This is a genomic window from Streptomyces sp. ADI96-02 (assembly GCF_003846185.1).
Classification (GTDB): domain Bacteria; phylum Actinomycetota; class Actinomycetes; order Streptomycetales; family Streptomycetaceae; genus Streptomyces.
The window spans coordinates 3318622-3375631 of sequence record NZ_ML123034.1 but is presented as its reverse complement, the minus strand read 5'-3'; the positions used below and the strand labels follow the sequence as shown (position 1 = coordinate 3375631).

General features: G+C 70.6%; 49 protein-coding genes, 3 pseudogenes and 1 riboswitch (1 of these 53 cut by a window edge). Of the genes and pseudogenes, 26 read left to right on the top strand and 26 right to left on the bottom strand.

All coding sequences use genetic code 11. The features are described 5' to 3' along the window. The 6 genes from EES43_RS14745 to efeB all read left to right on the top strand — a co-directional run. Window positions 1-540, top strand: the 3' portion of a protein-coding gene (locus EES43_RS14745) for a hypothetical protein (RefSeq protein ID WP_124269163.1). Its footprint begins 300 nt before the window's first position; only the last 540 of its 840 coding nucleotides appear in the window; its start codon lies off the left edge, out of view; the stop codon is at window positions 538-540. A 115-nt stretch (window positions 541-655) separates the two neighbouring features. Then, on the top strand, window positions 656-1420 hold the full coding sequence (locus tag EES43_RS14740; protein ID WP_124269162.1) for a YcnI family copper-binding membrane protein: 765 nt from the start codon (window positions 656-658) through the stop codon (window positions 1418-1420). Between the two features lie 46 nt (window positions 1421-1466). Continuing rightward, window positions 1467-2126 (top strand): SCO family protein, encoded by a 660-nt coding sequence (locus EES43_RS14735; RefSeq protein WP_124269161.1) that lies wholly within the window; start codon window positions 1467-1469, stop codon window positions 2124-2126. Continuing rightward, complete coding sequence (locus tag EES43_RS14730; protein WP_124269160.1) at window positions 2123-2569, top strand: copper chaperone PCu(A)C; 447 nt, start codon at window positions 2123-2125, stop codon at window positions 2567-2569. Before EES43_RS14735 ends, EES43_RS14730 begins: the two co-directional genes overlap by 4 nt. A 13-nt stretch (window positions 2570-2582) precedes the next feature. Further along, entirely contained in the window at window positions 2583-4640 is a 2058-nt protein-coding gene (locus EES43_RS14725) for a copper resistance CopC/CopD family protein (RefSeq protein ID WP_124269159.1), read from the top strand. A gap of 5 nt (window positions 4641-4645) precedes the next feature. Then, window positions 4646-6022, top strand: coding sequence for an iron uptake transporter deferrochelatase/peroxidase subunit (efeB, locus tag EES43_RS14720; RefSeq protein ID WP_124269158.1), 1377 nt, complete (start codon window positions 4646-4648; stop codon window positions 6020-6022). 88 nt (window positions 6023-6110) lie between these two features. Here the strand turns inward: efeB and EES43_RS14715 are convergent, their stop codons facing one another. Then, window positions 6111-6560 (bottom strand): hypothetical protein, encoded by a 450-nt coding sequence (locus tag EES43_RS14715; RefSeq protein WP_124269157.1) that lies wholly within the window; start codon window positions 6558-6560, stop codon window positions 6111-6113. 676 nt (window positions 6561-7236) lie between these two features. On the opposite strand from EES43_RS14715, the gene pheA reads away from it, so the two are divergent. From pheA to EES43_RS14700, 3 genes are all read left to right on the top strand, one after another. Continuing rightward, entirely contained in the window at window positions 7237-8172 is a 936-nt protein-coding gene (gene pheA, locus EES43_RS14710) for a prephenate dehydratase (protein WP_124269156.1), read from the top strand. 688 nt (window positions 8173-8860) lie between these two features. Further along, window positions 8861-10138, top strand: coding sequence for a serine--tRNA ligase (gene serS, locus EES43_RS14705; RefSeq protein ID WP_124269155.1), 1278 nt, complete (start codon window positions 8861-8863; stop codon window positions 10136-10138). Then, the gene (locus EES43_RS14700) at window positions 10135-10965 is read left to right on the top strand and encodes an HAD family hydrolase (RefSeq protein WP_124269154.1); all 831 of its coding nucleotides are present in this window, start codon (window positions 10135-10137) and stop codon (window positions 10963-10965) included. Before serS ends, EES43_RS14700 begins: the two co-directional genes overlap by 4 nt. 142 nt (window positions 10966-11107) lie before the next feature. Here the strand turns inward: EES43_RS14700 and EES43_RS14695 are convergent, their stop codons facing one another. The 5 genes and pseudogenes from EES43_RS14695 to EES43_RS14675 form a co-directional block, all read right to left on the bottom strand. Next, window positions 11108-11800: a hypothetical protein gene (locus EES43_RS14695; protein ID WP_124269153.1), complete on the bottom strand. Its 693-nt coding sequence runs from the start codon at window positions 11798-11800 to the stop codon at window positions 11108-11110. Between the two features lie 382 nt (window positions 11801-12182). After that, window positions 12183-12900 (bottom strand): annotated as a pseudogene (locus EES43_RS14690) (ABC transporter permease). A 30-nt stretch (window positions 12901-12930) separates the two neighbouring features. Next, on the bottom strand, window positions 12931-13842 hold the full coding sequence (locus tag EES43_RS14685; RefSeq protein ID WP_124269152.1) for an ABC transporter ATP-binding protein: 912 nt from the start codon (window positions 13840-13842) through the stop codon (window positions 12931-12933). Further along, a complete protein-coding gene (locus EES43_RS14680) occupies window positions 13839-14747 on the bottom strand; it encodes an ABC transporter permease (protein ID WP_124269151.1) in 909 nt (302 codons plus the stop codon). Before EES43_RS14680 ends, EES43_RS14685 begins: the two co-directional genes overlap by 4 nt. Continuing rightward, window positions 14737-15726, bottom strand: a complete 990-nt coding sequence (locus EES43_RS14675; protein WP_124271980.1) for an ABC transporter ATP-binding protein — start codon at window positions 15724-15726, stop codon at window positions 14737-14739. The genes EES43_RS14680 and EES43_RS14675 overlap by 11 nt, the downstream gene beginning before the upstream one ends. Before the next feature lie 481 nt (window positions 15727-16207). On the opposite strand from EES43_RS14675, the gene EES43_RS14670 reads away from it, so the two are divergent. Continuing rightward, on the top strand, window positions 16208-17998 hold the full coding sequence (locus tag EES43_RS14670) for an SDR family oxidoreductase (RefSeq protein ID WP_124269150.1): 1791 nt from the start codon (window positions 16208-16210) through the stop codon (window positions 17996-17998). After that, entirely contained in the window at window positions 17995-18954 is a 960-nt protein-coding gene (locus EES43_RS14665; protein ID WP_124269149.1) for a MerR family transcriptional regulator, read from the top strand. Before EES43_RS14670 ends, EES43_RS14665 begins: the two co-directional genes overlap by 4 nt. Window positions 18955-19127: 173 nt before the next feature. Here the strand turns inward: EES43_RS14665 and EES43_RS14660 are convergent, their stop codons facing one another. Beyond that, window positions 19128-20030, bottom strand: coding sequence for an LLM class flavin-dependent oxidoreductase (locus EES43_RS14660; RefSeq protein ID WP_124269148.1), 903 nt, complete (start codon window positions 20028-20030; stop codon window positions 19128-19130). Between the two features lie 99 nt (window positions 20031-20129). Here EES43_RS14660 and EES43_RS14655 point away from each other — a divergent pair, with 99 nt between their 5' ends. From EES43_RS14655 to EES43_RS14645, 3 genes are all read left to right on the top strand, one after another. Further along, window positions 20130-20282 (top strand): hypothetical protein, encoded by a 153-nt coding sequence (locus EES43_RS14655; protein ID WP_206430052.1) that lies wholly within the window; start codon window positions 20130-20132, stop codon window positions 20280-20282. Window positions 20283-20335: 53 nt separating this feature from the next. Next, a complete protein-coding gene (locus tag EES43_RS14650; protein WP_124269147.1) occupies window positions 20336-21541 on the top strand; it encodes a hypothetical protein in 1206 nt (401 codons plus the stop codon). A gap of 174 nt (window positions 21542-21715) precedes the next feature. Continuing rightward, the gene (locus tag EES43_RS14645) at window positions 21716-22633 is read left to right on the top strand and encodes an HAD family hydrolase (protein ID WP_124269146.1); all 918 of its coding nucleotides are present in this window, start codon (window positions 21716-21718) and stop codon (window positions 22631-22633) included. Between the two features lie 46 nt (window positions 22634-22679). Here the strand turns inward: EES43_RS14645 and EES43_RS14640 are convergent, their stop codons facing one another. The 5 genes from EES43_RS14640 to hisC form a co-directional block, all read right to left on the bottom strand. Further along, window positions 22680-24440: a sensor histidine kinase gene (locus EES43_RS14640; protein ID WP_124269145.1), complete on the bottom strand. Its 1761-nt coding sequence runs from the start codon at window positions 24438-24440 to the stop codon at window positions 22680-22682. 159 nt (window positions 24441-24599) lie between these two features. Then, window positions 24600-28148, bottom strand: a complete 3549-nt coding sequence (gene cydD, locus EES43_RS14635; RefSeq protein ID WP_124269144.1) for a thiol reductant ABC exporter subunit CydD — start codon at window positions 28146-28148, stop codon at window positions 24600-24602. Between the two features lie 81 nt (window positions 28149-28229). Further along, window positions 28230-29234, bottom strand: a complete 1005-nt coding sequence (cydB, locus tag EES43_RS14630; RefSeq protein ID WP_124269143.1) for a cytochrome d ubiquinol oxidase subunit II — start codon at window positions 29232-29234, stop codon at window positions 28230-28232. An 18-nt stretch (window positions 29235-29252) separates the two neighbouring features. Further along, complete coding sequence (locus tag EES43_RS14625) at window positions 29253-30764, bottom strand: cytochrome ubiquinol oxidase subunit I (RefSeq protein ID WP_124269142.1); 1512 nt, start codon at window positions 30762-30764, stop codon at window positions 29253-29255. 241 nt (window positions 30765-31005) lie between these two features. Next, the gene (gene hisC, locus EES43_RS14620) at window positions 31006-32085 is read right to left on the bottom strand and encodes a histidinol-phosphate transaminase (protein ID WP_124269141.1); all 1080 of its coding nucleotides are present in this window, start codon (window positions 32083-32085) and stop codon (window positions 31006-31008) included. A gap of 426 nt (window positions 32086-32511) precedes the next feature. Here hisC and EES43_RS14615 point away from each other — a divergent pair, with 426 nt between their 5' ends. The 3 genes from EES43_RS14615 (at window position 32512) to EES43_RS14605 (ending at window position 35973) form a co-directional block, all read left to right on the top strand. Beyond that, entirely contained in the window at window positions 32512-33624 is a 1113-nt protein-coding gene (locus tag EES43_RS14615; protein WP_124269140.1) for a LacI family DNA-binding transcriptional regulator, read from the top strand. A 174-nt stretch (window positions 33625-33798) separates the two neighbouring features. Next, window positions 33799-34959, top strand: coding sequence for a metallophosphoesterase (locus EES43_RS14610; protein ID WP_124269139.1), 1161 nt, complete (start codon window positions 33799-33801; stop codon window positions 34957-34959). A 183-nt stretch (window positions 34960-35142) separates the two neighbouring features. Next, window positions 35143-35973 carry a hypothetical protein gene (locus tag EES43_RS14605; RefSeq protein WP_124269138.1) on the top strand — a complete coding sequence of 277 codons (831 nt, stop codon included), beginning with the start codon at window positions 35143-35145 and terminating at the stop codon, window positions 35971-35973. A gap of 106 nt (window positions 35974-36079) precedes the next feature. On the opposite strand, the gene EES43_RS14600 is transcribed toward EES43_RS14605, so the two are convergent. After that, entirely contained in the window at window positions 36080-36436 is a 357-nt protein-coding gene (locus tag EES43_RS14600; RefSeq protein ID WP_124269137.1) for a DUF805 domain-containing protein, read from the bottom strand. A 431-nt stretch (window positions 36437-36867) separates the two neighbouring features. Next, window positions 36868-38661 (bottom strand): phosphomethylpyrimidine synthase ThiC, encoded by a 1794-nt coding sequence (gene thiC, locus EES43_RS14595; RefSeq protein WP_124269136.1) that lies wholly within the window; start codon window positions 38659-38661, stop codon window positions 36868-36870. Continuing rightward, window positions 38654-38787, bottom strand: a riboswitch (TPP riboswitch). It overlaps the preceding gene by 8 nt. A 70-nt stretch (window positions 38788-38857) precedes the next feature. Here thiC and EES43_RS14590 point away from each other — a divergent pair. Next, on the top strand, window positions 38858-40198 hold the full coding sequence (locus tag EES43_RS14590) for a YibE/F family protein (protein WP_124269135.1): 1341 nt from the start codon (window positions 38858-38860) through the stop codon (window positions 40196-40198). Window positions 40199-40304: 106 nt separating this feature from the next. Here EES43_RS14590 and EES43_RS14585 read toward each other — a convergent pair whose 3' ends face one another. The 4 genes from EES43_RS14585 to EES43_RS14570 form a co-directional block, all read right to left on the bottom strand. After that, complete coding sequence (locus EES43_RS14585; protein ID WP_124269134.1) at window positions 40305-40742, bottom strand: SsgA family sporulation/cell division regulator; 438 nt, start codon at window positions 40740-40742, stop codon at window positions 40305-40307. A gap of 101 nt (window positions 40743-40843) precedes the next feature. After that, window positions 40844-41611 (bottom strand): IclR family transcriptional regulator, encoded by a 768-nt coding sequence (locus EES43_RS14580; RefSeq protein ID WP_277426063.1) that lies wholly within the window; start codon window positions 41609-41611, stop codon window positions 40844-40846. A 386-nt stretch (window positions 41612-41997) separates the two neighbouring features. Further along, a complete protein-coding gene (locus tag EES43_RS14575) occupies window positions 41998-42210 on the bottom strand; it encodes a DUF5326 family protein (RefSeq protein ID WP_124269132.1) in 213 nt (70 codons plus the stop codon). 142 nt (window positions 42211-42352) lie between these two features. Next, entirely contained in the window at window positions 42353-42670 is a 318-nt protein-coding gene (locus tag EES43_RS14570) for a cupin domain-containing protein (protein ID WP_124269131.1), read from the bottom strand. An 89-nt stretch (window positions 42671-42759) separates the two neighbouring features. Between EES43_RS14570 and EES43_RS14565 the strand changes: the two genes are divergently transcribed. The 4 genes from EES43_RS14565 (at window position 42760) to EES43_RS14550 (ending at window position 46011) form a co-directional block, all read left to right on the top strand. Then, on the top strand, window positions 42760-43137 hold the full coding sequence (locus EES43_RS14565; RefSeq protein ID WP_124269130.1) for a phage holin family protein: 378 nt from the start codon (window positions 42760-42762) through the stop codon (window positions 43135-43137). 65 nt (window positions 43138-43202) lie between these two features. Further along, a complete protein-coding gene (locus EES43_RS14560; RefSeq protein ID WP_124269129.1) occupies window positions 43203-44336 on the top strand; it encodes a cystathionine gamma-lyase in 1134 nt (377 codons plus the stop codon). Between the two features lie 106 nt (window positions 44337-44442). Continuing rightward, window positions 44443-44922, top strand: a complete 480-nt coding sequence (locus EES43_RS14555) for an NUDIX hydrolase (protein WP_124269128.1) — start codon at window positions 44443-44445, stop codon at window positions 44920-44922. Window positions 44923-45120: 198 nt separating this feature from the next. Then, entirely contained in the window at window positions 45121-46011 is an 891-nt protein-coding gene (locus tag EES43_RS14550; protein ID WP_124269127.1) for a GNAT family N-acetyltransferase, read from the top strand. 113 nt (window positions 46012-46124) lie between these two features. On the opposite strand, the gene EES43_RS14545 is transcribed toward EES43_RS14550, so the two are convergent. Both EES43_RS14545 and EES43_RS14540 read right to left on the bottom strand, forming a co-directional pair. Continuing rightward, window positions 46125-46550, bottom strand: a complete 426-nt coding sequence (locus EES43_RS14545; RefSeq protein WP_124269126.1) for a GlcG/HbpS family heme-binding protein — start codon at window positions 46548-46550, stop codon at window positions 46125-46127. A gap of 113 nt (window positions 46551-46663) precedes the next feature. Further along, window positions 46664-47875 (bottom strand): MFS transporter, encoded by a 1212-nt coding sequence (locus tag EES43_RS14540; protein ID WP_124269125.1) that lies wholly within the window; start codon window positions 47873-47875, stop codon window positions 46664-46666. A gap of 141 nt (window positions 47876-48016) precedes the next feature. Between EES43_RS14540 and EES43_RS14535 the strand changes: the two genes are divergently transcribed. Both EES43_RS14535 and EES43_RS14530 read left to right on the top strand, forming a co-directional pair. Next, on the top strand, window positions 48017-48475 hold the full coding sequence (locus EES43_RS14535) for a MarR family winged helix-turn-helix transcriptional regulator (protein WP_124269124.1): 459 nt from the start codon (window positions 48017-48019) through the stop codon (window positions 48473-48475). A gap of 28 nt (window positions 48476-48503) precedes the next feature. Further along, window positions 48504-48956 carry a GNAT family N-acetyltransferase gene (locus EES43_RS14530; protein WP_124269123.1) on the top strand — a complete coding sequence of 151 codons (453 nt, stop codon included), beginning with the start codon at window positions 48504-48506 and terminating at the stop codon, window positions 48954-48956. A 152-nt stretch (window positions 48957-49108) separates the two neighbouring features. Here EES43_RS14530 and EES43_RS14525 read toward each other — a convergent pair whose 3' ends face one another. The 4 genes and pseudogenes from EES43_RS14525 to EES43_RS14510 all read right to left on the bottom strand — a co-directional run bounded on the left by EES43_RS14525 (window position 49109) and on the right by EES43_RS14510 (window position 51747). After that, entirely contained in the window at window positions 49109-50491 is a 1383-nt protein-coding gene (locus EES43_RS14525) for a serine hydrolase domain-containing protein (protein ID WP_124269122.1), read from the bottom strand. A 96-nt stretch (window positions 50492-50587) separates the two neighbouring features. Further along, window positions 50588-50719 (bottom strand): annotated as a pseudogene (locus EES43_RS31345) (ABC transporter permease); the annotation flags it as partial. Window positions 50720-50797: 78 nt separating this feature from the next. Continuing rightward, a pseudogene (locus EES43_RS14515) lies at window positions 50798-51066 on the bottom strand (ATP-binding cassette domain-containing protein); the annotation flags it as partial. 12 nt (window positions 51067-51078) lie between these two features. After that, window positions 51079-51747 carry a DUF4097 family beta strand repeat-containing protein gene (locus EES43_RS14510; RefSeq protein WP_124269121.1) on the bottom strand — a complete coding sequence of 223 codons (669 nt, stop codon included), beginning with the start codon at window positions 51745-51747 and terminating at the stop codon, window positions 51079-51081. A 244-nt stretch (window positions 51748-51991) separates the two neighbouring features. Between EES43_RS14510 and EES43_RS14505 the strand changes: the two genes are divergently transcribed. After that, the gene (locus tag EES43_RS14505) at window positions 51992-52759 is read left to right on the top strand and encodes a helix-turn-helix domain-containing protein (protein WP_124269120.1); all 768 of its coding nucleotides are present in this window, start codon (window positions 51992-51994) and stop codon (window positions 52757-52759) included. Between the two features lie 156 nt (window positions 52760-52915). Here the strand turns inward: EES43_RS14505 and dnaB are convergent, their stop codons facing one another. Beyond that, window positions 52916-54391, bottom strand: coding sequence for a replicative DNA helicase (dnaB, locus tag EES43_RS14500; protein WP_124269119.1), 1476 nt, complete (start codon window positions 54389-54391; stop codon window positions 52916-52918). Window positions 54392-54849: 458 nt separating this feature from the next. Between dnaB and EES43_RS14495 the strand changes: the two genes are divergently transcribed. Beyond that, window positions 54850-56187, top strand: a complete 1338-nt coding sequence (locus EES43_RS14495; RefSeq protein ID WP_124269118.1) for an MATE family efflux transporter — start codon at window positions 54850-54852, stop codon at window positions 56185-56187. A gap of 199 nt (window positions 56188-56386) precedes the next feature. Here the strand turns inward: EES43_RS14495 and rplI are convergent, their stop codons facing one another. After that, a complete protein-coding gene (gene rplI, locus EES43_RS14490; RefSeq protein ID WP_124269117.1) occupies window positions 56387-56833 on the bottom strand; it encodes a 50S ribosomal protein L9 in 447 nt (148 codons plus the stop codon). Between the last annotated feature and the right edge of the window lie 177 nt (window positions 56834-57010).

The following is a 57010-nucleotide window of genomic DNA, read 5'->3' as shown; positions in this document are numbered from 1 at the left end:
GGCGACGGCACGCTCATCCGCTTCGCCGCCGGGCTCGTGTGCGGGGCCGGGTCGCAGCAGTTGAACGCCTCGGACGCCCATCGCATCGTCACCACGGCGGGCATCGACCCCTCGACGCTGTCGGCGGGCCCCGGGCCTCTCGCTACGGCGGGCGCCCCGGGCGCGGACGGCGCATTCGGCGCCACGGAGGCGTACGGCGCGGTGTCCGCGCTGCTGCCGAGCCTGCCGATGTTCCTGGCGCACCTGCTGGCCGCGATCGTCGCGGGATGGCTGCTGCGCCGGGGCGAGATCGCCCTCTTCCTGCTCGCCCGGCTCTCGACGCACAGCGCCCAGGCGCTGGCGTCCGGGGCCCGGCTGCGCTCCCTGGGGGCCGCGCTCGTCCTGGCCCGCGTCCTGCTGGCCGGTTCGGGCGAACCGCTCACGACCGGGCCGCGCGTGCGGCGGCCGGCCGGCGACGTCCCGCCGCCCGCCACCGGCGACCCTCTGCAGCACCTGGTCATCAGGCGCGGGCCTCCGGCCCCGTACGCCCTCGCAGCCTGACACGACGCCCCGGCCCCCGCCGGACTCTCCACGGAACCCGGACGAGGTGTCGTGATGCCGTCGCGCACCCGCGCGGCGGACCACCGTGTTCGTTTCCTGTGGAGTGATCCCTGCCATGAAGCTTTCCCGTGTCGCCCTCGCGGGCGGCGTCGCCGCGTCCACCGTCCTGCTGCTCGCCGGCCCGGCCGCCGCGCACGTGGGCGTCCAGCCGGTGGGCGAGGCCGCCAAGGGCGGTTACGCCACCCTCAACTTCAAGGTCCCCAACGAGCGGGACGACGCCTCGACGGTCAAGGTCGAGGTGAACTTCCCCGCCGAACACCCGCTGTCGTCCGTCAGCCCGGAGGCGGTGCCCGGCTGGAAGATCGCCATCACCAAGAGCAAGCTCGACAAGCCGCTCGACGTCCACGGCAAGAAGGTCACCGAGGCCGTCTCCAAGATCACGTGGACCTCCGACGGCGGTGAGATCGCCCCCGGTTACTTCCAGCAGTTCCCGCTCTCCGTCGGCCAGCTGCCCGAGAACACCGACCAGCTCGTCTTCAAGGCCCTCCAGACGTACGACGACAAGGAAGTCGTCCGCTGGATCGAGGAGCCCACCGCCGGCGCCGACGAGCCCGACAGCCCGGCCCCGGTCCTCAAGCTGACCGCCGCCTCCGAGGACCACCACGGCGGCGGCGCGGCCGACGACGCCAAGGAGTCGGGCGACCACAGCGCCGCCGGCGACCACAAGGCCGCCGGAGACGCGTCGTCCGAGCGGACCACCGCCGCGTCGTCCTCGTCCAGCGACGGCACCGCCCGCACGCTGGGCGTCATCGGCATCGTCGTCGGCATCGCCGGCGTGGCGTTCGGCGTGCTCGCCGGCCGTCGCCGCACCTCGGCCTGACCCGCCTGCCGCTTCCACCACCCGCACCACACTCAGGACACCCTTCATGCGCAACAGAAAAGCAGTGACGGCCGTCGCGTTCGCCGCCGTGGCGGCGCTGGCCCTCTCGGCCTGCGGAAGCGGCGACGACCCGGCGGCGGGCAAGCCCGTCGCCGACGTCAGCGCCGAGCCGAAGACCCAGGCCGCGACCGTCCTCGACCAGCCGTTCACCAAGCCGGACCTCGTCCTCACCGACACCGACGGCAAGAAGTACGACTTCCGCGAGAAGACCAAGGGCAAGCCGACGCTCATCTACTTCGGCTACACCAACTGCCCGGACGTCTGTCCGCTGACCATGAGCAACATCGCCCTCGCCAAGCGGGAGCTGCCCAAGGCCGACCAGGACGACCTCCAGGTCGTCTTCGTGACCACCGACCCCGAGCGCGACACGCCGTCCTCGCTCGGCAAGTGGCTCACCGCCCAGGACCCCGCCTTCACCGGGCTCACCGGCGACTTCCCGACCATCCAGGCGGGAGCCCGGCAGCTCGGCATCGGCATCGACCCGGCGAAGAAGGAGAAGGACGGGACCGTCGTCTCGATGCACGGCGCCCAGGTCATCGCCTTCTCGCCGAAGACGGACGACGGTTACGTGCTCTACGGCGAGGACACCACGGCCGAGGAGTACGCCAAGGACCTCCCGAAGCTGCTGCGGGGAGAGAAGCCGTGAACCGCCGCACGACCCTCGCCGCCGCCCTCGCCCTCACCGCGGGGCTGACGCTCGCGGGCTGCTCCGCGGACGGCCGGCCCGAGCTCAAGGTCGTCGGCGCGTTCATGCCGCAGCCCGTGAACGACATGGCCGCCGGGTTCCTGGTCGTCCAGAACAGCGGGGACGCCGCCGACCGGCTCACCTCGGTGACCAGTCCGATCTCCGACGACGTCACGATCCACGAGAGCAAGGATCAGAAGATGCGGGAGGTCTCGTCCTTCGAGGTCCCGGCGAACGGCCGGCTCGATCTCGAACGCGGTGGCAGCCACATCATGTTCATGAAGCTCAAGCAGAAGCCCAAGCAGGGCGAGAAGGTCTCCGTCGAGCTGCGCTTCGAGAAGGCGGACCCGATCACGGTCGACCTTCCCGTGAAGGAGACCACCCACAACCCGAAGAAGCCGTGAGGGACCGACCGTCATGACCGCCACCGCCCCGCCCTGCGGGACGCCCTCGACACGGCGGCCGTTCGCCGCCGCCGCGCTCGTCGTCGCCCTGACCGGCCTGGTGTTCGGGCTGCTCCTGGCCGGCGCGGGCCCGGCGTCCGCGCACGCCGCCCTCACCGGGAGCGACCCGCAGGACGGGGTGGTGGTCGCCACGGCCCCCAAGGAGGTCACCCTCAGCTTCTCCGAGGGGATCGCCGTCGGCGACGACTCGATCCGCGTCCTCGACCCGCGCGGCGAGCGCGCCGACACCGGCGCCGCGCCGCGCGACCTGACCGAGGGCTCGACCGTCCGGTACGGCGTGTCCCTCCACTCCGGCCTGCCGGACGGCACCTACACGGTGGCCTGGCAGGCGGTGTCCACCGACAGCCACCCGATCTCCGGCGCGTTCACGTTCTCCGTCGGCGCACCGTCCGCGACGACGGTGGCCCTGCCGTCCGAGGAGGCCGGCGGCGGCCCGGTCGGCGTCGTCTACGGCATCGCGCGGTACGCCGCGTACGCCGGGTTCGTCCTGCTGGCGGGCGGCAGCGCGTTCGTGCTCGCCTGCTGGCAGCGCGGCGCGGGCGCCCGGCCAATGCAGCGGCTGGTGGTCCGCGGCTGGATCACCCTGACGGCGGCGACCCTGGTCATGCTGCTGCTGCGCAATCCGTACACCGGCAGCGGCCGGTTCGCCGACGCCTTCGACCTCGACGGGCTCCAGGCCGTCCTCGACACCAAGCCGGGCGCGGCGCTCGTCGCCCGGCTGCTGCTGCTCGGCGCCGCCGCGCTGTTCATCGCCGTGCTCTTCGGCATGTACGCGCGGCGCGACGACGAGCGCGAGAAGAAGGACCTGACGTTCGGACTGGCGGTCGGCGGCGGTGTGGTCGCGGCCGGGATCGCCGCCACCTGGGCCATGTCGGAGCACGCCTCCGCCGGCATCCAGGCGGGCCTGGCCATGCCGGTGGACGTCCTGCACCTGCTGGCCGTCGCCGCCTGGCTCGGCGGGCTGGCCTCGCTCCTGGTCGCGCTGTACCGGACGCCGGACATCGGGAGCGCGGCCGTACGCCGTTTCTCACGGGTCGCGTTCGGCAGCGTCCTGGTGCTCGCGGCGACCGGGATCTACCAGTCCTGGCGGCAGGTCGGTTCCTGGTCGGCCCTGACCGGAACCCGGTACGGGCAGCTGCTGATCCTCAAGATCGTGCTGATCGCGGTCCTGCTCGGGATCGCGTGGTTCTCGCGGCGCTGGACGGGCCGGCTGACGGATCCGGCGGTGTCCTCCACACCTGAGGACGCCGCTGCGGAGAGCACTGCCGTCAAGGACCCCGCCGGGAACGGCACCGCCGTCAAGAGCCTCGCCCGGGACGGCACCGCCGTCAAGAGCCTCGCCGCGGCCGACGCCTCTGCCGGGCGCTCCGACTCGCCGGACGCGGTGGCGGACGCCACGGCGAGCGGTTCGCCCTCGGCGCGCGATGACGTGGATCCCGAGCGCGCCGCCCAACTGGCCCGCCAGCAGGCCGTCCTGACCGCGACGCGGAAGAAGCGCGTCCGGGACGCGGACGCCGAGCGTTTCGGCCTGCGCCGTTCGGTGCTGGCGGAGGCCGCCGTCGCCGTCGTGCTGCTCGCCGTGACCACGCTGCTGACGTCGACGGAACCGGGACGTACGGAGGAGGAGGCCGCGGGCGGCTCCACCGCGGCGACCGCGCCCGCCGCCGGCGGTCCCGTCAACCTGAGCATGCCCTTCGACACCGGCGGCCGGAACGGCAAGGGCACCGTCCGTATCGACATCGACCCCGGCCGGACCGGCTCCAACGACGTCCACGTGTGGATCGACGGCAGCGACGGCGACCCGATGGACGTCCCCGAGCTGAAGCTGGCCCTGACCCTGGAGTCCCAACAGATCGGCCCGCTGCCGGTCGTCCCCGACCGGCTGGCCGAGGGGCACTGGTCCGCGAGCGGTGTCCAGATCCCGATGGCGGGGGAGTGGAAGCTCGACGTGACGGTGCGTACGTCGGACATCGACCAGGTCACCGTCGACAAGAACGTACAGATCGGCTGAGCACGTTGAGCAAGATCAGGAAACACCCGCCGGCCGCCTCGGGAACCCCGACCGGAACCCCATCGGGAACCCCGCCCGGGGCCGGCTCCAGAACCCCGTCCGGGGCCGGCTCCGAGGACGGCCGGAACCGGAGTGCCGAGGTCTCACGTCGGCGGCTGCTGGGCGGCGCGGGCGCGGCCGGTGCGGCCGGGCTGGTGCTGGGGGCCGCGGGCGGCGCGGCCGGGTACGCGGCGACCCGCCCCGAGGCTCCCGCCGCTCTGACCTCGCTCGGTGCGACCGAGGCGATGTTTCACGGGAAACATCAACCGGGGATCACCACTCCGCTTCAGGCCCGCGGCCATCTCGTCGCCTTCGACCTGGTGGCGGGCGCGGGTCGCAAGGAAGCGGCGGCCCTGCTGCGGCGCTGGTCGGCCGTGGCCGAGGAGCTGATGGCGGGCCGTCCGGCGGTGGGCGGCTCTGACGGTCCGGGGCACGACACCGGCATCGCGCTCGACGCGGGCCCCTCCTCCCTCACCCTCACCTTCGGCTTCGGCCGCACCTTCTTCGCCCGCACCGGGTTGACCGGCCGCCTGCCGGCGGCTCTCGACCCGCTGCCCGCCTTCTCCTCCGACCAGCTCGACGCCCGGCGGTCCGAGGGCGACCTGTGGGTGCAGATCGGCGCCGACGACGCGCTGGTCGCCTTCCACGCCCTGCGGGCCGTCCAGCGGGAGAGCGCGGGAGCCGCACGGGTGCGGTGGCAGATGAACGGCTTCAACCGCACCCCGGGCGCCACCGCCCGACCGATGACCGCCCGCAACCTGATGGGCCAGATCGACGGCACCGGCAACCCGAAGCCCGCCGACGACGACTTCGACCGCCGGGTCTTCGTCCCCGCCTCCCCCGGCACACCGCAGGAATGGATGGAGGGCGGCTCGTACGTCGTCGTACGCCGGATCAGGATGCTGCTGGACGACTGGGAGAAGCTTCCGGTGGAACGCCAGGAGCGGGTCATAGGGCGGCGGAAGGCCGACGGAGCGCCGCTGAGCGGCGGCGGCGAGACCACCGCGATGGACCTCGACAAGGCGGGCCCGGACGGCCGGCTCGTGATCCCCGACAACGCCCACTCCCGTATCTCCTCCCCCGAGAAGAACGGCGGGGCGGCGATGCTGCGACGCCCGTTCTCGTACCACGACGGGATCGCGGAGGACGGGACGCCGGACGCCGGCCTGCTCTTCGTCTGCTGGCAGGCGGACCCGTTCCGGGGCTTCGTGCCGGTGCAGCGGAAGCTCGACCGGGGCGACGCGCTGTCGCCGTTCATCCGGCACGAGGCGAGCGGCCTGTTCGCGGTGCCGGGCGGGGCGGCGGAAGGCGAGTACGTGGGACAGCGGCTGCTGGAGTCCTGAGCGGAGTCCCGCCCTCGGCGTTCGAAGCGCGGCCCCGGACGCCTTGAGCGGGGTCCGGGGCCGCACCTCGGTCGACGTCGGAACCGTCTCAGCGCTTGGCGGTGCTGGCGACGCGCCCTTCGGTGTGGGCGGTGCCCTGGGGTACGGCGACGGTGCCGGCGTGGTCCGTCTCGGTGGGCCTGGCGAGGCCAGCCTTGTGGCCCTTGGCGGGGGAAGTGCCCCTGGGTTCGGCGACAGTGGTGCAGGTGCGGTTCGTCTCGGCGGGCTTGGCGTGGCCCGCCTTGTGACCCTTGGTAGGAGGGGTGCCCTTGGGTACGGCGACAGTGCGGGCGCGGTCCGTCTTCGTGAGCTTGGCCGGATCGGCCCGGTGACCTTTGGTGTGGGCGGTGCCCTTGGGCACGGCGATGGTGCAGGCACGGTCCGTCTTGGCAGGGGTGGTGTGGCTGTTGGTCGGGCCGGCGGAGGAGGCGGAGGAGGTGCCGGCGCCGATGCCGACGATCAGCAGGGCCGCTCCGATGGATATTGCGGTGCGCTTCATGATTTCCTATCGATCAGCATCGAATGTGGATCACGAGTTGAGGGCAACTCGCTGAGAGCAGCCTTTCCGATGCCGATGTGGAATGCCTGAGATTTTCCTGAAGGGTTGATGACAGAAAGCGAATGCTCATTTCTCCCGAGCGTTGCAACTCGCCCTCATTCCGCGGCCTCACCGTTTCGGAGAGGAGCGGAACGCCACCAGGGTCGCGGAGCAGCGGCGGCGGGCCCACCAGCCCTGGGCCCTCGCAGCCGTCAGGCTGCGGCTCCTGGACGGGAAACCCGTTCCCGCGATAGCGGCGGGAAGACCCGGGCCCGGGCCCGGTGCCAGCCGAACCTTTGCCGTTGATTTCACCGGAACGCTGGAGGAGGGAAAATTCCGGCTTCACGGGAAATCCGCGGCAAGGAATCATCCAGTCGCTCAAGACGAACCCGAACCCGGCACGAATTCCTTTCCGTCCGATCTCAGCCGGCGTCACCTCCTGCTGCGGGGTTCGACGAGGAGCATCGGCTGCCCCGGTCGGATCGGCAGCCCCGGTCGGATCGGCAGCCCCGGTCGGAGGGTCCGGTCCACCAGGGCTGCCCGGTGCCGCCGCCCGCACTCAGCGGCAAGCGTCCCGTCGTCCGTACCGCAGCAGCGTCGGCGCTTCCCCCGCCGTGCGGCGCAATAGGGTGAGCGCATGTCCGCCACGCGCTACGCCTATCTCGGCCCCGAAGGCACCTTCACCGAGGTCGCCCTCCGCACGCTCCCGGAAGCGGCCACCCGAGAGCTCGTCCCGATGGTCTCCGTACCGGCCGCCCTGGACGCCGTACGCAACGGAGAGGCGGCGGCGGCGCTCGTACCGATCGAGAACTCCGTCGAGGGCGGCATCTCGGCGACGCTCGACGAGCTGACCAGCGGCGACCCGCTGATGATCTACCGCGAGGTGCTGCTCTCCATCACGTTCGCGCTGCTCGTACGGCCCGGCACGAAGCTCTCGGACATCAAGACCGTGACCGCTCACCCGGCCGCCCAGCCGCAGGTCCGCAACTGGATGGCGGCCCATCTCCCGCAGGCCGTGTGGGAGTCGGCGGCGTCCAACGCGGACGGCGCCCGACTCGTCCAGGAAGGGCGGTACGACGCCGCCTTCGCCGGGGAGTTCGCCGCGGCCACCTACGGGCTGGAACCGCTCGTGACGGAGATCCACGACGCGGAGAACGCGCAGACCCGCTTCGTCCTGGTGGGCCGGCCTGCTCGGCCCTCCTCGCCGACCGGGGCGGACAAGACGTCCGTCGTGATCTGGCTGGGCGACGACCATCCCGGGGCGCTGCTGGAACTGCTCCAGGAGTTCGCGGTGCGCGGCGTCAACCTGATGCTGATCCAGTCGCGCCCGACCGGTGAGGGCATCGGCAACTACTGCTTCGCCGTGGACGCGGAGGGGCATATCGCGGACCGACGGGTCGGGGAAGCGCTCATGGGGCTGAAGCGGATCTGCCCGAAGGTGCGCTTCCTCGGCTCGTACCCGCGGGCGGGCGTGTCCCCGGACGAGGTCCGTCCGCTGCGCGCCGGCACGTCCGACGCCGCCTTCACCGACGCCTCCGACTGGCTGGCGCGCAGCCAGGACGGCCGTATCTGACGGCGACCGGGGGCTGCCGTCTCCGACGGCGGCCTACGGTGGCCGTGGCCGTAGCCGGGCCGTAGCCGTTCCGTGCGCTGCGCGCCGCCCTGTCGCCCTGTCGCCCTGCCGTCCTACCTACAGATAGTCATCTGCCCGCAGAGTTATCCACAGGGAGGCGTCTCGACCTGGGGACAAGTCGACACACCAATGCGACATGGTCGACAAATCAACCCAGTGACCCCAGAGCCGTCCACAGTGGCGCGAGGGGAGCGAGCACTCCCGTGTCACCTCAATTCCCTTGATCAACTCCCTGGAGCGGGGAATTGCCACCCGAATGAGCGTGCGACGGGGGGTTTGGGTGGGAGTTCGGGCGGGGAATCCCGAGCCTTCCGCGCACCTCCGGAGCATTCCGTTCCGGCATCCACAGATCTTCTTCACAGCCTGTGGATAACCATTCGCCCATCGAGGCGCCCTGTGGACAACGACTCCGCCCGCATGGCCAACTCCCCTGCCGCTCAAGGGCGATGCGTCAAGCAGGGCCGCACCTTCTGCCCTGTTCAGGGGAGTTAACCACCGTTATTGACGCCATCCGACTCCGCACCCCCCGATTCCCCATCAGGAATATCAATTCCGGCATTACGGTCAAAATGACACGCGCGGCAATATCGGTTCGAGTGCGTGAACCGCGCGACGGTAGCCTGGAGGGGTGATTGACCTTCGCCTGCTCCGTGAGGACCCCGACCGTGTTCGCGCCTCCCAGCGCGCCCGTGGAGAGGACGTCGCGCTCGTCGACGCCCTGCTCTCCGCCGACGAGCTGCGCAGGTCGTCCGGCGTCCGCTTCGACGAACTCCGCTCCGAGCAGAAGTCGCTCGGCAAGCTGATCCCCAAGGCCACCCCCGAGGAGCGTGCCGAGCTCCTCGCGAAGGCCGATCAGCTCAAGGCCGAGGTCCGCGCAGCCGACGCCGCCCAGGACGAGGCGGACGCGGAGGCCAAGCGCCTGCTGCTCCAGCTCGGCAACATCGTCCACGCGGACGTGCCGGTCGGCGGCGAGGAGGACTTCGTCGTCCTGGAGACGCATGGGAGCATCCGCGACTTCGGGGCCGAGGGCTTCGAGCCCAAGGACCATCTGGAGCTCGGCGAGGCGCTCGGCGCCATCGACATGGAGCGCGGAGCCAAGGTCTCCGGCTCGCGCTTCTACTACCTGACCGGGGTCGGCGCGCTCCTGGAGCTCGCCCTCGTCAACGCGGCGATCGCGCAGGCCACCGAGGCCGGCTTCGTCCCGATGCTGACCCCCGCGCTGGTCCGCCCGCGCGCCATGGAGGGCACCGGCTTCCTCGGCCAGGCCGCGGAGAACGTGTACCACCTGGAGAAGGACGACTACTACCTGGTCGGCACCTCCGAGGTACCGCTCGCCGCGTACCACATGGACGAGATCATCGACGCCGACAAGCTCCCCCTGCGGTACGCCGGCTTCTCGCCGTGCTTCCGCCGCGAGGCCGGCACGTACGGCAAGGACACCCGCGGCATCTTCCGCGTCCACCAGTTCGACAAGGTCGAGATGTTCTCGTACGTCGACCCGGCGGACGCCGAGGCCGAGCACCGGCGGCTCCTGGAGTGGGAGAAGCAGTGGCTCACCGGCCTCGAACTGCCCTTCCAGGTCATCGACGTCGCCACCGGCGACCTCGGAGCCTCCGCCTCGCGCAAGTTCGACTGCGAGGCGTGGATCCCGACCCAGGGCAAGTACCGCGAGCTGACCTCCGCGTCGAACTGCGACGGCTTCCAGGCGCGCCGCCTCTCCGTCCGGATGCGCGAGGGCAAGAAGGTCCAGCCGCTCGCCACGCTGAACGGCACCCTGTGCGCCGTGCCGCGCACGATCGTGGCGCTCCTGGAGAACCACCAGCAGCCCGACGGTTCGGTCCGGGTGCCCGAGGTGCTCCGCCCGTACCTGGGCGGGCGCGAGGTCCTGGAGCCGGTCTCCAAGTGAGCTTCCCCTACAAGCTCGTCGCGACCGATCTCGACGGCACGCTGCTGCGCGGCGACGACACGGTCTCCGAGCGCACGCGCGCGGCACTGGCCGCCGCCACCGCGGCCGGCGCCGCGCACATCATCGTCACCGGACGCGCGGTGCCCTGGACGCGGCACATCCTGGACGACCTCGGTTACGAAGGGCTCGCGGTCTGCGGCCAGGGCGCGCAGGTCTACCACGCCGGCGAGCACAAGCTGCTGACCTCGCTGACCCTGGACCGGCAGCTCGCCGGGCTCGCCCTGTCCAAGATCGAGGCGGAGGTCGGCCCGCTGTGGCTGGCGGCCAGCCGCGACGGGCTGGACGGGGACGTGCTGGTGGGCGCCGGATACCGGGTGCACGAGGGCGGTCTCCCGTACGTCTTCGTGGACGACCCGGCGGAGATGTGGACCGCCCCGCTGAACAAGGTCTACATACAGCACCCCGAGCTGGACGACGACGCCCTGGCCCTGGCCGCGCGCGCGGCCGTCGGCAACCTGGTGGACGTCGTCATGGCCGGCGCCGGAGTGGTGGAGATCCTTCCGTTGGGGCTGAGCAAGGCGACCGGCCTCTCGCTGGCCGCCCGCCGGCTCGGTGTGAAGGCCGCCGACACCATCGCCTTCGGCGACATGCCGAACGACATCCCGATGTTCGGCTGGGCACGGCACGGGGTGGCCATGGCCAACGCCCACGACGACCTCAAGGCCGTGGCCCAGGAGGTCACGGCGTCCAACGAGGACGACGGCATCGCGCTGGTGCTGGAGGAACTGCTGCGCTCCGGGACCGAAGCGGCGACCGCGCTCCACTGACGCGTACGCGCGTACGCACCACGACGGGGCCGCCCGCCGACGTCCTCGTGACGGCGGCGGGCGGCCCCTTCTTCATGGGCCCCTTCTTGGGCTCCGTCCGGAGCTCATGGCCTCCGGACGGACTCCACGTGACCCGGACCGATCAGCGGCGTCCACCGCGCCGGAGGTCCCTCAGCTGACGGGCGAAACAGTCCAGGCGCCCGTCCAGCCGCGCGACGTCCTGCGACACGTCCGTCAGCCGGAGACTCATCGCACCGATGACCTGATGGGTCCTCTCCACCTTCCGGTCAAGGCTGTCGAGCCGTTCCGACATCCGCACGAGCACCGGCCCGAGCTCCTGGAGCGCGGCTCCGACTCCGGCGAGGCAGCTCTCGATCCGGGTCACCCGCTGATCGAGCGAACCGTACTGCGCCCGCAGGGAGTCCTCGGCGTCGAGGAGGTACGTACGGACGCATCGGGCGATGTCGCTGTCGCGAAGAAGCATGGCGACGTTGAGCACGGTGCGACGGGTGTAGAGACGGAGTTGCGTCGCCGCCTGTGGATAACTTTCCACCCCCTCACGCGCCCATAGCGACATCATGTCGCTATGGAAGGAGCGCAGCTCAGAGCCGCGCAGGACGCGCATCCCGTTCTCGGTGAACTCCTCCTGATGGCGATCGGTAAGCCTTCTGACCGAGGCTGTGGATACTTCGAAGTAACGAGCCACATCCTCTGTGCGAACGTGAATTCCGTCCGGGAGCATGACAAGGCTCTTCACCTTGTCGAGAATGTCGACGCGCCCCATCCGCTCGACGCGCAGCGCGCGCGATTCGAGCAGGGCGACTTCCGTGGGCATGGGCATGCCTTTCGTGCGCGGGAACGACGAGGGACGGCCCACACCCCGGGCTTCAGGGGTGGAGGACGCTCACGGTTGCCACTCACTCGATGACCGGTCCGGTGGGCATGGCCTCACCCGGTGCCGGCACTCCCCGATTTCACGAACGCTACGACGCCACGGAATCCAGTTGCCTCCACGCGCCGTGTCCAACGACCCGATAAGCGTACGGTCACGCGTACATCAGTCCGGCGTCAGTCCGGCGTCAGTCCGGTCGTCCAACGCCCTGGGTGGCCCGGGAAGCCCGGGTAGCCCAGGTAGGAGGACGACCCCCGCCCTTCCGGGTCGGGGGTCGTCGTGACGTACGCGGATCAGTCCGGGCCCGGGGCGCCGCCGGGCGGCCTCACTCCTCGCCGGCCAGCTTCAGCGCGCGCAGCTTCTGGCCCGCGTACCAGGTCGCGACGACCGTGACGGCGGCCAGCAGGACCGTCGCCAGGGGCAGGCCGACGTCCGAGGTGACGGCGCTTCCGCCGGCGACCTTCTCGGCGACGGCCAGGGACCACTGCTGGACGCTGAGCGTCCGCGCGCCCGGCACCAGGCTGCCGAACAGCGCCTCCCAGACCAGCGCGTACACCAGGCCGAGGACCACCGCGTGGCGGCTGACCGTGCCCAGGAGCAGGAACAGCGCGCTGTAGGCGATCGAGGCCACCAGCGCCGCGATCGTGTAGGCGACGGCGATCTGCTGGCCGTTGCCGTTGAGGATCAGCCCGGCGAGCAGGGTCGGCACGGCGGAGAAGACCATGGTCACCGCGATGGCCACGATCAGCTTCGTGCAGATGATGGTGGGCCGCTTCACCGGCTTGGCCAGCAGGTAGACGATCGAGCCGTCGTCGATCTCCGGTCCGATGGCCCCGGTGCCCGCGATGACGCCGATCAGCGGCACCATCGTGGCGAGGGCGAAGCCGCCGAGGACGTCCGAGGCGACCTGGTCATCGGCTCCGGCGAAGATGCGGACCGCCGCCGCGATGACGAGCAGCAGCGCGGGCAGGACGAACAGGATGGCGGCCCGGCGCCGGCCGAGCAGGGCCCGGTAGGAGCCGGGCGACTGTGGGGTCGTACATGACGGTGCACAGCTCCTTTCAGGCCACTACTCAGGCCGCTACGAGGTAGGAAAAGACCGATTCGAGGGACTCGTCGGACGGGGAGACGGTCAGCAGGCGGATGCCCTGGGCCCGCGCCACCCGCGGCAGCAGTTCGGTGAAACGCCCGAAGTCCACGGCCTGGATGCGCAGGGCCTTCTCCGTCACGTCGACCTCGATGCCCGCCGTCGACGGGTCGGCGATCAGCGCGGCGGCGAGGGCCCGGTCGTCGCTGGAGCGGACGAGGTAGCGGTGCGGCCGGTCGGTCATCAGGCGGCGGATCCGGCGGAAGTCGCCTGACGCGGCGTGCCGTCCCGCCACGATCACCTCGATGTGCGAGGCGAGTTGTTCGACCTCTTCGAGGATGTGGGAGGAGAACAGGACCGTGCGGCCCTCGGCTCCCATCCGCCGCAGCAGGTCCATCAGCTGCATGCGCTGACGCGGGTCCATGCCGTTGAACGGTTCGTCCAGCAGCAGCACCGACGGTTCGTGGACCAGCGCGGAGGCCATCTTCACGCGCTGGCGCATGCCCTTGCTGTACGTGGAGATCTTGCGGTCCTGCGCGTACTCCATCTGGACCGTGGCCAGGGCCTTGGCCGCCTCGGTCGCGCCGAGGCCCTGGAGTTCGGCGTTGGCGACGACGAACTCCCTGCCGGTGAGGAAGTCGTACATCCCCTCCCGCTCCGGCACGATGCCGATCTCGCGGTAGACCGCCTCGTTGCGCCAGATCGTCCGGCCGTCGAGCGTGACCTTCCCCGTCGAGGGGGCGAGGAATCCGCCCATCATGTTGATGAGGGTGGACTTTCCGGCGCCGTTCGGGCCGAGCAGGCCGGTCACGCCCGGCCCGACGGTCATGCTGACGTCGTTGACGGCGACCACGTTGCCGAACCAGCGCGAGGTGTGGTCGATCTCGATGGTGGTCACAGCCCGACCTTCCGGTAGCGGCGCATCAGGACGGCGTACGAGCCGGCGACGAGCGCGAGGACAACGAGCAGGTAGACCACGCCCGTACCGGCGCCCGGCCCCTCTTCGCCGGGGAAGGCGGAGGTCGCGCCGAGGAACGCGGTCTGGATGCCGTCGATCAGCGTGATCGGCGAGAAGAGGCCGAGCCACTGCACCGCCCCGAGGGAGTCGGTGGTCCAGGCGATGGCCTGGATCGTCGAGACGGCTCCGTAGGAGATGGTCAGCAGGGCGATCACGGCGGCGACGCCGAAGCCGCGGCGCGGGGTCAGGGCGGCCATCACCAGGCCGAGACCGGCGAACAGTACGGACAGCAGCGCCACCGACACCAGCCCCTGGCCGAACCACACGGTCTGATCGGCGAAGTCGTATTTCGCGAGCAGTGCGCCCACGTAGAGGATGAGGAGCGGCGTCCCGGTGAGGATGAAGAGCGCCGACGCCGTGGCGGCGAACTTGGCGACGACGTAGTCGGCGCGTTCGATCGGCCGCGAGAAGTACAGCGGGACGCTCTTGAACCGGAGGTCCCGGGAGACCGCCTGCGGTGCCTGCGCGGCGATGAAGAGGCCGATGACCGCCTGCATGAAGATCGCGTACGAGGTGTACTCGATCACGAGCTTCGTCGAGTTCGGAGTGGCCATCGAGACGGCCACCAGGATCGCCGCGACCAGGACCATCACGCCGGACAGCAGCATGGGCAGGACCTTGGACTTGGCGGAGCGGCCGAACCCGAAGGAGCCGCGCAGGGTCTGCGAGTAGAGCGAGCGGCGGGCGTAGGCCCGGCCCAGCCGCCGGCCGTCGTAGGAGCGGTAGCCGATGTTGTGGATCCGGGAGGCGTCGCGCCCGGCCGCGGTCCCGGTCTCAGTGCTCATCGCGACCGCTCCCCTTCTGCTGTACGGCCCCGGCGACGGCGGCCTGGGCCGGGACGGCGGCGTGCCGTTCCCCGCCCTGCTCGGTACGGAAGACCTCGGCGATGTGGTGGCGGCGCTGCTCCATGCGGACGAGGCCGAGGCCGAGGCCGGCGACGCTGTCGCGGACCAGGTCGTACGTCTCCTCGCCGACGGCCTCGACGAGCAGGATGTGGCCCGCGCCCGGCAGCCCCTCGGTGTCGAGTCCGTCGTGTCCGACGAGGGTGACGCCCGCCTCGGTGAGGACGCGGCGCAGGGCGTCGGTGCCGTCGGGGTGGGTGTCGCTGTCGGTCACCTCGACGGCCAGCGTCGTCGTGATCTGCGTGAAGTCGCTGGTGGAGCTGGAGCGCAGGAGGCTGCCGCCGTCGATGACGACGACGTGGTCGCAGGTGCGCTCCAGCTCGCCCAGGAGGTGCGAGGTCACCAGTACGGAGATGCCGAAGTCGGTGTGGATGCGGCGGATCAGGCCGAGCATCTCGTCGCGGCCCACCGGGTCGAGGCCGTTGGTCGGCTCGTCCAGGAGGACCAGTCGGGGGTCGTGGACCAGGGCCTGGGCCAGCTTCACCCGCTGCTTCATCCCGGTCGAGTAGCCGCCGATGGGGCGGTAGCGCTCTTCGTAGAGGCCGACGTGGCGCAGGGTGTCGGCGGTGCGCTCGCGGGCGGCGGCCGGCGGCAGCCCGGACATTCGAGCCATGTGCACGACAAATTCGGTCGCGGAGACGTCAGGGGGGAGGCAGTCGTGCTCGGGCATGTAACCCACCCGTTCCCGGATGGCGGCGCCGCTGGTCGCGACGTCGAGCCCGAGCACTGCGGCCCGGCCTTCGGTGGCGGGGGAAAGACCCAGGAGGATCTTGATCAGTGTGGACTTGCCGGCGCCGTTGGAGCCCACCAGACCGGTCACACCCGGTCCAATGTCCAACGAGAGCCGGTCAAGCGCGGTCACCCGGGGGAACCGCTTGCTCAGGGCTTCGGTCGCGATCACAGTCACGAGGACGACGTTAGCGGCGCGCGCCGCGGAGGTCGTCACCCCTGACGGCTGGATCGGTGTCCGCCTCCAGACGTACGTCCCCGTAGGGGAAGCCCGCGAAGGAGGGGCCCGGGACTCGTGGGGCCGCGGCGGGAAGGGGAGTGGTCCACAAGCCGGTTGCCCGCACGTCGGTTGCCCGCAAGCTGGTTGTCGGCGAGCCGGTTCGGCGAGTTGGTTGTCGGCGAGCCGGTTGTCCACAGGCTGTTGTCCACAGGCGACGCACACCTCTTGACGCAGTCGTCGGACATTGTCACATTCATCGGTGTCAGGTTACGGGCACGTAGCGCACACGTCAGGGAACGGACGGTGGCATGGCTTCGGCGGCACAGGAGCGAAACACCCCGGAACCGCGGGGGTTCGGAGAAGTACGGCGCTGGGCCGAGGAGGGGGTGGCGGCGTGAGTCTGCGGGGAGCGCGCGAGCGCCGGATACGGACGGGCGGCATCGAGTTGTGCGTCGCCGAGCTGGGGGACGCCGGGCGGCCGACCGTGGTGCTGGTCCACGGCTATCCGGACAGCAAGGAGGTCTGGTCGGACGTTGCCCCGCTCCTGGCCGAGCGGTGGCACGTCGTGCTCTACGACGTACGGGGGCACGGCAGGTCGACGGCGCCGAAGCCGCTGCGCGGCGGGTTCACGCTGGAGAAGCTGACCGACGACTTCGCCGCGGTGATCGACGCCGTCAGCCCGGACCGGCCCGTGCACGTGGTCGGACACGACTGGGGCTCCGTGCAGTCCTGGGAGTTCGTCACGGTCGGCCGGACCGAGGGGCGGATCGCCTCGTTCACCTCGATCTCGGGGCCGTCGCTGGACCACTTCGGGCACTGGATCAAGCAGCGGACGACCCGGCCCACTCCGCGCCGCGTCGGCCAACTGCTCGGCCAGGGAGCCAAGTCCTGGTACGTGTACCTGCTCCATACGCCGGTCCTCCCGGAGCTCGCCTGGCGCGGGCCGCTCGGCAAGCGGTGGCCCCGCATCCTGGAGCGGCTGGAGAAGGTGCCCGCGGGCGACTACCCGACGGCCTCGCTCCCCGACGACGCGGCGCACGGCGCCTGGCTCTACCGCGACAACGTGCGGGCCCGGCTGGCCAGGCCGCGGCCCGACGCCTACGCGCACGCACCGGTCCAGCTCATCACCCCGACCGGCGACTCCTTCCTCTCTGAGCGGCTCTACGACGGTCTGGAGCAGTGGACGCCGCGGCTGGTGCGCCGGTCGCTCCCCGCCAAGCACTGGGTGCCGCGCACCCGGCCGGACCAACTGGCCGCTTGGATCGGCGAGTTCGCCGCCGCCAACGAGCAGGACGGGCAGGACGGGCGGGTCGGGCAGGAGCACCGGTCGGTGCGGCGGACGCCGGTCCAGGGGGCCTACGCGGAGCGGTTCGCGGGTCAGTTGGTCCTCGTGACGGGAGCGGCCTCCGGCATAGGGCGGGCCACCGCGTTGGCCTTCGCCGAGGCGGGCGCCCGGGTGGTGGCCGTCGACCGGGACGCGGACGGGGCTTCGCGCACGGCCGAGAGGGCCCGGCTGGTCGGCGCTCCGGCGGCCTGGGCCGAGACCGTCGACGTGAGCGACGAGGCGGCCATGGAGAAGCTCGGCGAGAAGGTCGCCGCCGAGTACGGCGTCGTCGACGTCCTCGTCAACAACGCGGGCATCGGACTGTCCGGGCCCTTCCTGGACACGACGAGCGAGGAGTGGCGGAAGGTTCTCGACGTCAATCTGTGGGGCGTCATCCACGGGTGCCGGATCTTCGGCCGGCAGATGGCCGACCGCGGACAGGGCGGCCACATCGTCAACACCGCCTCCGCGGCGGCCTTCCAGCCGTCCCGGGCGCTTCCGGCGTACTGCACGTCGAAGGCGGCGGTGCTGATGCTGAGCGAGAGCCTGCGGGCCGAGCTGGCCGAGCGGTCGATCGGGGTGAGCGCGATCTGCCCCGGCATCGTCAACACCGGCATCACCGCCGTCACCCGCTTCGCCGGGGCCGACGCGGCGGAGGAGGAGCGGCTGCGGAAGCGGACCACCCGGCTCTACGGCCGGCGCGGCTATCCGCCGGAGAAGGTCGCCGACGCCGTCCTGCGAGCGGTCCTGGAGAACCGCGCCGTGGTGCCGGTGACCCCGGAGGCACGGGTCGCACGGCTGCTGTCCCGGCTCAGCCCCGGGGTGCTGCGCGGCATCGCCCGGCTGAAGCCGCCGCTGTGAGCGGGGCCCCGGCGGCGAAGGACCGGACCGGAGCCGAGTACCGGATCGAGGACCTGGCCCACGCCAGCGGGGCCACGGTGCGCACCATCCGCGCCTACCAGGACCGGGGCCTCCTCCCGACGCCCGAACGGCGCGGCCGGTCCAACGTGTACCGGGAGACGCATCTGGCCCGGCTGCGCCAGATAGCGGACCTGCTGGAACGCGGCTACACCCTGGCCAGCATCAAGGAGTTGCTGGAGGCGTGGGACGCGGGGCGGGGGCTGGGCGGGGTGCTCGGACTGGTCGCCGAGGTGCACGGGCCCTGGACCGACGAGGAGGCCGACCGGATCTCCCGGCAGGAGCTGGAGGGTCTGTTCGGCGGCGCGCAGGGCGACGAGGCGATAGCCGAGGCGGTGGAGCTGGGGGTTCTGGAGCGCGTCCCGGGCCGGGACGAGGAATTCCTGGTGCCGAGCCCGCAAGAGCTGGCGGTGGCAGCCGAGTTGCATGCGGCCGGCATTCCGCTGCCCGCCATCTCCTCCCATCTGCGGGAACTTCGCGGACAGGTGGAGCACATCGCCTCCCGCTTCCTGGAGTTCACCACCGAGCACGTCTTCGCCCGGTACCTCGGCCACCGCCCGCCCACGGACTCCGACGCGTCCGAGGCGGCGGCGATGGTCCGCCGGCTGCGCCCGCTCGCCCAGCAGTCCGTCGACGCCGAACTGGCCCGCGCGATGCGGACGTTCGCCACCCGCCATCTTCACCACCACCTCGGCGTACGGCGGTCCGCCATCGAGGGAGGCGGCAGCCGCCCCGTGCTCCTGCCCGCCCGGACAACTCAGGCCGTCCAGGCTCTCGTCGGACCCGAGCAGGTGGCCGCCTTCGTCACCGCGGCAACCGAACGCGAGCTCCAGGCCCGCGCCTTGGACACCCTCGCGTCATCACAGAGAGAAAGGGGCATAGTTGACGAACTGGACTAAACAGCACGTCCGTTGTCCACAGAGCGGCCATTTAGCCTGTGGATAAACCGAGTTGGCTGTGGATCAAACCTGGAGGCCGCCATCGGCGGAAAGGATCTCAGGCGATCCGCCGACCGCGGACCGCACCGGCACGCGGTCGCCGCCGGCCGTGCGACGGCGGCACTCCGGCAGTGTCAGGCCGGGTGGGCCAGTTGGGCCTGCGCCTCGGTGGCGATGCGCTCGAAGACCTTCGGGTCGACGTCGAAGTCGGAGTCCGGGATCGGCGCGTGGACGACGATCTCGGTGAACCCGATCTCCGCGTGGCGGCCCGCGAAGTCGACGAAGGCGTCCACCGACTCCAGCGGCGCGGTCCGGTCCGGCGTGAAGCCGGTGAGCAGGATCCGGCCCGGTTCGGACGCGTCCCGGCCGATCTCCTCGCAGGCCGCGGCGAACCGCTCGTTCTGGCCGCGCAGGGCCGCCACCGACTGCTCCGGGGTGCCCGCCTCGTACAGCTTCGGGTCGCCCGTGGTGACCCACGCCTGCCCGTACCGCGCCGCCAGCCGCAGACCGCGCGGGCCCGTCGCGGCGACCGCGAACGGCAGCCGGGGGCGCTGCACGCAGCCGGGGAGGTTCCGGGCCTCGACCGCCGAGTAGTGGGTACCGCGCTGGGTCACCGCACCCTCGGTGAGCAGGCGGTCCAGCAGCGGTACGAACTCGCCGAACCGGTCGGCGCGCTCGCGCGGAGTCCACGCCTCCTGGCCCAGGGCCGTGGCGTCGAAGCCGTTGCCGCCGGCGCCGATGCCGAGCGTGATCCGGCCACCGGAGATGTCGTCCAGGGAGATCAGCTCCTTGGCCAGCGTCACGGGGTGCCGGAAGTTCGGCGACGTGACGAGGGTGCCCAGGCGCAGGCGCTCGGTGGCCGTGGCGGCGGCGGTGAGCGTGGGCAGCGCGCCGAACCACGGCCGTTCCCGGAAGGTCCGCCAAGTGAGATGGTCGTACGTGTACGCAGCATGGAATCCGAGGTCTTCGGCCCGCTGCCAGATCTTCTGTCCTTCGGCCCACCGGTGGATGGGGAGGATCACCGTGCTCAGACGCATGAGTCCGACGATACGCGGGGTTCCCGCTCCCCGGATATGCCGACGGAGCAGATTCAGGAGGCCACCGCCGAGTCGCGAGGGGGCCGTTACCCTGGCGTCATGGGCAGGGCCGAGCCGGAGGCCATGATCGGAGAGGCGACTGTCCACTCCTGCAACGAGGACAAGCAGCGGACCGGTTTGTTCACCATGCTTGAGGAGCGACGCGACCTGCCCTTCACCACCGCGGTTCTCGGCCGCCACTGGGTCGGCTGAGGCCGGACGCCTCTCCACTCCACGCGGAACCGGCTCGTACGAAAGGGTTGAACGTGGCTGAGGGCGTACAGAGCGCGCATCAGGGTGCCGCTGAACCGTCACTGACCGATCTCATCGAGCACAGTGCCGAGTTGAAAGGGAGACTGGTCTCCTTCGCCCGGAGCGCCCGCTTCGACCGGTGGCTGACGCCACTTCTGCTGGAGGCCGCTGGGCCCGCGCGGCAGTTGGACGAGGGCGAGGCGATCCGGATCACCGACCACTTCGTCCTGCGGTACCGGTTGCCGGACGGTTCGACCGTGGTGGACCTGTTCGTCGCCGGGCGGAAGGACCTGACCGCGGCCGACCGGGAGATGCTGCTCGGCTGGCGTGACCCGGTCGAGGGCATCTTCGAGGTTCAGCGTAAGGAAGGGGATGCCGTCGTCCTGCTGAACCTTGTCGACGATCTGGAGTACTGCACGTACTCGAATGTCGGTCGGGCGGCGTTCCGCGGAGTGTCCAAGGGAGGATTTCTCCACACCTGCCTGGTACCCGTCCACTCTGCCGACGGGGCCTGGCTGGTGTCCGGGCTGATGTCGTACTACCCCAGGTCCTGTGCCGGCGACGTCGCACGTGCCGCTCTCCACCTGGCCACCAGCCGACCCGAGCTGGTCTTTCGCAACCCGCGGAAGACCGAGCAGGGGTGGCAGCGGATGCGGGAGGACCGGGCCGCGTTCGTCGACTTCTGCGGCGGCGACGAGTTGATCCTTCCGCCTGCCGAAGCTGAGGACCTCCTCCATGCCTACTACCGCCACCGTCAGGAAGCCGCCGTGGCCGCACAGCCCGGCCGTGCCCGACGCGGGCGGCTCTCGGGCCCCGACCTGCCGTTCTTCGAGCTGCCGCGGGAGCTGGCGGACTCGGACACCATCGGCGTCATCTACGACGAGGTCGACGGGCTGAACTTCTACGCGGACTACGGGATGCTACGGGACCTCTTCGCGGACCCCGCCCTCGCAGGCCGCAGGCGGCACCAGGATCTGCTGCGCACCTACCTGCGCGAGGAGTCGATCGCGCCACTGCCGATCTTCCGTCTGGCCGCCGCTCACCCGGAGACCGCTGACGAGGTGTTCCGGAGACTCCTGCGGAAACCCGGCTTCACCTGGAGCGAACACGGTGAGGCGCTGCTGCGCCGACGCAAGCCCTGGTACTACGAGAACGAGACCCGTCCGGGCGTCTCCGTCATCGGCGACCGCCTCAGCAGGCTCGCCGCCGGCCGTCGGTAGTCGCCGAAGAGCGCCGGCGAGGTTGATGGGTCACCTGCCACTTCTCCCAAGGCCACGCCCCGCTTCGACAACCGTTGGCATATGCCTGAGGAATCGCCCGCAGATCAGGGACGCGCCGACTCATATGTGCGACCCTCCGCACGCCCGTGCACGCTCGTGCGCGAGAATGGTCCGGTGACCTCAGCGACCGATGCGCCTCTGCCCGCCGTTACCCGGCTGATCGCGACCGACCTCGACGGCACCCTCCTGCGCGACGACAAGACGCTGTCCGCGCGCACCGTCGCCGCCCTCGCGGCGGCCGAGGAGGCCGGCATCGAGGTCTTCTTCGTCACCGGCCGGCCCGCCCGCTGGATGGGCGTCGTCAGCAGCCACGTCCACAGCCACGGCATGGCGATCTGCGCGAACGGCGCCGTGGTCACCGACCTGCGCGCACCGGGCACGCTGCTCTCCGTGCGGCCCCTGGAACGCCGGACGGCCCTGCACGTCGTACGCACCTTGCGCGAAGCGGCCCCCGGCGCCTCGTTCGCCGTCGAGCTGACCACGGGGATCACCTACGAACCGTCGTACCCGCCCTTCCACCTGGACCCCGGCGCCACCGTGGCGGTCGCCGAGACACTGCTGCACGAGGACGCCCCCGGCGTCCCCGTGATCAAGCTCCTCGCCCACCACACCGAGATCGCCCCCGACGCGTTCCTCGCGCTGGCCCGCGCCGCGGCCGGGGACCGGGCCGCCTTCACCCGCTCCAGCCCCTCCGCCCTGCTGGAGATCAGCGGCCTCGGCGTCTCCAAGGCCACCACGCTCGCCGCGTGTTGCGCCGAGCGCGGCATCCCGGCATCCGAGGTGGTCGCCTTCGGCGACATGCCCAACGACGTCGAGATGCTCAGCTGGGCCGGGACGTCGTACGCGATGGGCAACGCCCACCCGGCGGCCCTGGCCGCCGCCACCGCCCGCACCGCCACCAACGAGGAGGACGGCGTCGCGGTCGTCATCGAGCGGATCCTCGCGGCCCGCGGAGCCGCCGTACGGCCCGGCCTCACACCGCTCGCGACAGTCGCGGCCCCGGTCCCGGTGTCGGCCCCAGCCCTGATGTGACCGCGGCTCCCCGCCGCACCGCCCCTCCCTCGCACGGACGGCCCGGTCACAACGGGGCCTCCCACACCACCGTCGTACCGCCGCCGTCCTCGCCGATCCCCGGGCCGAACCAGCTCGCACCTCCCAGCGACTCCGCCCGCCGGGCCAGATTGCGCAGACCGCTGCGGCGGCCCTCCCGCGGAATGCCCACCCCGTCGTCGGCGACCGAGAGGCGTACCGAGCCCCGGCCGTCGGGCAGGTTCGCCGTGGCGTCGACGACCACGTCGATGGCGGAGGCTCCGGCGTGCCGGAAGGCGTTGGACAGCGCCTCGCGCAGAGCCGCGACGAGGTTCTTGCCGGTCAGCTCGCCGACCAGCGAGTCCACGGGCCCGACGAACCGGTGCGACGGCTGGAAGCCCAGCGGGACCGCCGCCATGTTGATCTCCCGTAGCACCCGGGTGCGCAGCCCGGAAGGCGCCTCGGCCGACGACTGCTGAAGCGCGAAGATGGCCGTCCGGATCTCCTGGATGGTCACGTCCAGCTCGTCGACCGCCCGGCCCACCCCGGTCCGCACCTCCGGAACGGCCGACCGCCGCTGCGCGCTCTCCAGCATCATCCCGGTCGCGAAGAGCCGCTGGATGACGAGATCGTGCAGGTCGCGGGCGATCCGGTCCCGGTCCTCGTAGACCGCCAGCCGTTCCCGGTCCCGCTGCGCTTCGGCCATCATCAGGGCGAGCGCGGCCTGCGAGGCGAACTGGGTCGCGAGCGTCCGCTCGGTCCGTGTGAAGGGCCGGGCGCCGAGGGCCCGGGGTGTCGCCAGGGCGCCGAGCACCCGTCCTCCGCTCTGCAGCGGCAGCAGCATGCTCGGACCGAACCGGCCCGCCAGCCCGGTGACCGTCCGGTCGTCGGTGGCGGAGTCGTCGATGAAGACGGCCTCGCCGGCCAACAGCTTCTCCGACACCGGACTCCGCGCCGGAACGATCACCCCGAGCGCGTACGAGGGGTCGACCGAGGAGACCGCGACGATCTCCAGCCCTCCCTCCTCAGCGGGCAGCAGCACGATCCCGGCGGCCGAATCGGCGAGCCGGCGGGCCTGTTCGGCCACCACGGAGAGCGCTTCGTCCGCGTCCCCGCCCGACAGGAGCGCGGTGGTCACCGCCACCGATCCGTCGATCCAGCGCTCCCGCTGCCGCGCCGCCTCGTACAGACGGGCGTTGCCGACGGCGATTCCGGCCTCGGTGGCGAGCACGCGCACCATGTGCAGGTCGTGGTCGGTGAACTCGGCTCCGTCCTGCTTCCCGGACAGGTAGAGGTTGCCGAAGACCTTCCCGTGGACCCGGATGGGGACGCCCAGGAAGGTACGCGTCAGCGGGTGGCCGGGCGGGAACCCCACGGACCTGGGATCACTGCTCAGGTCGCCCAGCCGTACCGGGACGGGGTCGTGGATCAGCGCGCCCAGCAGGCCGCGGCGGCCGTCGGGCCGGTGCCCGATCGCCTCGGCGACCGCGTCCGGAACCCCGTGGGTGACGAAGTCGCTGAGCCCTTCGCCGGTCTCGTCGACGACACCGATGGCCGCGTACCGGGCATGGGCGAGCTCGGCCGCCGTCTCGCAGATGCGGTCCAGGGTGGAGTGCAGTTCCAGCCCGGTGCCGACGGACCGCATCGCCTCCAGGAGCTCCGGGACCCTGGCGGCGAGTTCGGCGGACAGACCCCGCGGGCCTCGGTCGGCCGGATTCGAGGCGTCGGCCGCGTTCGAGACATCGGCCGCGTTCGAGACGTCGGCCGGGATCGAAGCGTCGGATGGGTCCTGCGGATCCGGCTCGGCCATGGCCCGAGCCTAAGGAGTCCCACCCCGGGAGGAAAGTCGGGAATGTCCCACCACTGCCCCCGGCAGGCCCGGCCCGCCCCGGGACAGGCCCGTTCCGGCCCGACCGGGTGCGGGCTGGCCTCCGCCGCTCGTCCACCACGCGCACGCGGGCCCGGGGGCTCAGACCCGCGCCCGCACCGTGTCCCTCTCGCGCTCCAGCATGCGCAGCAGCGGCCCCTCTCGCTGCACGAGTTCGGCGTACGGCCCTCGCTGCACCACCCGGCCCGCGTCCAGCACCAGCACCTCGTCGACCGCGTCGAGACCGGCCAGCCGATGAGTGATCAGCACGGTCGTCCGGCCCCGGGTGGCCGCCAGGAGGTCGGCGGTCAGTGCGTCGGCGGTGGCGAGGTCGAGGTGTTCGGCGGGCTCGTCCAGGACGAGTACGGGGAAGTCGGCGAGCAGGGCCCGCGCCAGCGCCAGCCGCTGGCGCTGACCTCCGGAGAGTCGGGCCCCGTGCTCGCCCACCGGAGTGTCGAGCCCTTCGGGCAGGGACCGCACCCACTCGCGCAGCCGGGCCCGGGAGAGCGCCGCGTACAGTTCGGCGTCACTCGCCTCGGTACGGGCCAGCCGCAGGTTCTCACGGATCGAGCTGTCGAAGACGTGGGCGTCCTGGGCGCACAGCCCCACCGAGCGCCGGACCGTGTCGCCGTCCAGCGCGGACGCGTCCACTCCGCCGAGCCGGTACGTCCCCGAAGAGGCGTCCAGGAGGCGCAGGAGCACCTGCGCGAGCGTCGTCTTGCCCGAGCCGGAGGGACCGACGACCGCCACGCGCCGTCCGGGCTCCAGCGTCAGGTCGAGCGACCGCAGCGCGTCCTGACGCGCACCGGGGTAGCGCGCCGTCAGCCCCCGCACCTCCAGCGGGAAGGGCGAGTCCGGCCGGCCGGCCGGGGCCGCGGGCTCCCGGACTGGTACGGGAGCGTCCAGCACCTCGTACACCCGCTCCGCGCTGCGCTCGACCCGCTGGCGGTACTGGACCGCGAGCGGCAGTCCGGTGACGGCCTCGAAGGCGGCGAGCGGCGTCAGGACCACCACCGCGAGCGCGACGCCGGACAGCCGGCCGTCGTTCACGGCGGGGACGGCGGCCAGGGCGGCGGCCACCACGGTGAGTCCGCAGACCAGGGCGGACAGTCCGCCGCCCAGTGCGGTCGCGGTGGCGGCCCGGGAGGCGATCCGGGTCAGGAGCGAGTCGGCCTCGCGCATGTGCTCCTGCCGGGCGGGCAGCGCTCCGGCGACGGTCAGCTCGGCCGTTCCGCCGAGGAGGTCGGTGACCCGGGTGGCGAGGGCCGCGCGGGCGGGCGCCAACTGCCGTTCCGTACGGCGGGCGCAGGCGCCGGTCACGAGCGGTACGCCCACTCCGGCGACCAGCAGCCCGATCGCCAGGATCAGACCCGCCTCGGGCAGCAGCCAGCCCATGAACCCGACGGCCCCGGCGGAGACCGTGAGGGCCGTCCCGACGGGCAGCAGCCAGCGGAGCCAGTAGTCCTGGAGCGCGTCCACGTCGGCGACCAGCCGGGAGAGCAGGTCGCCTCGGCGCACCGTGCGCAGTCCGGCGGGCGCGATGCGTTCGAGGCCCTGGAACACGGCCACGCGGAGTTCGGCGAGGAGCCTGAGCACGGCGTCGTGGGAGACGAGTCGTTCCGCGTAGCGGAAGACCGCCCGGCCGATGCCGAAGGCGCGCGTCGCGGTCACAGCGATCATCAGGTAGAGCACGGGGGGCTGTTCGGAGGCGCGGGAGATCAGCCAGCCGGAGACGGCCATGAGCCCGACGGCCGATCCGACGGCGAGGCTGCCCAGGAGAAGGGCCAGGGCCAGTTGTCCGCGCCGCGCGCCGGCGGCCCGGCGGACCCGGGCGAGGACCCGGCCCGCGGTGGGATCGGTCCCGCGCAGTACGGCGGACCCGGCGGCGGCGACGTCCACCGGGTCGGCGTCCGGACGGCGTGCGGCCAGCGGCTCGCCGCCGGCGAGGGCCTGCGGGACGGCCGGCCCCGGGGCGCCGGCGGTCGGGGCGCGGTCGGCGGCGGTCGGGTCGGGCAGTGCTCGCGGCTCCAGCGTCACCACGCGGTCCGCGACGCCGAGCAGCGCGGGGCGGTGGACCACCAGCAGTACGGTCCGGCCCGCCGCGAGCCGCCGTACGGCCTCGACGACACCCGCTTCCGTCTCGCCGTCCAGGCTCGCGGTCGGCTCGTCCAGCAGCAGCAGCGGCCGGTCGGCGAGGAAGGCGCGGGCGAGGGCGAGTCGCTGGCGCTGGCCCGCCGAAAGCCCCGCCCCGTCCTCGCCGAGCACCGTGAGCACCCCGTCGGGCAGCTCCGTCACGAAGTCGGACGCCCCGGCGTCGGCCAGGGCGCGCAGCACCGCCGCGTCGTCGGCGTCGGGCCGGGCGAGCCGGACGTTCTCGGCGATCGTGCCGGCGAAGAGGTGCGGACGCTGGGGGACCCAGGCGATCCGGCTCCGCCAGCGCTCCGGGTCCAGGTCGGCGAGATCCTTGCCTCCGACCCGGACGTGTCCGCGCGCGGGGGCGGCGAAGCCCAGGACCACGTTCAGCAGCGTGGACTTGCCCGCGCCGCTCGGGCCGACCAGGGCGACGGTCTCCCCCGGCTCGACGGCGAGCGACGCCGCGTCCAGCGAGGGTTCGGTTCGGCCCTCGTGGCGTACCGTCACGTCCGCCAGCTCCAGCCGCAGCGTGTCCGGGACCTCTTCGGTGCCCGCCCTGCGGGGTTCGGTCTCCAGGACCTGGAAGATCTCCTCGGCGGCCGAGAGCCCCTCCGCCGCCGCGTGGTACTGCGCTCCGACCTGCCGGATCGGCAGATACGCCTCCGGGGCCAGGATCAGCACCACCAGCCCGGTGTAGAGGTCGAGGTCCCCGTAGACCAGTCGCATACCGATCGTGACGGCGACGAGCGCCACCGACAGGGTCGCCAGCAGTTCCAGGGCGAAGGAGGACAGGAAGGCGATCCGCAGGGTGCGCAGGGTGGCGCGGCGGTACTCGGAGGTGATCGTGCGGATCGACGCGGCCTGGGCCTTGGCCCGCCCGAAGACCTTCAGGGTCGGCAGCCCGGCCACGACGTCGAGGAAGTGCCCGGAGAGCCGGGACAGGAGCTGCCACTGGCGGTCCATCCGGGACTGGGTGGCCCAGCCGATGAGGATCATGAAGAGCGGGATGAGCGGCAGGGTCACCACGATGATCGCGGCGGACACCCAGTCCTCGGTGACGATCCGGGCCAGCACCGCCACCGGCACGACGACGGCCAGCCCGAGCTGCGGCAGATAGCGCGCGAAGTAGTCGTCGAGGGCGTCCACTCCGCGCGTCGCCAGCGCCACCAGCGAGCCGGTGCGCTGACCGGTCAACCAGTCGGGGCCCAGCAGCGCGGCCCGCTCCAGGAGCCGGCCGCGCAGTTCGGACTTGACGGCGGCGCTCGCCCGGTGCGCCGCCAGCTCGGTGAGCCAGGCGACCACGGCCCGGCCGATCGCGACGGCGGCGAGCAGGATCAGCGGCGTACGCAGCTCGGAGACCGCGAGCCCGTCCTCGAAGCCGCCGACCACCACCTCGGCGATGAGCATCGCCTGGGCGATGACGAGGGCGGCGCCGACGAGCCCCAGAGCCACCACGGCCGCGAGGAAGAAGCGGGTGGCGCGGGCGTACCGAAGCAGGCGCGGATCGATCGGTTTCACGTGAAACATCCCCCACGAAGCTCGGTGCTCATCGACCGGTCCCTCTCTTCCGTCCTCGGGATCCTGTGCGGATCGGGCGCGTCAGTGCGCGGCGTCGGCGATGTGCTGGGTGCCTATGCGCTTGCGGAACACCCAGTACGTCCAGCTCTGGTAGAGCAGCACCATCGGCGTGGCGATGCCGGCGCACCAGGTCATGATCTTCAGCGTGTACGGGCTGGACGAGGCGTTGGTGACCGTGAGGCTCCAGGCGTCGTTCAGCGAGGACGGCATGACGTTGGGGAAGAGGGTCAGGAAGAGCATCGCGACCGCCGCCACGATCGTCACTCCGGAGAAGGTGAACGACCAGCCCTCGCGTCCCTTGGCGATGGCGCCGATCGCGGCCACCAGGGACACCACCGCCACGGTCATCGCGATGAGGCTCCAGCCGTCGCCGTTGTCCGCCTGGGTCCACAGCAGGAAGCCCAGCGCGAGGACCGCGGTACCCAGGCCCAGCTTCAGGGCCAGCGAGCGCGCCCGTGTCCGGATGTCGCCGACCGTCTTCAGCGCGGCGAAGACCGCCCCGTGGAAGGTGAAGAGGAAGAGGGTGACGAGCCCGCCGAGGATCGCGTAGGGGTTCAGCAGGTCCCAGAGGTTCCCGACGTACTCCATGTCGGCGTCGATCTTCACGCCGCGCACGATGTTCCCGAACGCCACGCCCCACAGCACCGCCGGGATGAGCGAGGTCCAGAAGATCGCGTTCTCCCAGTTCGTCTGCCACTTCTCCCCGGTCCGCTTGGCGCGGTACTCGAAGGCGACTCCGCGCACGATCAGGCAGATCAGGATCACCAGGAGCGGCAGGTAGAAGCCGGAGAACAGGGTCGCGTACCACTCGGGGAAGGCGGCGAAGGTCGCGCCGCCCGCGCTGAGCAGCCAGACCTCGTTGCCGTCCCAGACGGGGCCGATCGTGTTGATCAGGACCCGGCGTTCCTTGCGGCCCCGGGCCAGCAGCTTGGTGAGGACCCCGATGCCGAAGTCGAATCCCTCCAGGAAGAAGTAGCCGGTCCACAGGACGGCGATGAGCACGAACCAGACGTCGTGGAGTTCCATCTCTCAGCTCCTGCGCTCTCAGTAGGAGAAGGCCATCGGCCGGTCGGCGTCGTCCGCGTCATGGCCGCCGATCCTGGTGGGCGGGTTGAGGTCGGCCTCGGTGAGTTCCGGCGGGCCGGCCTTGACGTACTTCACGAGCAACTTGACCTCGATCACGGCGAGCACCGCGTAGACCAGGGTGAAGAGGATCATCGAGGTGAGGACCTCGCCCTGCGAGACGCCGGGGGAGACCGCGTCGCTGGTGCGGAGCACTCCGTAGACGACCCAGGGCTGGCGGCCCGTCTCGGTGAAGATCCAGCCCCAGGAGCTGGCGATCAGCGGGAAGAGCATGGTCCACAGGGCGACGATCCAGTACAGCCGGGCGAACCGCGGGTGCAGCGGCTTGTTCCGGAAGAGGACCAGATGAGGCGCCTCGTCCTCCCCCGTCCGCAGCGCCGGTGGCAGCAGGAACTTCTTCCGGGTCAGCCACAGGCCGAGCACTCCGACCGCGACGGACGCCATGCCGAAGCCGATCATCCAGCGGAAGCTCCAGAAGGCGACGGGGATGTTGGGGCGGTAGTCGCCGGGCCCGTACTTCTCCTGTTCTGCCTTGTTGATGTCGTTGATCCCGGGCACGTACGAGTTGAAGTCGTTGTCGGCGAGGAAGGACAGCATTCCGGGGATCGAGATCTCCACGGAGTTGTGGCCCTCGCTGACGTCCCCGTAGGCGAAGACCGAGAAGGGGGCGCCGTTCTGGCCGTCCCAGAGCGCTTCGGCGGCGGCCATCTTCATGGGCTGCTGCTTGAACATCACCTTGCCGAGCATGTCTCCGCTCACGGCGGTGAACATGCCGGCGATCACCAGGGTGACCAGCCCGAGCCGCAGGGAGGTGCGCATCACGGGGATGTGCTTCTTGCGCGCCAGGTGGAAGGCGGCGATGCCGACCATGAAGGCTCCGCCGACCAGGAAGGAGGACGTGATGGTGTGGAAGAACTGGGTCAACGCGGTGTCCTGCGTCAGCACGGCCCAGAAGTCGGTGAGCTCGGCCCGGCCCCGTTCCTTGTTGATGCGGTAGCCGATCGGGTGCTGCATCCACGAGTTGGCGGCGAGGATGAAGTAGGCCGACAGGACCGTGCCCAGCGAGACCATCCAGATGCAGGCCAGATGGATCTTCTTCGGCAGCTTGTCCCAGCCGAAGATCCACAGCCCGATGAAGGTGGATTCGAAGAAGAAGGCGATCAGCGCCTCGAACGCGAGCGGGGCGCCGAAGACGTCACCGACGAAGCGCGAGTAGTCGGACCAGTTCATGCCGAACTGGAACTCCTGGACGATCCCGGTGACCACGCCCATGGCGATGTTGATCAGGAACAGCTTTCCCCAGAACTTCGTCGCCCTGAGGTACTTCTCCTTGTTCGTCCGCACCCAGGCGGTCTCCAGGCCGGCGGTGAGCGCGGCGAGCGAGATCGTCAGCGGGACGAAGAGGAAGTGGTAGACGGTGGTGATGCCGAACTGCCATCGCGAGAGCGTCTCCGGCGCCAGAGCGAGGTCCACGTCGTCTTTCTCCTTACGTCACCGCGGCCACACGGCACTATGCCCCTTTGATCCGCACGATCACGGTCGAAAACGGGGCACGCTTGTGAACGCGTTCACATTCACAAGCAATTATGACGCACACACTTTCGGACCCTTCGTCGGGGGTACCCCTTATGGCCCGAAGGCCCATGAGAACGGCCCCGGACCTCGTCGTTCGAGGTCCGGGGCCGCCGGTCGCACCGCGCCGTGGCGCGCCGCCCTACAGCTCCGCGCGGAAGACCTCCGCGGCCTTCAGGAAGAGGTCGTTGCCCTCGGTCTCGCCGATCGTGACCCGCACGCCCTCGCCGGCGAACGGACGCACCACCGTTCCGGCCCGCTCGCAGGCGGCGGCGAAGTCGAGCGTCCGGCCGCCGAGCCGCAGCCAGACGAAGTTGGCCTGGGAATCCGGGACGGTCCACCCCTGCCGCACCAGCTCGGCGTGCACCCGCGCGCGCTCGGTCACCAGCGAGCCGACCCGGCCGAGCAGCTCGTCCTCCGCGCGCAGCGAGGCGACCGCCGCGTCCTGGGCGAGCTGGCTGACCCCGAAGGGCACAGCCGTCTTGCGCAGCGCCGCGGCCACCGGCTCGTGGGCCACCGCGAACCCGACGCGCAGCCCCGCCAGCCCGTACGCCTTGGAGAACGTCCGCAGCACCGCGACGTTCGGCCGGTCCCGGTAGATCTCCAGCCCGTCGGGGACCTCCGGGTCGCGGATGAACTCCTTGTACGCCTCGTCGAGGACGACGAGGACATCGCTCGGCACCCGGTCCAGGAAGCGCTCCAGCTCGGCCCGCCGCACGACCGTGCCGGTGGGGTTGTTCGGGTTGCAGACGAAGATCAGCCGGGTCCGGTCGGTGATCGCCCCGGCCATCGCGTCGAGGTCGTGCACCTCGCCGTCGGTCAGCGGGACCTTCACCGAGGTCGCGCCGCTGACCTGCGTGATGATCGGGTACGCCTCGAAGGAGCGCCAGGCGTAGATCACCTCGTCCCCGGGCCCGGAGGTGGCCTGGAGCAGCTGCTGGGCGACGCCGACCGAGCCCGTACCCGTGGCCAGGTGGGACAGGGGCACGCCGAAGCGGGAGGACAGCTCGTTCATCAGCCCGGTGCAGGCCATGTCCGGGTAGCGGTTGAACGTTCCGGCAGCGGCGAGCGCGGACTCCAGGACGCCGGGCAGCGGAGGGTACGGGTTCTCGTTGGAGGACAGCTTGTAGGCGACCGGTCCGTCGGCGGACGCCGGCCTGCCCGGCACATACGCGGGCACGCCGTCCAGCTCGGCGCGCAGCTTGGGGCTCGTCTCGCTCACCGCAGGTCCTCCTCGACCGTCCGACCACATCACTACCGCTCACCTTATGAGGAGAGGGCTCCGCCGCGAACGGCCGGAGCCGGAAATCGTCGGCGGCACCCCGGAAGTCGTGGGTGATCCCGGAAGGAGGGCCTTCGACAAGGATGTCCCGGACGCTTTCTTGAGGGGGAGCGCTCTCGCTTCCTGCGCGCGCCGGTGGCTCGCGCCGTAGCGCGCGTCCCCCGAAGTGGTGAGTTGAGACCTCTTCGAGACATCGAACATTTGGCAGGCTGCCACCCATCAGCACATGACACACTTGCGCAAAAGCGATCAACACCCTTGCTTTGCAAGGAGTTTCAACCCGAATGACCTTGCAGAAACGTGCCTGTCAACGCATGCATATGCGACCGGACCGACCCACCTCCGGAGCCCTACTATCGGCTCGCCATGACAGCAGCAGGGAAGCACCAGGTGAGCCGGACGGAGACACCCCGGCGCAGCGGCCGGCCAGGACGGGCGGGCATCCGCGACGTGGCCGCCGCGGCCGGAGTCTCGATCACGACCGTCTCCGACGCGCTCAACGGCAAGGGCAGGCTCCCGGACGCCACCCGCCGCCATGTCCGCGAGGTCGCAGAGCGCTTGGGCTACCGCCCCTCCGCAGCGGCCCGAACCCTCCGTACCGGCAGGTCCGGCCTGATCGGCCTGACCGTGACCACGTACGGGAATGAACCTTTCACCTTCACCGAATTCGCGTACTTCGCGGAGATGGCGAGAGCCGCGACCTCCGCGGCGCTCGCCCGCGGCTACGCGCTCGTCATCCTCCCCGCCACCTCCCGGCACGACGTCTGGTCCAACGTCGCGCTCGACGGCACCGTCGTCATCGACCCCTCCGACCAGGATCCGGTCGTCACCGAACTGGTACGCCAGGGCTTACCCGTCGTCTCGGACGGCCGCCCGGCCGGGACCCTTCCCGTCACCGCGTGGGTCGACAACGACCACCGGGCGGCGGTGCTCGACCTCCTGGACCACCTCGCGGCGGCCGGCGCCCGGCGCATCGGCCTGCTGACCGGCACCACCACCGACACGTACACCCGGCTCTCCACCACCGCCTACCTCCACTGGTGCGAGCGCGTCGGGCAGGACCCCGTCTACGAGTCCTACCCGGCCCACGACCCCTGCGCCGGGGCGGTCGCCGCCGACCGCCTGCTCGCCCGCCCGGACCGGCCCGACGCCGTCTACGGGCTGTTCGACCCGAACGGCACCGACCTCCTCGCGGCGGCCCGCCGCTACGGACTGCGCGTCCCGGAGGACCTGCTGCTCGTCTGCTGCAGCGAGTCCACCGTGTACGCGGCCACCGAGCCGCCGATCACGACGCTCTCGCTCAAGCCCCGGCGCATCGGCACGGCCGTCGTCCAACTCCTCATCGACGCCATCGAAGGGGTCGAACACGACGGACCGGTGGAGCAGGTCATACCGACGGAGCTCATCGTCCGGACCTCCTCGCAGCGCCGCCCACCGCGCACCACGGTCAGCGCACCACGCTCCCCCAGCAGGGACTGATCGGCTTTTTTCGGACCAATCGGCCGGTGAACCTCACGTACGCCCGGATTCACCACCCCTGGTGCGTCACACAGATCGATCCGCATTCCTATGATGGGCGCACGACACCGCGGACCACCTCTGCCAGGCAGGGACCGTCAGGTGTACGGCGGCGCGACGGTGGTGGAGGGGTCGATGACTCAGGGGGCCGGTCAGGAACCCGTGGTGCGGACGGCGACGTTGCGTGACTTCCGGGTTCCGCCGTATGCGCGGACGCCCGTACCACCGCAGTCGCCCACCGCGGCGCCGCACCCGTCGCCGCCGCACGCGCCCGTGCCGCCGGGGCCGGTACCACCCGTGCCGCAGGGGTCGGTGCCGCCCGTGCCCGCCGCGCCGCCGCACCCCGGCAACGCCGTGCTCGGCGACGAGCCGCCCGAGGGCTACACGCCCACCGAGCGCGACCTCCCCGTCATCAGCCGCGGCGAAGCCGTCCAGGTGCAGGCCGTCGCCGACCCGCGGCACGCTCCGGGGGAGGAGCGCGGACCGCTCTTCGTCGTCGGCGACGTCCACGGCTACCTGGCGGAGCTGCTGGCCGCCCTGGGCGAGCAGGGCCTGGTCGACGCCGAGGGCAACTGGGCCGCGGGCAACGCCCGGCTGTGGTTCCTGGGCGACTTCACCGACCGCGGACCGGACGGCATCGGGGTCATCGACCTGGTCATGCGGCTGTCCGCCGAGGCCGCGGCGGCCGGTGGCTACTGCAAGGCGCTGATGGGCAACCACGAACTGCTGCTGATCGGCGCCAAGCGGTTCGCCGACACGCCGGTCAACTCCGGTGCCGGAACAGCCACTTTCCAGGCCGCGTGGCTCCTCAACGGCGGCCAGAAGAACGACATGGACCGGCTCCAGGACGTCCACCTCCAGTGGATGTCCCGCCTGGACGCGGTCGTCGAGGAGGACGGGCATCTCCTCATGCACTCCGACACGACGGCCTACCTCGACTACGGCTCGACCGTCGAGGACGTCAACGACACGGTGCACGGCATCCTCACGCGCAACGACGCCGACGAGTGCTGGGACCTCTTCCGCAAGCTCACCAAGCGGTTCGCCTTCCGGGACGAGGGCGGCGGCGAGGCGGTGCGGCAACTCCTGGCCACGTACGGCGGTCAGCGCGTCGTCCATGGCCACAGCCCCATCCCGTACCTGCTCGGCGAGGTCGGATCCGAGGACGGCGAGGACAGCGCGGGACCCGTGGTGAACGGTCCGCACGTGTACGCGGAGGGACTCGCCATCGCCATGGACGGCGGCGTGACCATGGCCGGAAAGCTGCTGGTCGTCCAACTGCCCCTGCATGACTGACCTCCGGCGGGAAAGGCACCTCACGATCCGACCGTGCCGATCACCGGGCCTATTTCCGGAAACACCCTGTCACCCCACGGTGTGAGCGCTCTACGATCGGCGTATCCGTAGCAGGCTCTCCTCCGTTTCCGCCCGATCGCCCGGTGTCAACGCGGGCAACCGGGCCCGACGGAGCATCGGGGGATGCAGATGACAAGTGCTCCGCACCTGCTGGCCGAGGACGGTCCCGAGTACGAGCGGATCCTGGGCGACGCGCTGCGCCACGCCCACGAGCGCCCGGACCTGGAGGGCGTCGGTGACCGGCTCAACACCGAACAGCTGCGCACCATGGCGCTCAGCGCCACGGCGCTCATCACCACGGCGGCGGCCACCGAGTACGAGCACTACGTCACGGCCCGTGCCGAGCTGCGCGGCACGGCCGGCGGCGAACCGGAGGGCGACCCGCCGACCGGCGCGGCCGGACCGGGTGCGGGCATAGGCGCGGTCCTCACGGTCCTGACGCCGTTGCTGGCGGGCTCCGCGGCCGTGATCTTCCTGCTCGTGGGCTACCTGCTCCAAGCGGTCGCCCCATCGGTGGCCTTCGGCCGCACCATGGTGGCCGCGGGCTGGTTCTTCGCCGCCGTCGCGGCGGCGGCGATCCTGGTCGCCTCCGTGGGACTGCTGGTCACGGCGCTGCGCAACGGCACTTCCTCGTCGGCCGGGGACGAGGAGGAGGAGCTGTCGGAGGAGGTCGCGCGGGCCCGCGAGGCCTGGCGCCACGCCCTGCTGGAGCGCGGCATCCTGCCGTTCTTCCGGGACGCGCTCGCCGACCCGACGGCGGGCCGGGCCGCGCGGACCCCGCTCCGCTCACCGGACCGCATCCCGAAGATCGGTTACAGCAGGCCCGACTTCACCGGTCCGGAGGGCGGCCCGGCGGCCGGCCCGCGACCGACGTTCACCAGCCCCGACTTCAGCAGCCCGGACTTCAGCGGCCCGGACTTCGGCGGCCCCGAACACCGGCCCGACCAGCCGTAGCGGCCACGAGCCTCGTCGGGCGGGGCGCGTCCGGATACGCCACGGGCCGGGGCGGCATACGCCGCGCCCGGCCCGTTCGGTGCTCCGGCCCGGCCGGAGCGGTGGATCAGCTGTGCTGCGGAGCGAGCTTCGGGTTCACGCCGTACTCGTTCGTCTCCGGCTTGCCCGCGGAGGCGACGAAGACCAGCAGCACGATGGCGCCGACCAGCGGGACGAACGAGATCAGGATCCACCAGCCGGAACGGCCGGTGTCGTGCAGCCGGCGCACGAACACCGCGAGCGACGGGATGAAGATCGCCACGATGTAGATGACGTACGGGATCTGCGTGTCGATCGCCATGCCGATGGCCGAAAGCACCACCGCGATGATGAAGTTGAAGAGCACGAACATCCAGTACTCCTTGCGGCGCGCGCGCCCGCTGAAGCCTGCGTAGTTCTTGAGTACGTCCAGGTACCAGTTCATTGAGCTTCCCTCCCCAAACCCCCGTGCGAGGGCTTACTAATTTCAGCCATGCAAGCGGGAAAGTAAGCCACAGATAAGTATGAGGTCAAGCTGATATGGCCAGGTGACGGAACGTACATCCAGCTGCCGCCCGAACGTGTCCATACCGACGCCCAACACTGCGGGAAATCAGGGCAGATGCCTTCCGAATCCCTGTCTCTTCGTATAGCGGGACGGACCGGCCCGAAAGACCACAGGGCGCAGAAAGACGTGCGGCGCCGACCGGAAGGCCCGACGCCGCACGCCTGCCGTAGATGACGAACCGACTCCGACGGACCGGCTACGGAACGGGACGGTTACGGAACCGACCGGTTACGGAACGGGCCGGTTACGGAACGGGCCGGTTACGGAACGGAGCGGTCACGGAACGGAGCAGTTTCGGAACAACCCGGTTACGGAGCGGACCGGTCGGTGATCGGGAGGTAGACCCGGTTTCCCGCCGCCGCGAACTCCCGCGACTTCTCCGCCATGCCTTCCTCGATCTCCTCCTGCGAACCGCCGTGCTTGCGCCGGATGTCCTGGGAGATCTTCATCGAGCAGAACTTCGGGCCGCACATGGAGCAGAAGTGCGCCGTCTTCGCCGGCTCGGCCGGCAGCGTCTCGTCGTGGAACGCCCGCGCCGTGTCCGGGTCGAGGGCCAGGTTGAACTGGTCCTCCCAGCGGAACTCGAACCGCGCGTCGGAGAGCGCGTCGTCCCACTCCTGCGCGCCCGGGTGGCCCTTGGCGAGGTCGGCCGCGTGAGCGGCGATCTTGTAGGTGATGACGCCGGTCTTCACGTCGTCCCGGTCGGGCAGCCCGAGGTGTTCCTTGGGCGTGACATAACAGAGCATCGCCGTGCCCCACCAGGCGATCATCGCGGCGCCGATGCCGGAGGTGATGTGGTCGTAGGCCGGCGCGACGTCCGTGGTGAGCGGGCCGAGCGTGTAGAACGGCGCCTCCTCGCAGATCTCCTGCTGAAGGTCGATGTTCTCCTTGATCTTGTGCATCGGGACGTGCCCGGGGCCCTCGATCATCGTCTGCACGCCGAACCGCTTGGCGATCGTGTTCAGCTCGCCCAGCGTCCGCAGCTCGGCGAACTGGGCCTCGTCGTTGGCGTCGGCGATCGAGCCCGGACGCAGTCCGTCGCCCAGGGAGTAGGTGACGTCGTACGCCGCCAGGATCTCGCAGAGCTCCTCGAAGTGCTCGTAGAGGAAGGACTCCTTGTGGTGCGCGAGGCACCAGGCCGCCATGATCGAACCGCCGCGCGAGACGATGCCGGTCTTGCGCCGGGCCGTCAGCGGGACGTACGGCAGGCGCACGCCGGCGTGCACCGTCATGTAGTCCACGCCCTGTTCGGCCTGTTCGATGACCGTGTCCTTGTAGATCTCCCAGGTCAGCTCTTCGGCCCGGCCGTCGACCTTCTCCAGGGCCTGGTAGAGCGGCACTGTGCCGATCGGCACCGGGGAGTTGCGCAGCACCCACTCGCGGGTGGTGTGGATGTTGCGGCCGGTGGACAGGTCCATGACCGTGTCCGCGCCCCACCGGGTCGCCCACGTCATCTTGTCCACCTCCTCCTCGATGGACGAGGTGACGGCCGAGTTGCCGATGTTGGCGTTGACCTTCACCAGGAACCGCTTACCGATGATCATCGGCTCGATCTCGGGGTGGTTGACGTTCGCCGGCAGCACGGCGCGGCCGGCCGCGATCTCCTCGCGGACCACCTCGGCCTCGACGTCCTCCCGGATCGCGACGTACTCCATCTCCGGGGTGATCTCACCCCGTCGGGCGTACGCGAGCTGGGTGACGGGCCGTCCGTCGCGGCTGCGCCGCGGCTGGCGCGGGCGGCCGGGGAACACGGCGTCGAGGTTGCGCAGCCCACCGCGCGGCGAGGTGTGCTTGAGCCCGTCGTCCTGGGGGCGGACCGGGCGGCCCGCGTACTCCTCGGTATCGCCGCGGGCGATGATCCAGTGCTCCCGCAGGGGCGCGAGCCCCCGCCGTACGTCGGTGTCGACGGCGGGATCGGTGTACGGCCCGGACGTGTCGTACAGCGTCACGTCCTTGCCGTTGGTGAGGTGCACCTGACGGACCGGCACCCGGAGGTCCGGGCGCGAGCCCTGGACGTATCCCTTGTGCCAGCCGATGGACTTCCCGGCCCCGTCACCCGTGTTCGGTGTCGCGGCAGGCGTGCGTGCGTCCGATGTGGTCATGAGACCTACTCCCTACGCCGGCATTACCCGGTAACAGGTTCGGCGGTCGGCGCAGCAAGTCCCGTACGCGTGTACGGCGATCAGCGCCCTCTCAGCCCGGTGCTCCGAGCTCCCGCGTGTTCAAAGGTGCCTCCACGCTAGCGCCCTCCCTGGCGAGCTGGCCAGAGGGCCCTCCCGTTCTTGCGATGATCGCCCCGTGACCTCCCCCCAGAGCGACCCCGCACCCCAGCCGCCCCAGGGCCACACGCACGGCCACTCGCACAGCCACGGACCGGCCGCCCCGGTGTCGCGGCATTTGCGCAAGGTCATCGCCGCCGTGCTGATCCCGTTCGCCGCGGCGGTCGTCGTGGGCCTGATCGCGTTCTGGCCCGGCGGCGCGCCGGCGCACGAGCGCACCGGCGTCGGCTTCGACCGGCAGACCGAGGACGGCAGGGTCGTCCGTGTCGACAAGGTCGACTGCGCGGACGTCAACGCCGCGCAGATGCCGGCCACCGGCGACACGTCCATGCCGTCGGGAGGTGAGGCGGTGGCCGAGCAGCGGGGGAAGTGCGAGAAGGCGACCGTCGAGGTGACGACCGGCGCCGACAAGGGCCGGAAGTTCGTGGAGGTGGTCCAGCCGGACGCGCCCCGCCAACTGCACCAGGGGCAGGGCGTGATCGTGGCGTACGCGCCCGACGCGCCGCGCGACCTCCAGTACTCCGTGAACGATGTCGACCGGAAGTTCCCGCTGGCGCTGCTGGCCGGGATCTTCGCCGTGGCGGTGGTCGTGGTGGGCAGGCTGCGGGGGCTGATGGCGCTGATCGCGCTCGTCGTGTCGTTCGCCGTGCTGACCCTGTTCATCCTTCCGGCGATCCTCCAGGGTTCGAACCCGCTGGTGGTGGCGGTGATCGGGGCCAGTGCCATCATGCTGGCGGCCCTCTACCTGTGCCACGGGGTGACGGCCCGGACCTCGGTCGCCGTCGTCGGGACGCTGATCTCCCTGCTGCTGATCGGGCTGCTGGGCTCCCTGTTCATCGGCTGGGCCAGTCTGAGCGGGAACACCGACGACAACACCGGCCTCATCCACGGCCTGTACCCGGACATCGACATGAGCGGTCTGCTGCTGGCCGGCGTCATCATCGGTTCGCTCGGGGTGCTCGACGACGTGACGGTCACCCAGACCTCCGCCGTCTGGGAACTTCACCAGGCCGACCCCAGGATGGGTTGGCGCGGCCTGTACCGGGCAGGGATCCGTATCGGAAGGGATCACATCGCCTCGGTGGTCAACACCCTGGTCCTGGCGTACGCCGGTGCGGCGCTGCCGCTGCTGCTGCTCTTCTCCATCGCTCAGAGCAGCGTGGGGACGGTGGCCAACAGCGAGCTGGTGGCGGAGGAGATCGTCCGTACGCTGATCGGTTCGATCGGACTGGTCGCCTCGGTTCCGGTGACCACGGTGCTCGCCGCGCTGGTGGTCTCCGCGGACCGCGGGAGCGACGGCGGGCAGGGCGCGCCGCGCACGCCCGCGCGCACCGGCCGGGGCCGTCGCCGCAAGGCGTGAGGGCGTACGGCGGGCGCGGTGCGGGGGCGCGGGGTGGTCTCGGTCCGAGGCGACGGGGACGTCGCGGAACCGTGCAGGGTCAGGGCGCGAACACGGGCGTACCCGGTCAGCCCGCGTTCTGCTCCTCGGCGAGGATGCGCCCCAGCGCCTCCTCCAGGTTGCCGTCGAAGTCACCCAGCGTGTGTTCCTGACCCAGCGGAACCAACTTGTCCGTCCGGTCGAGGAAAGCGACCAGCGGCGCGGTGCCCGCACGGAACAGCGCGCGGTCCGCGCCGACCTGGAGCCGGATGTGCACATCGCCCAGGCCCTCGGGCTCGGTCGGCCCGATGTGCACATCGCCGTCACCGCTGGGGCTGTTGAGCCCGTCGAGCAGCAGCTCACGACCGAACGCCCAGGTCACCGGGGCATCACCGGGCAAGTGGAACGTCATACGGATGGCATAGGGATCGCTCACCTCGTACCGGAGCTCCACCGGAATACGGAACGAGAGCTCCTCTGAGACGAGGAAGCTCATCATGACCTCTGCTTGAACCGACTCGCGCATCGTTCAACCCCGCAGTAGATGAATCTGGCCAGGAATGATCCCCCATGGCCCTATTGACGCCATCGTGGTGCACGCGATAGCAGATCACAAGGAGTGATTTTTCAGATACTGATAGAGAACACGAACGAACGCAAGAGGCTCGCCACTTCGCCACGTAGCTGTTCGACTGCGGGCAGCAACCGTTCTTCCCGCTCCAGGGGTACGGAAATGGCCATCGACGCAATGGTGGCACCGGCCGTGATGGGGATGGCGGCGCAAACGGTCCCCAGGGTGTACTCCTGACGTTCGATGACCGGTTCGTCACGCCGGAGCGTTCGCAGACGCTCAAGAAGAGTCGCACGATCTCGCACTGAGTAACGGGTGAGCGGCCGTACGGGGTGCCGGTCGAGGTGGTCCTCCCGGCCCGCCTCGTCGAGCTGACCGAGCAGGCACTGACCGATGGCGTGCGCGTGCCCGGTCTCCCGGAACGAGGCCCACTCGTCGACGGCGGGAGCGTCCGGGGCGTCCGCGACGGCGATGAGCTCGATCTCGCCCTCGCGGTAGACCGCGCAGTACACCGGAACGCCGAAGGCGTCCCGCCACTGCGCGAGGGAGTCGGTGACGAGGGAGCGGTTGCGCACCCCCGGGGCGGCGGTCAGGTTCTCGGCGGCAGCGCCGAGGAGGAAGACCCCGTTCTCCCGGCGGAGATAGCCCTCATGGGCGAGGGTGCGCAGCAGGTGGTAAGCGGTCGGAAGCGGAAGCCCCGCCTCCCGTGCGAGTTGCTTCGCGGGCGCCCCGTGCCGATGGGCGCCCACAGCCTCCAGCAGCCTCAGCGCCCGCTGAACCGAACCGATCAACGTCGGGACAGCGGTACTCGATGCCGTGGTCAAAGGTCACCCCCAGGCATGGTGACGGGCCGTCAGCCCTCCCGTGGGGGCCGCCCCCACGGGCCCGCCGCGATCCTCGGGACCGGAGGAAGCCGGAAACCCGGTGCCCGGCGAGGACCGGGTCGGGCACAGCGACCGGAGGCCAGTGACCTGACAGTCGTACAAACCACTGGTCACTCGGTCGGTTCGGTGACAGAAGGTCACATTCCAGATGGCGGCAGCGGTATGCCACTGTATCGGCCGCTTCCGGCAGATGGGTGGTTTGATCCGGGACTTAGCTCAGCTGGGCTAATCCTCCCGGCCGCCGCATCCGCCCGTAGCCGTCAGCGGAACCTCGCGCAGACCGGTCGGCACAGACCGGTTCGGCGCGCACCCCGTCGTGCCAGGGCCTACCGGTCACCGCGCGAGGAGGAGGACGACATGAACTTGCGCACCACGAACACGAGGCCGCCGACCAGGACGACGAAGACCAGCGCCTTGAAGAGCAGGCCGATCACGAAGCCCACCACGCTGGCGATCAGACCGCCGAACACGAAGATCGCGATGAGGGGCACCGCGACCCACTTCACCCACCAGGGCATCCCCGCGAAAATCTCCCGCACGGCCATCCGCTCCACCTCGTCTCTCCGTTTCCTGCCTCGATGCTAAAGGCGGGAGAGGCGGCGACGGGGGGCCGGCAGCCCTTGAAGACCCCTGATCGAACCCCTAGGGACCAGGGCGGGAGGCCCCGCGGGATCGCGGCGCTCAGCCCTCCGGCGGCGAGAAGACGACCATCACCCGCAGGTCCTCGGTGATGTGGTGGAACTTGTGGGCCACACCCGCGGGGACATAGACGACGCTTCCCCGGCCCACCTGGGTCGTCTCCATCCCGACCGTGATCGCCGCCCGCCCGCTGACCACGAAGTACACCTCGTCCTGCTGGTGCGGCTGCTGCGGGTCGAGGTCGCCCGCGTCGAGCGCGTAGAGGCCGACGGACATGTTCCGCTCCCGCAGGAACTGCAGGTAGGCGCCGTCGTTGGCGGCGCGCTCCGCCTCCAGCTCGTCCAGTCGGAATGCCTTCATGATCCGTCCTGCCCCTCGCGCCTGTGCCGATCCGTACCGGTCCGGGCTGCCGGTGTTCGCCGCTGATCGTGTCTGCCACGATCAGACACATGAAGAATTTCGTAGTCAAGACGATCGCCAACGCGGGTGCGCTGGCCGTGGCCATCTGGCTGTTGAGCAACATCACTCTGGAGGGCGGCAGCACCGGCCGCAAGATCCTCACCGTGATCCTGGTCGCGCTGATCTTCGGCCTGGTGAACTTCCTGGTGAAGCCGGTGGTCCAGCTCCTGACGTTCCCGTTGTTCATCCTCACGCTCGGGCTGATAACGCTGGTGGTCAACGCCCTCATGCTGATGTTGACCTCCTGGCTGGCCGGCCTGTTCGACCTCAGTTTCCACGTCGAGGGCTTCTGGACGGCGGCCCTCGGCGGCCTGATCATCTCGGTCGTCTCCTGGGCCCTCAACGTGGTCCTGCCCGACGAGGACTGAATGCGGGTCTCTGGAAGAGTGCAGGTCACCCGGTGTCCCGCCGGGCAGCACAGTGAAGGAGCAGCATGAACACCCTGGGCGACGGAACGCGTGCGGTACGTGCCGGACTTCCCGAACCGGAGCAGTTCGAACCCACCCTGCCCGGTCCGGTCTTCGCCGCGCACTTCCACCTCTCCGGCGAGCCGGTGGGCCCGTACACCTACGGCCGCGACACCAACCCGACGTGGACGCATCTGGAGCGGGCGATCGGCGAGCTGGAGGCCCCCGGCGAGGAGGTGAGCACGACGGTGTTCGCCTCGGGCATGGCCGCGATCACGGCTGTGCTGCTCTCCCAGGTCCGCACGGGCGACACCGTGGTGCTGCCGGACGACGGCTACCAGGCCCTGCCGCTCGTGCGGGAGCAGTTGGCCGCCTACGGCGTGGCGGTCCGCACCGCACCGACCGGAGGCGATGCGCAGCTGGCCCTGCTGGCGGGGGCGAAGCTGCTGTGGATCGAGAGCCCGTCCAATCCGGGCCTGGACGTCTGCGACATCCGCCGGCTCGTCGACGCGGCGCACGCGGCGGGCGCGCTGGTCGCCGTGGACAACACGCTGGCCACCCCGATCGGTCAGCGCCCGCTGGAGCTCGGCGCGGACTTCTCCGTCGCCAGTGACACCAAGGGCATGACGGGGCACGGCGACCTCCTGCTCGGACACGTGACCTGCCGCGACCCCGGGCTGACGGCGGACATCCGACGCTGGCGCAAGGTCGTCGGCGCGATCCCCGGCCCGATGGAGGCCTGGCTCGCCCACCGCTCGCTGGCCACGCTGCACCTGCGCGTCGACCGTCAGTGCGCCACGGCGCTGGCGCTCGCCGAGGCACTGGGCAGGCGGAGCGAGGTGAGCGGGCTGCGGTATCCGGGGCTGCCGACCGACCCGTCGTACGCCACCGCCGTCCGGCAGATGCGGCGCTTCGGCTCCGTGGTCTCGTTCGAACTGGCCGACCGTGAGACCGCCGAACGCTTCCTGGCAGCGCTCCGGCTGGTCGACGACGCGACGAGCTTCGGCGGCGTCCGTTCCACCGCCGAGCGGCGGGGGCGCTGGGGCGGCGACGCCGTATCGGAAGGCTTCGTCCGCTTCTCCGTCGGCGCGGAGGACCCGCAGGACCTGCTCGCGGACGTCGAGCAGGCACTGGACGCAGCCGGAGGGCTGCCCGCCTGAAGCCGCCCGCCAGGGGCACACGTCTCGGTGGCGCGCACCTCGGTCGTCCGGCGGCCGGGTGAGCCCCGGTAGTTTCAGACGGGTCTCCGCGGGCCACTCTCTTGCCATGACCGAACGTCCTGTGGTCAAGCGCACCGCACGCGCCATCCTGCTCGACGGCGACGACCTCGTCCTCATCAAACGCACCAAGCCGGGGGTCGATCCCTACTGGCTCACACCGGGCGGCGGCGTCGAGCCCGAGGACGCCACGGTCGTCGACGCCCTGCACCGCGAGGTCGACGAGGAACTGGGCGCCAAGATCGTCGATGTGGTGCCCTGCTTCGTCGACACCGTCGAGCACATCACGGACGGCGGTGTGACGGGGGTGAAGGTCCAGCACTTCTTCGTCTGCCGGCTGGCCTCCATGGACCTGTCCCGTCGGCACGGACCGGAGATCGACGAGCCCTGCGGGGAGTACGAGATCGTCCGCGTCCCGTTCAGTCGGGTGGGCATCGCCGCCGTACACCTCGTACCGCTCTCGCTCCGCCACTACCTGGACGGCAACATCGAGGGCGTACGGGCGATGCACGCCCCCGACCTGGGCTGAAGCACCCTTCGCAGGACCGACGGCTCCCGGCACGGCGTACCCGGCGCGGTGTTTCACGTGAAACCAATCGGACGCCCTGTACAGCGGGGACTGCTCGTCGCCCACGTCTCCGCCTCCGTGAGCCGCCCCGTCTGCGGTTCTCAGCCACTTCCACCAAACCGGTGGACGGGCGATGATCGCGTCAGACAGCCTGACCTCATGCACAGCCCATCACCCAGCCTCCTCGATCTGCCCGTTCGGCGCCTCACCCGGGAGGACCTGGTCCCCTGCGCCGATCTCTGCGAGGACCGCGGCTGGCCCCGCGACGAGCACCGATGGGGCCTCCTCCTCTCGGCGAGCACGGCGTACGGAGTGGACGCGCCGGACGGCAAGGGGCTGATGGCGTGCTGTGTGGTGACGTCCTACGGGCCGGGGCTGGCGGCCGTCGGCATGCTGCTCGTCGCCGGACGCTACGCCCGGCAGGGGGTCGCCCGGCGACTCATGCGGCACGTGATGAAGGCCGTCGGCTCCACCCCGCTCGCGCTGTACGCGACCTCCCAGGGCGCCCCGCTCTACGAAGCGCTCGGGTTCTCCCACTCGGGACGGGCCGAGCGGCTGGAGGGCCGTTTCGTCGCGGACGGCGCGAAGGCATCCGGCTCCGGTGTCCATACGCGTCCGGCTGTCCGTACGCGTCCGGCGGCGGCCGACGATCTGCGGGAGCTGGTCGGGCTCGACCTCCCGGTCTTCGGCACCGACCGGACGCACATCATCGCGCGGCTTCCTGCCTTCTGCGACGGACTCCAGGTCTCCGAGGAGAACGGCGAGCTGACCGGGTACGCGGGCCTGTGGCCGAGCGGGAACACCCACGTGATCGGCCCGGTGATCGCCCGGGACACGGTGACGGCGAAGGCTCTCGTGACCGCGCTGGCCGCGACGACGGACCGGCCGCTGCGGATCGACGTCGACGCGCGGCACGAGGAACTGCTCGGTTGGCTGGAGGACCGCGGCATGAAGCCCGCGGCCGGGACGGCCGTGATGACGTACGGCATTCCGGCACTGCCGGGGGACGCCGCCCGCAGGTTCGTCCCGCTCACTCTCGCGACGGGCTGACGCGGAACGGCGGGCCGTCCAGCCGAACAGCCGCGCCGCCTGAAGGGCGGCGCGGCTGTCGTATCACTCGGCGGACGTCTCGCTCGGCGGACGTCCGATGTCCGGGCCGAAGCTCAGACGAGGGTGTCAGCGGCGGCCGAGGCGAATTCGTGGTCCTGCGCGGGCGCTCCGCCGCCGATCCCGATCGCTCCGATCAGACGGCCGTCGCGGTGCAGCGGGACGCCTCCGGCGAGGAAGAGCAGCGGGCGGTCCAGCGCCGTCGGCAGGGTGTGGAAGAGGCCGCCGGGCTGGACGGCGTCGACCAGGTCCGCCGTGGGGCTGTCGAGCTGCAGGGCGGTGAACGCCTTGCGGGTGCTCGTCTCACCGGCGATGAGGACGGCGCGGTCGTCGCGGCGGAAGGCCAGCAGGTGCCCGCCGGCGTCCACGACGCTCACGGCGACGGCGACTCCGGCCGAGGCTGCGGCGGCGGCGGCCCCTTCGATGAGTGCTTCCGCGTCCTGGATGGTCAGGGGGGCGACTGCGGTCGTGGTGGTGCTCATGGAAGTGCTTCCTGTCGGTGTGGAGGTACGGGTGGTGGGGAGGACTGACGGGTGTCTCGTCGGTCAGGCCTGACGCCTGGAGCACGGCCTGACCGACGGGACGCCCCGGAGGGTCAGTGCCGGGCCGCGGCGGCCAGGGGCTCGGGGGCGGCTTCGGCGGCGGAACGGGCCGCTCCGGCGGGCTCCCGACGCTCCAGCACGCTGGAGAGCACAGCCAGGACCAGGGCCGAGGCGGCGAGCGCGGCGCCGACCCAGTTGGGCGCGGTGTAGCCGAGGCCGGCCGCGATCACCAGACCGCCCAGCCAGGCGGCCAGCGCGTTGCCGAGGTTGAAGGCCCCGATGTTGACCGCGGAGGCCAGGGTGGGGGCGCCTGCCGCCTGGTCGAGAACGCGCTTCTGCAGCGGGGGCACGGTCGCGAAGCCCAGTCCGCCGATGAGGACGATGGTGACGGCTGCGGCGATCTGGTTGTGAGCGGTCACGGTGAACAGGGCCAGGACCAGGGCGAGCGCCCCGAGCGAGACGTACAGCATCGGCATGAGGTGGCGGTCGGCGAACTTGCCTCCGATGAGGTTTCCGCCGACCATGCCCAGGCCGAAGAGAACCAGCAGCCAGGTGACGGACGAGGCCGAGTAACCGGCGATATCCGTCATCATCGGGGTGATGTAGGTGATCGCCGCGAAGACTCCGCCGAAGCCGAGCACGGTCATGGCCATCGCGAGGAGCACCTGGACGTTGCGGAAGGCGGCCAGTTCGTGGCGGATGCGTACGCCTTCGGCCTTGGGCTGCTCGGGGACGAGCTTCGCCACGCCGAGGAGGCCGATGACGCCGAGGGCCGCGACGAGGAAGAACGTGATCCGCCAGCCTGCGGTCTGCCCGATGAAGGTGCCGAGCGGTACGCCGACCACGTTGGCGACGGTGAGGCCGGTGAACATCATGGCGATGGCGCCGGCCTTCTTGTGCGGGGCGACCAGATCGGCCGCGACCACCGAGCCGATGCCGAAGAAGGCACCGTGCGCGAGGGAAGCGATCACTCGTCCGGCCAGCATGACGCCGAAGACGGGTGCGATCGCGGAGATCACGTTGCCCACGATGAAGAGCCCCATCAGGAGCATCAGCATGCGCTTGCGGGTCACGCGGGTGCCGAGCAGCGTCATGAGCGGAGCACCGAGGACCACGCCGAGCGCGTAGCCGGTGACGAGGAAGCCTGCGGTCGGGATGGAGACCTGGAAGTCACCGGCGACCTCAGGGAGCAACCCCATGATCACGAACTCGGTCGTTCCGATCCCGAATGCCCCAATGGCGAGGGCGAGGAGCGCGAGCGGCATGGGTTTCACCTTCCCTGAAGATTGCGTCTGCGCCTTACGAGCGTCCACAATAATTGCAGACGCTGGCTAAATGCAAGCGCGGGCTATTGCAGGTGTCCCCTATCCTGGAATCACCACGCTCCCGTACGGAGGAGAGACCCCATGACCGCGACCGATCCCGCTCTCACCGCCCTCGCGCAGGGCTGGTGCGCTCTCTCCCTGCTCCACGGCAAGATCGAGACCCGCGTCGAGCGGGCCCTGCAAGCGGGCCACGGGCTCAGCTCGCGCGAGTACTCGCTGCTGGACGTGTTGAGCCGGCAGCACAACGGTCCCGGCGGCCACCTTCAGATGAAGCAGGTGGCTGACGCCGTGGTGCTCAGTCAGAGCGCCACCACGCGCCTGGTCACACGGCTGGAGGACCGCGGGCTGCTGACCCGCTACCTGTGCGACACCGATCGCCGGGGCATCTACACCGACGTCACCGAGGCCGGGTTGGCGTTGCTCGAAGCGGCCCGTCCGACCAACGACCGCGCACTGCGGACAGCCCTCGACGAGGCGTCCCTGGTCCCTGAGCTCGCCCCTCTCGTCAGGGTCGTCGAGGAGCGCCAGGTCCCTGCCTGACCACGACCTGCCGCGTACTGTGCCGACCATGAGCGAACTCGGGATACGCCCCGTCGGCCTCGCCGACCTTCCTGCTGTGGTGGCCATGCTCGCGGACGACCCGCTCGGAGCGCAGCGCGAGTCTCCGGACGACCTCGGTCCGTACGAAGCGGCGTTCCACCGGCTGGCCGACGACCCGAACCAGCACGTCGTCGTCGCCGTGCGCGAGGGACGGGTGGTCGGCACCCTCCACTTGACGATCGTCCCCGGGCTGTCCCGGCGCGGCGCGACTCGCTCGATCATCGAGGGGGTCCGCATCCACGGTGACGAGCGCGGCACCGGCCTGGGCACGGAGCTGATCCAGTGGGCGGTGGAGGAATCCCGGCGCAGGGAATGCCAGTTGGTGCAGCTCACGTCGGATGTGACGCGTCAGGACGCGCACCGCTTCTACGAACGGCTGGGCTTCACGGCCAGCCACGTGGGCTTCAAGCTGGCGCTCTGAACAGGGCCTGAGGGCCTGAGCATGCTCTGAGCGAGAAGTCCGCTCAGAGCATGGGGTCCGCTCTGCGCGAGGACCCGGAGCGCGCTGGAGCTGCTCGGACCGGAGCGGGTGTTTCACGTGAAACACCCGCTCCGGTCCGTCGCAGCCCGCGCTCAGACGCCGGATCCGCGCCAGCCCTCTCCGTCCACGCCGCCTGGCACATCCGTCCCGGCTTCATAGGGCTCGCGGGTGAAGACGAACGAGCCCAGGTCGAGATGGTCCACCGAACCGTCCTGCCTGCGCACGACACGCAGGGTCTCCCCCGCGTAGTAGTCGTCCTGCCCCTTCCACGTACCGTCCGGCTGGGCGACGAAGGATGTGCCGCGACCCGCGACGGCCAGCGGCCTGAGCTCCAGACCGCGATCCACGGCCGCCTTCACCACGAACGTATGGGTCCCCCAGTGCCAGATGCCCGTCAGCCCCAGCAGCTCATCGTCGAACTCGGGCAGCGGCTTCCACGGCTCCGGGATCCGCGGCTCCGCGTCCGCGACGATGGCGACGAGCTCGGCTGCGACCACTCCGACGAGCGGACCGGACGTGGCGTTGGCGAGGACGACCGCCGCGACGTCGTCCTCCTCGCTGAACCACAGCGCGGCGACGAATCCGGGCAGCGAACCCGCGTGCCCCACCAGCACACGGCTGCCGTCTCCTCCTCCGACGAGCTGGAGCCCGAGACCGTATCCGCTGCTGCCTGGCTCGGTGGGCGCCGCGGACCTGCGCATCTCTCGTACAGAAGCTGCTGACAGGATCCGGTCGTCGCCTTCGGAGAGGAAGGCGGCGAACCTCAGCAGATCAGCGGCGGTCGACCAGAGCTGACCGGCCGGCGCCATCAGCCCGAGATCCTCGGCGGGCTCCCTCAGCAGCACGTCGGCCCAGGGATGAACGGCCCACCCGTCGGCATGCGGAGCGACCGGCCGCGTCGTCGTACGGCGCATGCCCAGCGGCTCCAGGATCTCGCGGTTCAACACCTCTTCCCAGGAGGCCCCGCGCACCGCCTCCACCAGTGAACCCAGGAGGGTGTAACCGGGGTTGGAGTAGTGGTGACGATGGCCTGCCGGGTGCAGTTGCGGGCGCTCGCCGAGCACGTCGGCCAGTTCGGGGCGCAGGCTGCCCGAGGTCCGTTCCCACCAGGGGGCGGGCGTCTCGGCTCCCAGCCCCGCGCTGTGCCCGAGCAGTTGGAAGACCGTCACCCTGCCCGCTCCGGTGCCGGGAAGGTGCTTCTCCAGCGGATCGCCCAGATCGATGAGCCCCTCGTCGCGCAGCCGCATGACGAGTACGGCGGTGAACGTCTTGGTGATCGAGCCGATCCGGTACTGCGTACCGGCATCCGAGGCGTGCCCCTCGACACCTGTTCGCGCCCCGCTCCAGACCATGCGTCCCTGCCTCCCCACAGCGGCGACGAGGGAGGGCGCCCGGCCCTCGCGCTGGGCGGTGGCCGTGCGGTGCAGAAGGGCACGCCGGGTGCTGGGGAGGAGATCTTCAGAGGAAGTGTTCATGCTCCACCCATACCTGAAGGCACGTCACCTCACCAGCGGTTATGTCGGCGTACGCGGCCCTGGTGCGGAACAAGTCGCGGAAGACGCCCGGCGTGGTCACGACGGCTGCTTCGGATCGCGGTTGAACGTCGAGGTGGACCAGAAGTAGCCGAGCACTGCCAGCCCGAGGCACCAGGCGACGGCGAGCCACCCGTTGCGGCCGATCCCGGTGCCGAGCAGGAGCCCGCGCGGTGCGGTTCGCCTCTCCGCCCGTGAGGCCGGCGCTCATCGTGTTGCCGAAGACGTATACGAAGGGCAGGAGCAGCATGCCGAGAACTGTCCCGTGACACCGATCCCGGACCGCACCGCCCGGAAGTCGGTGGCCAGGTCGTGGCCGCCTACACGGATGTCGCCGGAGCCCGGACCGGGCGCCGGGAGCGTGGAGAGGATCTTGACGACGGTGGTCTTGCCGGCGCCGTTCGGACCGAGCAGGGAGAAGTCGACGCTTCGGGGACGGCCAGGTCGACGCCGTCCAGCACGGTCTTGCCGCCGTAGGACTTGAGCAGCCCGTTCGCGGCGATGGCCCGGTCGGTCATGGTGGGTGTTCCTCAGAGGCTGCGGGCGGTGATGTCGCCGAAGGCGGTGGTCGCGTGGATGCTCAGGTCTGCGGTGCCGTCGGCGTTCTTGAGCGCGTTGTGGATCCGGCCGTGGCCGGTGCCCGCGTCCAGGGAGGCCGAGACGCCGCGGGCCGCCGCGACCGACAGGTCGCCGGCCTCGGTGCGCAGCCGGACCGTTCCGCGCACGGCCTCGGCGATGTGGATGTCGCCCTTCTGCGTGCTGATCTCCGCCGGGCCGCCCAGCCGGCCGACCGAGATGTCTCCGGCGAGGAGAGTGAGGCGGGCGCCGTCGGCCTCGTCGAGCTTGACGGTGGCCCGCTGCCCCTCGAAGGCCACGTCGCCGAGCCGCCCGACGCCGCGCAACTCGGCGTCGGCCGCCCTCGCCTCGATGTGCGAGCCGACGGGCAGCCGCACGGTCATTTCGACGGATCCGGAGCTGCCGAGGATCCGGTTCTCCGCCGGGGAAGCCTCGATCCGCAGGACGCCGTCCCCGTAGGCGACCGTGATCCGCTCCGCCGCCTTCACGTCGCAGCCCTTCGAGGCGTCCGCGGGCAGGATCTCGACCGTGGTGTCGGACCGTTCCGCGGCGATGAACCGAAGGTGTCCTGCGGGGATGTCGAGGACGGCGAGGACTGGGGCGGGGGTGTCGAACTTCTGCATCGTTCTCTCCTTGGCCGCAATGTTTCTGACACCAGAAACGCTACGTTGCGTTCACAAATACATCAACACACTCGTTGCATGACTTCGCAATAAGCGCAGCTCAAAGCAGCAAAAGTGTTGCATTGGATTGACTTGCAACGCAACGTATCAGCGATCTCTCGTTGCAATGAATGAGGAATGAACGCTATAGTCGGACTGTCGGGGACCGCCTGGAAGATCACCCCGCGGAAGAGCAGGAGACGCGATGCCGGGAGGCAGACTCACCCAGCAGGAGCGCCGGCAGATCGCGCTGGGACTGACCGAGGGCCTCGCCTACGCGGAGATCGCCAGAGGCATCGACCGCCCCACGTCGACGGTCACACGCGAGGTGATGCGCAACGGCGGCCCCATCGCCTACCGCGCCGACCTTGCGCATCGCGCCACCGAGCAGCGCGCGCACCGCCGCCGTCAGACCGCGCGCCGAGAGTCGGTGGCGGCCACGCCGGCCCCCGGGCGGGACGCGGACGCCGTGCACGCGTACGAGGAGGCGTTCACCGCCCTCCTCATGCAGTCGGGGCTGCCCAAGATGACGGCCCGCGTTCTGGTGTCCCTCTACACCACCGACGAGGGCAGCCTCACCGCGTCCGAACTCGTCCAGCGCCTCCGAGTCAGCCCGGCGTCCATCTCCAAGGCGGTCGCCTTCCTCGAAGGCCAGGGCCTCATCCGCCGGGAACGCGACGACCGCCGCCGCGAGCGCTACATCGCCGACGACGACGTCTGGTACCAGTCGATGATCGCCAGCGCCCGTTCCCACGCCGTGCTCGCCGAGACGGCACGGCAGGGCGTCGGCATCCTCGGCCCCGACAGCCCGGCCGCCACCCGCCTGGAGAACATCGCCCGCTTCGTCGACTTCGTCGGCGAGAGCATCACCCGCGCCGCGGAACAGGCCCGCGAAATCCTCTCCACGAAACCCGAAACACCCCCGCCCCCGCCCTCGGACGAGCCGCCCGCGCCGCGCCCCGATCGCGGCTAGCCGACCACGAACAGCCGGGGGGCGAGTCAGCTCGGGACACCGAATCTCGGCCTGCCGAGTCACCCGACCCTCCCTCAGAAGCCGAGCCGATGGGCCGCTGAATGGCCACCGGCCTGGACGTGCGGCCAGCCGATCCGAGATCCCGGACCGCACCCCTCAGGTCTGGGCCATGTCCACGAAGCGGGAGTAGTGGCCCTGGAAGGCCACGGTGATGGTGGCCGTCGGGCCGTTACGGTGCTTGGCCACGATCAGGTCCGCCTCGCCCGCTCGCGGTGACTCCTTCTCGTAGGCGTCCTCGCGGTGGAGCAGGATGACCATGTCCGCGTCCTGCTCGATGGAGCCGGACTCACGCAGGTCGGAGACCATCGGCTTCTTGTCCGTGCGCTGCTCGGGGCCACGGTTCAGCTGGGAGAGCGCGATGACCGGGAGCTCCAGCTCCTTGGCCAGCAGCTTGAGGTTTCGGGACATGTCCGAGACCTCCTGCTGTCGGCTCTCGGCGCGCTTGGCCCCTCCGGACTGCATCAGCTGGAGGTAGTCGATGACCACGAGCTTGAGCTCGTTGCGCTGCTTCAGACGGCGGCACTTGGCGCGGATCTCCATCATCGACAGGTTCGGGGAGTCGTCGATGTAGAGCGGAGCGGCCGAGACGTCCGGCATCCGTCGCGCGAGGCGCGTCCAGTCCTCGTCCGTCATCGTGCCGGAGCGCATGTGGTGCAGGGCCACCCGCGCCTCCGCGGACAGCAGGCGCATCGCGATCTCGTTGCGGCCCATTTCCAGGGAGAAGATCACGCTGGGCAGGTTGCCCTTGATCGAACAGGCGCGGGCGAAGTCCAGCGCCAGTGTCGACTTTCCCATGGCGGGACGCGCCGCGATGACGATCATCTGCCCCGGGTGCAGTCCGTTCGTCAGGGCGTCCAGGTCGGTGAAGCCTGTCGGGACGCCCGTCATCTCGCCGCTGCGCGATCCGATCGCCTCGATCTCGTCGAGAGCGCCTTCCATGATGTCGCCGAGGGGCAGGTAGTCCTCGCTGGTGCGCTGCTCGGTGACGGCGTAGATCTCGGCCTGGGCGGAGTTGACGATCTCGTCGACGTCCCCGTCCGCCGCGTATCCCATCTGCGTGATCTTCGTGCCCGCCTCGACCAGCCGCCGGAGCACCGCCCGTTCGTGGACGATCTCCGCGTAGTACGAGGCGTTGGCCGCGGTCGGGACGGACTGCACGAGGGTGTGCAGGTAAGGCGCTCCGCCGACCTTGGTGATCTCACCGCGCTTGACCAGTTCCGCGGCGACGGTGATCGGGTCGGCCGGCTCGCCCTTGGCGTAGAGGTCGAGGATCGCGGTGTAGACGGTCTCATGGGCCGGGCGGTAGAAGTCGTGGCCCTTGATGATCTCCACGACGTCCGCGATGGCGTCCTTGGACAGCAGCATGCCGCCGAGCACCGACTGCTCCGCGTCCAGGTCCTGGGGAGGCACCCGCTCGAAGCTCGGGGACCCGCCGTCCCAGCCCTCGTCCGAGCCCCTGTCGTGCCGGTCCTCGCGGCCCTTGCGCTCCCCGCGGCGCTGACGGGAGACAGGCAGACGGTCGCTGGGACCGACGTCGGCCCAGGGGTCGTCCAAAGGCTCGGGAATGCTCACCGGGCCACCTCCTCCCGTCCGCTTCGCGGACCTAGCCGTGCCACTCTTTCTTACGGCACGGCACCGACAAACAGGTCGCCCGACTCCGCTTCCGGCGCGTCTGGTTCTGCTGATCCCCCGGCCGGAACGGAGTGCGGGCGCCGGACCACGGTAGGCCCGTCGGCACCGTCAGCCAATCTGGTTATCCACAGGGCATGTGGACGACGGACCAGATGCTGTGGAGAACTCTGCGGATCCTGTGCACGGACCGGGGGACAGTACTGTGGACAAACTCATAGCCGCGTCGCCATCGCCCCTTTGACCTGCACATTCTCCGTCCACCGACTGTGGGAGAGAAAAACTTTCGTCCTCATTTCAAGATCACCGCGAACAGGGCGGGAAGGAAGCCGCCCCGGCGCTCTTCGTAAGGGTCACAGAGGGATTGCATCTCTTACCTGTGGAAGATTAGATTGACCCCCATGACTCAGGCACCCACGCCCCCGAAAGCGAGCCGCCGACGGCATGACCGGGAGATCGTCGCCCTCGCCGTGCCGGCCTTCGGCGCGCTGGTCGCCGAGCCGCTGTTCGTCATGGTCGACAGTGCCGTCGTCGGCCACCTCGGCACTCCACAGCTGGCCGGTCTCGGTATCGCCGCCGCCCTGCTGATGACCGCCGTGAGCGTCTTCGTCTTCCTCGCCTACGCCACCACAGCCGCCGTCGCCCGCCGCGTCGGCGCGGGAGACCTCTCCGCCGCGATCCGGCAGGGCATGGACGGCATCTGGCTGGCCCTGCTGCTCGGCGCTGTCGTCGTCACCGTCACCGTCCCCGCCGCACCCTGGCTGGTGGACGTCTTCGGCGCGTCCGACACCGCCGCGCCCCACGCCATCACCTACCTGCGGATCTCCAGCTTCGGCATCCCCGCGATGCTCGTCGTGCTCGCGGCCACCGGAGTGCTGCGCGGCCTCCAGGACACCCGCACCCCGCTGTACGTCGCCATCGGCGGCTTCACGGCGAACGCCGTGCTCAACGTCGCCCTCGTCTACGGAGTCGGCCTCGGCATCGCCGGATCGGCATGGGGCACGGTGATCGCCCAGTTGGGCATGGCAGCCGCCTATCTGGTCGTGGTCGTCCGGGGAGCCCGCAGACACGGCGCGTCCCTGCGGCCGGACGGCGCCGGGATCAGGGCCTGCGCCCGGGCAGGCGTCCCCCTGCTGGTCCGGACTCTGTCACTGCGGGCCGTCCTGATGATCGCCACAGCCGTGGCAGCCCGACTCGGCGACAATGACATCGCCGCGCACCAGATCATCCTCTCCCTCTGGAGCCTGACCGCCTTCGCGCTCGACGCCATCGCCATCGCGGGCCAGGCCATCATCGGCCGCTACCTGGGAGCGGGCGACGAGAAGGGAGCCCGACAGGCCTGCCGCCGGATGGTCGAGTGGGGGATCGGCTGCGGGATCGTCCTCGGCGTACTGATCGTGCTCGCCCGTCCTGTGTTCATTCCGCTGTTCACCAGCGATCCAGCCGTGAAGGACACTCTGCTCCCCGCGCTCCTCGTGGTAGCCGTCGCCCAGCCGGTCGCCGGTGTCGTCTTCGTGCTGGACGGTGTGCTCATGGGCGCGGGAGACGGCTGGTATCTGGCCTGGGCGATGCTCGTGACACTCGCCGCGTTCGCCCCCGTCGCCCTGCTGGTGCCATCCCTCGGCGGCGGTCTTACGGCGCTGTGGTGGGCAATGGTCCTGATGATGGCCGTGCGCCTCGCCACGCTCTGGCTGCGGACCCGCTCGGGACGGTGGATCGTCACCGGGGCGACGCGCTGAATCCGGGGCCGCTCCCGAGCCGGTCATGTTTCACGTGAAACGGGGCCGGCCGCCCCGGTTTGGGCTCACGCATGGCTGTTTCACGTGAAACCGTACGCACCAAGGTCCGGAGCCCAGGAGCGGAGAGGCATTCGCGCGCGATGAAGGGCCGCACCCAACGCGGGGTGCGGCCCTTCATCGACTCTGCTGAGCTCTGCCCTTAGGCAGCAACGACCTCGACACCGAGCTTCGCTGCGACCTCGGGGTGCAGACGCACGGACACCTGGTGCCCGCCGAGCGTCTTGATCGGCGAGCCGAGCTCGACGCGACGCTTGTCGACGTCGGGACCGCCGGCGGCCTTGATCGCCGAGGCGATGTCGGCCGGGGTGACGGAGCCGAAGAGACGGCCGGCGTCGCCGGAGCGAACGGCCAGGCGAACCTTCACGCTCTCGAGCTTGGCCTTGATCTCGTTGGCCTGCTCGATCGTCGCGATCTCGTGGATCTTGCGGGCGCGGCGGATCTGCGCCACGTCCTTCTCGCCGCCCTTGGTCCAGCGAATGGCGAAGCCACGCGGAACCAGGTAGTTACGGGCGTACCCGTCCTTGACGTCGACGACGTCGCCGGCGGCACCGAGGCCGGAGACCTCGTGGGTGAGGATGATCTTCATGCTGTTGTCACCCTTCCCTTATCGCGCGGTGGACGTGTAGGGCAGCAGCGCCATCTCACGGCTGTTCTTGACTGCCGTGGCGACGTCACGCTGGTGCTGCGTGCAGTTGCCGGTCACGCGGCGGGCACGGATCTTGCCGCGGTCGGAAATGAACTTCCGCAGCATGTTCGTGTCCTT

Bases quoted from the DNA above. Each gene is read 5' to 3' on its own strand.
- EES43_RS14740 (WP_124269162.1), top strand. From the start codon at position 656: ATGAAGCTTTCCCGTGTCGCCCTCGCGGGCGGCGTCGCCGCGTCCACC.
- EES43_RS14735 (WP_124269161.1), top strand. From the start codon at position 1,467: ATGCGCAACAGAAAAGCAGTGACGGCCGTCGCGTTCGCCGCCGTGGCG.
- EES43_RS14725 (WP_124269159.1), top strand. From the start codon at position 2,583: ATGACCGCCACCGCCCCGCCCTGCGGGACGCCCTCGACACGGCGGCCG.
- EES43_RS14715 (WP_124269157.1), bottom strand. From the start codon at position 6,560: ATGAAGCGCACCGCAATATCCATCGGAGCGGCCCTGCTGATCGTCGGC.
- pheA (WP_124269156.1), top strand. From the start codon at position 7,237: ATGTCCGCCACGCGCTACGCCTATCTCGGCCCCGAAGGCACCTTCACC.
- EES43_RS14695 (WP_124269153.1), bottom strand. From the start codon at position 11,800: ATGCCCACGGAAGTCGCCCTGCTCGAATCGCGCGCGCTGCGCGTCGAG.
- EES43_RS14680 (WP_124269151.1), bottom strand. From the start codon at position 14,747: ATGAGCACTGAGACCGGGACCGCGGCCGGGCGCGACGCCTCCCGGATC.
- EES43_RS14660 (WP_124269148.1), bottom strand. From the start codon at position 20,030: ATGCGTCTGAGCACGGTGATCCTCCCCATCCACCGGTGGGCCGAAGGA.
- EES43_RS14655 (WP_206430052.1), top strand. From the start codon at position 20,130: ATGGGCAGGGCCGAGCCGGAGGCCATGATCGGAGAGGCGACTGTCCAC.
- EES43_RS14640 (WP_124269145.1), bottom strand. From the start codon at position 24,440: ATGGCCGAGCCGGATCCGCAGGACCCATCCGACGCTTCGATCCCGGCC.
- cydB (WP_124269143.1), bottom strand. From the start codon at position 29,234: ATGGAACTCCACGACGTCTGGTTCGTGCTCATCGCCGTCCTGTGGACC.
- EES43_RS14615 (WP_124269140.1), top strand. From the start codon at position 32,512: ATGACAGCAGCAGGGAAGCACCAGGTGAGCCGGACGGAGACACCCCGG.
- EES43_RS14610 (WP_124269139.1), top strand. From the start codon at position 33,799: ATGACTCAGGGGGCCGGTCAGGAACCCGTGGTGCGGACGGCGACGTTG.
- EES43_RS14605 (WP_124269138.1), top strand. From the start codon at position 35,143: ATGCAGATGACAAGTGCTCCGCACCTGCTGGCCGAGGACGGTCCCGAG.
- EES43_RS14600 (WP_124269137.1), bottom strand. From the start codon at position 36,436: ATGAACTGGTACCTGGACGTACTCAAGAACTACGCAGGCTTCAGCGGG.
- thiC (WP_124269136.1), bottom strand. From the start codon at position 38,661: ATGACCACATCGGACGCACGCACGCCTGCCGCGACACCGAACACGGGT.
- EES43_RS14585 (WP_124269134.1), bottom strand. From the start codon at position 40,742: ATGCGCGAGTCGGTTCAAGCAGAGGTCATGATGAGCTTCCTCGTCTCA.
- EES43_RS14570 (WP_124269131.1), bottom strand. From the start codon at position 42,670: ATGAAGGCATTCCGACTGGACGAGCTGGAGGCGGAGCGCGCCGCCAAC.
- EES43_RS14565 (WP_124269130.1), top strand. From the start codon at position 42,760: ATGAAGAATTTCGTAGTCAAGACGATCGCCAACGCGGGTGCGCTGGCC.
- EES43_RS14560 (WP_124269129.1), top strand. From the start codon at position 43,203: ATGAACACCCTGGGCGACGGAACGCGTGCGGTACGTGCCGGACTTCCC.
- EES43_RS14555 (WP_124269128.1), top strand. From the start codon at position 44,443: ATGACCGAACGTCCTGTGGTCAAGCGCACCGCACGCGCCATCCTGCTC.
- EES43_RS14550 (WP_124269127.1), top strand. From the start codon at position 45,121: ATGCACAGCCCATCACCCAGCCTCCTCGATCTGCCCGTTCGGCGCCTC.
- EES43_RS14545 (WP_124269126.1), bottom strand. From the start codon at position 46,550: ATGAGCACCACCACGACCGCAGTCGCCCCCCTGACCATCCAGGACGCG.
- EES43_RS14540 (WP_124269125.1), bottom strand. From the start codon at position 47,875: ATGCCGCTCGCGCTCCTCGCCCTCGCCATTGGGGCATTCGGGATCGGA.
- EES43_RS14535 (WP_124269124.1), top strand. From the start codon at position 48,017: ATGACCGCGACCGATCCCGCTCTCACCGCCCTCGCGCAGGGCTGGTGC.
- EES43_RS14530 (WP_124269123.1), top strand. From the start codon at position 48,504: ATGAGCGAACTCGGGATACGCCCCGTCGGCCTCGCCGACCTTCCTGCT.
- EES43_RS14525 (WP_124269122.1), bottom strand. From the start codon at position 50,491: ATGAACACTTCCTCTGAAGATCTCCTCCCCAGCACCCGGCGTGCCCTT.
- EES43_RS14510 (WP_124269121.1), bottom strand. From the start codon at position 51,747: ATGCAGAAGTTCGACACCCCCGCCCCAGTCCTCGCCGTCCTCGACATC.
- EES43_RS14505 (WP_124269120.1), top strand. From the start codon at position 51,992: ATGCCGGGAGGCAGACTCACCCAGCAGGAGCGCCGGCAGATCGCGCTG.
- EES43_RS14495 (WP_124269118.1), top strand. From the start codon at position 54,850: ATGACTCAGGCACCCACGCCCCCGAAAGCGAGCCGCCGACGGCATGAC.
- rplI (WP_124269117.1), bottom strand. From the start codon at position 56,833: ATGAAGATCATCCTCACCCACGAGGTCTCCGGCCTCGGTGCCGCCGGC.